The sequence below is a fragment of the Rhodococcus cercidiphylli genome (assembly GCF_033042225.1).
Classification (GTDB): Bacteria; Actinomycetota; Actinomycetes; order Mycobacteriales; family Mycobacteriaceae; genus Rhodococcoides.
In genome coordinates, this window is the sequence record NZ_JAWLKE010000005.1 from 31421 (window position 1) to 88731 (window position 57311).

General features: G+C 65.1%; 56 protein-coding genes, 1 tRNA gene and 2 pseudogenes (1 of these 59 cut by a window edge). 23 read left to right on the forward strand and 36 right to left on the reverse strand.

All coding sequences use genetic code 11. The features are described 5' to 3' along the window. Window positions 1–111 precede the first annotated feature (111 nt). Window positions 112–564, reverse strand: coding sequence for a universal stress protein (locus R3P95_RS13345; RefSeq protein ID WP_068050983.1), 453 nt, complete (start codon window positions 562–564; stop codon window positions 112–114). Between the two features lie 182 nt (window positions 565–746). Between R3P95_RS13345 and R3P95_RS13350 the strand changes: the two genes are divergently transcribed. Next, window positions 747–3620, forward strand: a complete 2874-nt coding sequence (locus R3P95_RS13350) for an alpha/beta fold hydrolase (RefSeq protein ID WP_317548565.1) — start codon at window positions 747–749, stop codon at window positions 3618–3620. Next, window positions 3617–4474 carry an ABC transporter permease gene (locus R3P95_RS13355; protein ID WP_269593963.1) on the forward strand — a complete coding sequence of 286 codons (858 nt, stop codon included), beginning with the start codon at window positions 3617–3619 and terminating at the stop codon, window positions 4472–4474. Before R3P95_RS13350 ends, R3P95_RS13355 begins: the two co-directional genes overlap by 4 nt. A gap of 6 nt (window positions 4475–4480) precedes the next feature. Here the strand turns inward: R3P95_RS13355 and R3P95_RS13360 are convergent, their stop codons facing one another. Continuing rightward, window positions 4481–5347, reverse strand: coding sequence for an SCO6745 family protein (locus tag R3P95_RS13360; RefSeq protein WP_317548566.1), 867 nt, complete (start codon window positions 5345–5347; stop codon window positions 4481–4483). 19 nt (window positions 5348–5366) lie between these two features. Continuing rightward, window positions 5367–7529 carry an excinuclease ABC subunit UvrB gene (gene uvrB / locus R3P95_RS13365; protein ID WP_128645895.1) on the reverse strand — a complete coding sequence of 721 codons (2163 nt, stop codon included), beginning with the start codon at window positions 7527–7529 and terminating at the stop codon, window positions 5367–5369. Between the two features lie 78 nt (window positions 7530–7607). Here uvrB and R3P95_RS13370 point away from each other — a divergent pair, with 78 nt between their 5' ends. After that, window positions 7608–8153, forward strand: coding sequence for a DUF402 domain-containing protein (locus tag R3P95_RS13370; protein ID WP_269593961.1), 546 nt, complete (start codon window positions 7608–7610; stop codon window positions 8151–8153). Between the two features lie 16 nt (window positions 8154–8169). Here R3P95_RS13370 and coaE read toward each other — a convergent pair whose 3' ends face one another. After that, on the reverse strand, window positions 8170–9387 hold the full coding sequence (coaE, locus tag R3P95_RS13375; RefSeq protein ID WP_317548567.1) for a dephospho-CoA kinase: 1218 nt from the start codon (window positions 9385–9387) through the stop codon (window positions 8170–8172). Window positions 9388–9516: 129 nt separating this feature from the next. On the opposite strand from coaE, the gene R3P95_RS13380 reads away from it, so the two are divergent. Beyond that, complete coding sequence (locus tag R3P95_RS13380; RefSeq protein WP_068050934.1) at window positions 9517–9726, forward strand: hypothetical protein; 210 nt, start codon at window positions 9517–9519, stop codon at window positions 9724–9726. A 157-nt stretch (window positions 9727–9883) separates the two neighbouring features. Here the strand turns inward: R3P95_RS13380 and rpsA are convergent, their stop codons facing one another. After that, the gene (gene rpsA, locus R3P95_RS13385; protein ID WP_027497255.1) at window positions 9884–11362 is read right to left on the reverse strand and encodes a 30S ribosomal protein S1; all 1479 of its coding nucleotides are present in this window, start codon (window positions 11360–11362) and stop codon (window positions 9884–9886) included. A 215-nt stretch (window positions 11363–11577) separates the two neighbouring features. Between rpsA and R3P95_RS13390 the strand changes: the two genes are divergently transcribed. Continuing rightward, entirely contained in the window at window positions 11578–12405 is an 828-nt protein-coding gene (locus tag R3P95_RS13390; RefSeq protein ID WP_269593959.1) for a class I SAM-dependent methyltransferase, read from the forward strand. Window positions 12406–12420: 15 nt separating this feature from the next. On the opposite strand, the gene R3P95_RS13395 is transcribed toward R3P95_RS13390, so the two are convergent. Then, entirely contained in the window at window positions 12421–13518 is a 1098-nt protein-coding gene (locus tag R3P95_RS13395) for an isocitrate/isopropylmalate dehydrogenase family protein (RefSeq protein ID WP_317548772.1), read from the reverse strand. Between the two features lie 10 nt (window positions 13519–13528). On the opposite strand from R3P95_RS13395, the gene R3P95_RS13400 reads away from it, so the two are divergent. From R3P95_RS13400 to trxA, 3 genes are all read left to right on the forward strand, one after another. Further along, window positions 13529–14035 carry a 2'-5' RNA ligase family protein gene (locus tag R3P95_RS13400; RefSeq protein ID WP_300522982.1) on the forward strand — a complete coding sequence of 169 codons (507 nt, stop codon included), beginning with the start codon at window positions 13529–13531 and terminating at the stop codon, window positions 14033–14035. Between the two features lie 210 nt (window positions 14036–14245). Beyond that, window positions 14246–15244 (forward strand): GlxA family transcriptional regulator, encoded by a 999-nt coding sequence (locus R3P95_RS13405; RefSeq protein WP_317548568.1) that lies wholly within the window; start codon window positions 14246–14248, stop codon window positions 15242–15244. An 86-nt stretch (window positions 15245–15330) separates the two neighbouring features. Further along, window positions 15331–15702, forward strand: a complete 372-nt coding sequence (trxA, locus tag R3P95_RS13410) for a thioredoxin (protein WP_317548569.1) — start codon at window positions 15331–15333, stop codon at window positions 15700–15702. Window positions 15703–15786: 84 nt separating this feature from the next. Here the strand turns inward: trxA and polA are convergent, their stop codons facing one another. Beyond that, a complete protein-coding gene (gene polA, locus R3P95_RS13415) occupies window positions 15787–18528 on the reverse strand; it encodes a DNA polymerase I (protein WP_317548570.1) in 2742 nt (913 codons plus the stop codon). A 263-nt stretch (window positions 18529–18791) separates the two neighbouring features. On the opposite strand from polA, the gene R3P95_RS13420 reads away from it, so the two are divergent. The 4 genes from R3P95_RS13420 to R3P95_RS13435 are packed head-to-tail and all read left to right on the forward strand — an operon-like array spanning window position 18792 to window position 23016. Continuing rightward, window positions 18792–20132, forward strand: coding sequence for a branched-chain amino acid ABC transporter permease (locus R3P95_RS13420; protein WP_052047893.1), 1341 nt, complete (start codon window positions 18792–18794; stop codon window positions 20130–20132). Window positions 20133–20139: 7 nt separating this feature from the next. Then, window positions 20140–21129, forward strand: a complete 990-nt coding sequence (locus R3P95_RS13425) for a branched-chain amino acid ABC transporter permease (RefSeq protein ID WP_068052136.1) — start codon at window positions 20140–20142, stop codon at window positions 21127–21129. Beyond that, window positions 21122–22216 (forward strand): ABC transporter ATP-binding protein, encoded by a 1095-nt coding sequence (locus R3P95_RS13430; RefSeq protein ID WP_230594646.1) that lies wholly within the window; start codon window positions 21122–21124, stop codon window positions 22214–22216. Before R3P95_RS13425 ends, R3P95_RS13430 begins: the two co-directional genes overlap by 8 nt. Then, entirely contained in the window at window positions 22216–23016 is an 801-nt protein-coding gene (locus R3P95_RS13435) for an ABC transporter ATP-binding protein (protein WP_032394315.1), read from the forward strand. The genes R3P95_RS13430 and R3P95_RS13435 overlap by 1 nt, the downstream gene beginning before the upstream one ends. 142 nt (window positions 23017–23158) lie before the next feature. On the opposite strand, the gene R3P95_RS13440 is transcribed toward R3P95_RS13435, so the two are convergent. Both R3P95_RS13440 and R3P95_RS13445 read right to left on the reverse strand, forming a co-directional pair. Next, window positions 23159–24493, reverse strand: a complete 1335-nt coding sequence (locus R3P95_RS13440) for an ABC transporter substrate-binding protein (RefSeq protein WP_068052226.1) — start codon at window positions 24491–24493, stop codon at window positions 23159–23161. 173 nt (window positions 24494–24666) lie between these two features. Next, window positions 24667–25299 (reverse strand): ANTAR domain-containing response regulator, encoded by a 633-nt coding sequence (locus R3P95_RS13445; protein ID WP_269593955.1) that lies wholly within the window; start codon window positions 25297–25299, stop codon window positions 24667–24669. Between the two features lie 120 nt (window positions 25300–25419). Here R3P95_RS13445 and R3P95_RS13450 point away from each other — a divergent pair. The 3 genes from R3P95_RS13450 (at window position 25420) to R3P95_RS13460 (ending at window position 26472) form a co-directional block, all read left to right on the forward strand. Further along, a tRNA-Leu gene (locus R3P95_RS13450) sits at window positions 25420–25496 on the forward strand. Window positions 25497–25560: 64 nt separating this feature from the next. Further along, the gene (locus tag R3P95_RS13455; RefSeq protein WP_188078653.1) at window positions 25561–25737 is read left to right on the forward strand and encodes a hypothetical protein; all 177 of its coding nucleotides are present in this window, start codon (window positions 25561–25563) and stop codon (window positions 25735–25737) included. A gap of 3 nt (window positions 25738–25740) precedes the next feature. Continuing rightward, window positions 25741–26472: an AAA family ATPase gene (locus R3P95_RS13460; protein WP_269593954.1), complete on the forward strand. Its 732-nt coding sequence runs from the start codon at window positions 25741–25743 to the stop codon at window positions 26470–26472. Here R3P95_RS13460 and R3P95_RS13465 read toward each other — a convergent pair. After that, window positions 26457–27449, reverse strand: coding sequence for an AraC family transcriptional regulator (locus R3P95_RS13465; RefSeq protein ID WP_269593953.1), 993 nt, complete (start codon window positions 27447–27449; stop codon window positions 26457–26459). The genes R3P95_RS13460 and R3P95_RS13465 overlap by 16 nt on opposite strands. Before the next feature lie 48 nt (window positions 27450–27497). On the opposite strand from R3P95_RS13465, the gene R3P95_RS13470 reads away from it, so the two are divergent. Next, window positions 27498–28061, forward strand: a complete 564-nt coding sequence (locus R3P95_RS13470; protein ID WP_269593952.1) for an anthrone oxygenase family protein — start codon at window positions 27498–27500, stop codon at window positions 28059–28061. On the opposite strand, the gene R3P95_RS13475 is transcribed toward R3P95_RS13470, so the two are convergent. Next, window positions 28037–28240, reverse strand: a complete 204-nt coding sequence (locus R3P95_RS13475; RefSeq protein WP_141215240.1) for a hypothetical protein — start codon at window positions 28238–28240, stop codon at window positions 28037–28039. The two genes, R3P95_RS13470 and R3P95_RS13475, sit on opposite strands and share 25 nt — an antisense overlap. A 57-nt stretch (window positions 28241–28297) precedes the next feature. Here R3P95_RS13475 and R3P95_RS13480 point away from each other — a divergent pair, with 57 nt between their 5' ends. Next, the gene (locus tag R3P95_RS13480; RefSeq protein ID WP_269593951.1) at window positions 28298–28816 is read left to right on the forward strand and encodes a DNA-deoxyinosine glycosylase; all 519 of its coding nucleotides are present in this window, start codon (window positions 28298–28300) and stop codon (window positions 28814–28816) included. Here R3P95_RS13480 and R3P95_RS13485 read toward each other — a convergent pair. From R3P95_RS13485 to R3P95_RS13540, 12 genes are all read right to left on the reverse strand, one after another. Beyond that, window positions 28782–29606, reverse strand: coding sequence for an acyl-CoA thioesterase (locus tag R3P95_RS13485; RefSeq protein WP_269594001.1), 825 nt, complete (start codon window positions 29604–29606; stop codon window positions 28782–28784). The genes R3P95_RS13480 and R3P95_RS13485 overlap by 35 nt on opposite strands. Window positions 29607–29711: 105 nt before the next feature. Then, window positions 29712–31130, reverse strand: coding sequence for a pyruvate kinase (gene pyk, locus R3P95_RS13490; RefSeq protein ID WP_082073683.1), 1419 nt, complete (start codon window positions 31128–31130; stop codon window positions 29712–29714). 122 nt (window positions 31131–31252) lie between these two features. Then, window positions 31253–32758, reverse strand: a complete 1506-nt coding sequence (locus R3P95_RS13495; protein ID WP_269593950.1) for a glutamate synthase subunit beta — start codon at window positions 32756–32758, stop codon at window positions 31253–31255. Then, window positions 32751–37334, reverse strand: coding sequence for a glutamate synthase large subunit (gene gltB / locus R3P95_RS13500; RefSeq protein ID WP_269594000.1), 4584 nt, complete (start codon window positions 37332–37334; stop codon window positions 32751–32753). The genes R3P95_RS13495 and gltB overlap by 8 nt, the downstream gene beginning before the upstream one ends. A gap of 266 nt (window positions 37335–37600) precedes the next feature. Continuing rightward, window positions 37601–38233: a TM2 domain-containing protein gene (locus tag R3P95_RS13505; RefSeq protein ID WP_269593949.1), complete on the reverse strand. Its 633-nt coding sequence runs from the start codon at window positions 38231–38233 to the stop codon at window positions 37601–37603. A 38-nt stretch (window positions 38234–38271) separates the two neighbouring features. After that, window positions 38272–39141, reverse strand: coding sequence for a TM2 domain-containing protein (locus R3P95_RS13510; protein ID WP_269593948.1), 870 nt, complete (start codon window positions 39139–39141; stop codon window positions 38272–38274). Further along, a complete protein-coding gene (gene lgt / locus R3P95_RS13515) occupies window positions 39134–40153 on the reverse strand; it encodes a prolipoprotein diacylglyceryl transferase (protein ID WP_269593947.1) in 1020 nt (339 codons plus the stop codon). The genes R3P95_RS13510 and lgt overlap by 8 nt, the downstream gene beginning before the upstream one ends. Next, the gene (gene trpA / locus R3P95_RS13520; RefSeq protein WP_269593946.1) at window positions 40150–40953 is read right to left on the reverse strand and encodes a tryptophan synthase subunit alpha; all 804 of its coding nucleotides are present in this window, start codon (window positions 40951–40953) and stop codon (window positions 40150–40152) included. The genes lgt and trpA overlap by 4 nt, the downstream gene beginning before the upstream one ends. Next, window positions 40950–42221: a tryptophan synthase subunit beta gene (gene trpB, locus R3P95_RS13525; RefSeq protein ID WP_269593999.1), complete on the reverse strand. Its 1272-nt coding sequence runs from the start codon at window positions 42219–42221 to the stop codon at window positions 40950–40952. Before trpB ends, trpA begins: the two co-directional genes overlap by 4 nt. Window positions 42222–42329: 108 nt before the next feature. After that, complete coding sequence (trpC, locus tag R3P95_RS13530; protein WP_037192691.1) at window positions 42330–43139, reverse strand: indole-3-glycerol phosphate synthase TrpC; 810 nt, start codon at window positions 43137–43139, stop codon at window positions 42330–42332. A 79-nt stretch (window positions 43140–43218) separates the two neighbouring features. Then, window positions 43219–43884, reverse strand: coding sequence for a TIGR02234 family membrane protein (locus R3P95_RS13535; RefSeq protein ID WP_269593945.1), 666 nt, complete (start codon window positions 43882–43884; stop codon window positions 43219–43221). Continuing rightward, a complete protein-coding gene (locus R3P95_RS13540; RefSeq protein WP_269593944.1) occupies window positions 43881–45449 on the reverse strand; it encodes an anthranilate synthase component I in 1569 nt (522 codons plus the stop codon). Before R3P95_RS13540 ends, R3P95_RS13535 begins: the two co-directional genes overlap by 4 nt. Before the next feature lie 56 nt (window positions 45450–45505). Here R3P95_RS13540 and R3P95_RS13545 point away from each other — a divergent pair, with 56 nt between their 5' ends. Together R3P95_RS13545 and R3P95_RS13550 are read left to right on the forward strand one after the other, a co-directional pair. Further along, complete coding sequence (locus tag R3P95_RS13545; protein WP_269593943.1) at window positions 45506–45967, forward strand: peroxiredoxin; 462 nt, start codon at window positions 45506–45508, stop codon at window positions 45965–45967. An 88-nt stretch (window positions 45968–46055) separates the two neighbouring features. Continuing rightward, window positions 46056–46562, forward strand: a complete 507-nt coding sequence (locus R3P95_RS13550) for a MarR family winged helix-turn-helix transcriptional regulator (RefSeq protein WP_068052632.1) — start codon at window positions 46056–46058, stop codon at window positions 46560–46562. Here R3P95_RS13550 and hisI read toward each other — a convergent pair. From hisI to R3P95_RS13610, 12 genes and pseudogenes are all read right to left on the reverse strand, one after another. Further along, window positions 46553–46906, reverse strand: a complete 354-nt coding sequence (gene hisI / locus R3P95_RS13555; protein WP_068052616.1) for a phosphoribosyl-AMP cyclohydrolase — start codon at window positions 46904–46906, stop codon at window positions 46553–46555. The genes R3P95_RS13550 and hisI overlap by 10 nt on opposite strands. Before the next feature lie 15 nt (window positions 46907–46921). Next, window positions 46922–47695 carry an imidazole glycerol phosphate synthase subunit HisF gene (gene hisF, locus R3P95_RS13560; protein WP_068052619.1) on the reverse strand — a complete coding sequence of 258 codons (774 nt, stop codon included), beginning with the start codon at window positions 47693–47695 and terminating at the stop codon, window positions 46922–46924. Beyond that, the gene (locus R3P95_RS13565) at window positions 47692–48522 is read right to left on the reverse strand and encodes an inositol monophosphatase family protein (RefSeq protein WP_269593942.1); all 831 of its coding nucleotides are present in this window, start codon (window positions 48520–48522) and stop codon (window positions 47692–47694) included. The genes hisF and R3P95_RS13565 overlap by 4 nt, the downstream gene beginning before the upstream one ends. Window positions 48523–48529: 7 nt before the next feature. Further along, window positions 48530–49264, reverse strand: coding sequence for a bifunctional 1-(5-phosphoribosyl)-5-((5-phosphoribosylamino)methylideneamino)imidazole-4-carboxamide isomerase/phosphoribosylanthranilate isomerase PriA (priA, locus tag R3P95_RS13570; protein WP_008715867.1), 735 nt, complete (start codon window positions 49262–49264; stop codon window positions 48530–48532). Window positions 49265–49320: 56 nt separating this feature from the next. Next, window positions 49321–49527: a hypothetical protein gene (locus R3P95_RS13575; protein ID WP_094669887.1), complete on the reverse strand. Its 207-nt coding sequence runs from the start codon at window positions 49525–49527 to the stop codon at window positions 49321–49323. Further along, window positions 49524–50153 carry an imidazole glycerol phosphate synthase subunit HisH gene (gene hisH / locus R3P95_RS13580; protein ID WP_037192708.1) on the reverse strand — a complete coding sequence of 210 codons (630 nt, stop codon included), beginning with the start codon at window positions 50151–50153 and terminating at the stop codon, window positions 49524–49526. Before hisH ends, R3P95_RS13575 begins: the two co-directional genes overlap by 4 nt. Continuing rightward, window positions 50150–51269, reverse strand: a pseudogene (locus R3P95_RS13585) (MFS transporter). The gene hisH and the pseudogene R3P95_RS13585 overlap by 4 nt, the downstream one beginning before the upstream one ends. Window positions 51270–51330: 61 nt before the next feature. Beyond that, a complete protein-coding gene (hisB, locus tag R3P95_RS13590) occupies window positions 51331–51954 on the reverse strand; it encodes an imidazoleglycerol-phosphate dehydratase HisB (RefSeq protein WP_032394340.1) in 624 nt (207 codons plus the stop codon). Then, on the reverse strand, window positions 51951–53081 hold the full coding sequence (locus R3P95_RS13595) for a histidinol-phosphate transaminase (RefSeq protein WP_269593941.1): 1131 nt from the start codon (window positions 53079–53081) through the stop codon (window positions 51951–51953). Before R3P95_RS13595 ends, hisB begins: the two co-directional genes overlap by 4 nt. Further along, entirely contained in the window at window positions 53078–54430 is a 1353-nt protein-coding gene (gene hisD, locus R3P95_RS13600; RefSeq protein WP_269593940.1) for a histidinol dehydrogenase, read from the reverse strand. The genes R3P95_RS13595 and hisD overlap by 4 nt, the downstream gene beginning before the upstream one ends. 89 nt (window positions 54431–54519) lie before the next feature. Further along, window positions 54520–55042: pseudogene (locus tag R3P95_RS13605) on the reverse strand (DinB family protein). Window positions 55043–55063: 21 nt separating this feature from the next. Then, window positions 55064–55531, reverse strand: a complete 468-nt coding sequence (locus R3P95_RS13610; RefSeq protein ID WP_269593938.1) for an SRPBCC family protein — start codon at window positions 55529–55531, stop codon at window positions 55064–55066. A gap of 82 nt (window positions 55532–55613) precedes the next feature. On the opposite strand from R3P95_RS13610, the gene rhtB reads away from it, so the two are divergent. From rhtB to R3P95_RS13625, 3 genes are read left to right on the forward strand one after another with little or no spacing between them, the layout of a single operon-like run. After that, a complete protein-coding gene (gene rhtB, locus R3P95_RS13615) occupies window positions 55614–56240 on the forward strand; it encodes a homoserine/homoserine lactone efflux protein (protein WP_269593937.1) in 627 nt (208 codons plus the stop codon). Between the two features lie 11 nt (window positions 56241–56251). Then, complete coding sequence (locus tag R3P95_RS13620) at window positions 56252–56398, forward strand: hypothetical protein (protein ID WP_179272101.1); 147 nt, start codon at window positions 56252–56254, stop codon at window positions 56396–56398. Next, window positions 56395–56778, forward strand: a complete 384-nt coding sequence (locus R3P95_RS13625; RefSeq protein ID WP_269593936.1) for a YchJ family protein — start codon at window positions 56395–56397, stop codon at window positions 56776–56778. The genes R3P95_RS13620 and R3P95_RS13625 overlap by 4 nt, the downstream gene beginning before the upstream one ends. Here R3P95_RS13625 and R3P95_RS13630 read toward each other — a convergent pair. Next, window positions 56775–57191 (reverse strand): DUF5997 family protein, encoded by a 417-nt coding sequence (locus R3P95_RS13630; RefSeq protein ID WP_394855417.1) that lies wholly within the window; start codon window positions 57189–57191, stop codon window positions 56775–56777. The two genes, R3P95_RS13625 and R3P95_RS13630, sit on opposite strands and share 4 nt — an antisense overlap. 78 nt (window positions 57192–57269) lie before the next feature. Here R3P95_RS13630 and R3P95_RS13635 point away from each other — a divergent pair, with 78 nt between their 5' ends. After that, window positions 57270–57311, forward strand: partial view of a LysR family transcriptional regulator gene (locus R3P95_RS13635; RefSeq protein WP_269593935.1) — the 5' end (the start) only. 945 nt of this gene lie beyond the right edge of the window; only the first 42 of its 987 coding nucleotides appear in the window; the start codon lies at window positions 57270–57272; its stop codon lies off the right edge, out of view.

Here is a 57311-nt window from a genome sequence, read left to right on the forward strand (position 1 = left end):
TGGAAGGGGGGGGGGTGCCGCTTTGGTCGCGGCACGCAGAACAACCCCCCCACACCCCCGGCCCGGCCGGTGTTTGCGCGGGCGGGGGCCGGTGGTGTGTGCAGCGTGCAATCAGCGGACGGTGTGCACGATCAGAACGTCGCAGGTGGACTTGCGAGCGGCGTCCGACGGAACCGAACCCAACAGCCGGCCCGTCAACGAGTTCAGGCCGCGGTTGCCGACGACGAGCAGGTCACCCTTGACCTCGTCCACGAGTGCCAGCAGCGACTCGACGGGAGCACCGACGATCGCCTTCTCCTCGATGTTCTTCGCACCGGCCTTGGTGGCGTGCTCGCGCGCCGTGCGCAGAATCTCACGCGTCGGTGCCGATCCGGTGATCTGGTAGGCGTCCTCGCGCAATGCGTCGGCGGCAGCGGACGTGTCCTTCGGATCGGCCGGGTAGTACGCACAAGCGATCACCAGGGTGGCAGCGGCGTCTCCCGCCAACGCCGCGGCCTTCTCCACTGCCCGCAGTGACGATTCGGAGCCATCGGTCCCGACGACGACGGTGCGGTAGGCGCTCATTCATTCCTCCATTTGTCGGTCACACACAGATGTGACACTTCTGCTCGAACTCGATTGGTGCAAGTCACAGGACCGAAAAACGTGGTCCGGGGACTGATTCGCTGACATTAGCCGGAACCGGCCGATCGGCACGTGAACTTGGGGAACAACACGATCCGCGCCACTCACATACATTGGTTTCCATGCCGATTCCCCGCCCGCCACTGTCGAGACGGGCCATGACTGTCGGTGCCGCCGTGATTGCGGTTCTGGCTGTAGCCGCCCTCGCATTCGTACTCCTCCCCCAGGATTCGAGCGCCGACACATCCACGCGTGATGCGCGCATCACGCTACCGGACAGCCCCGGATCGACGGGCACCGTCGACATCGACGCTCGTCTGTACGTCCCCGCCGTCACCCCCGCACCGACGGTGCTGCTCGCCCATGGCTTCGGCGGCAGCAAGGACTCGGTCGACGGCGAGGCACGTGACCTCGCCGCCCGCGGGTACACCGTGCTCGCCTACAGTGCACGCGGGTTCGGCGACAGCACGGGTTCGATCTCGCTCAACGACCCCGACCGCGAGGTCGCCGACGCACGCGGACTCATCGACTGGCTCGCCGAACAACCGGAGGTGGAACTCGACGCCCCCGGTGACCCGCACGTCGGTGTCGCCGGCGGATCGTACGGCGGCGCACTGGCTCTGAGCGCAGGCGGCACCGACCCCCGGATCGATTCGATAGCCGCAGCGATCACCTGGAACGACCTGGGTCAGGCACTGTTCCCCAACTACGGCGTCACCTCCGCCGAGGGCCGAGAAGCCCTCGGCGACACCGCCACCCCCGCAGCTGCCGAATACGGCGGACCCGGCGTCCTCAAGCGCGGCTGGGCCGGAGTGTTCTTCGGAGTGGGCGCCTCCAGTGCAGCACCGGCCGGCGACGGAAACGGCAACGGCACCGGAACCGGAACCGACGGCAACGAAGCCGGCACCGCCGAGGAGACATCCGCCTGCGGACGGTTCGCACCCGAATTCTGCGACGCCTACGCCCAGTCCGCAGTGACCGGAATCCCCAGCCAACAGCTCCTCGATCTGCTCACGGCCCACTCGCCGGTCGCGGTGGCGTCGAACATCACCGCGCCGACCCTGCTGGTTCAGGGCAGCCAGGACACGCTGTTCGGTCTGGATCAGGCCGACGCGACGGCTCGTCAGATCGCGGCGGCCGGTGGGAACGTCACCGTGCGATGGTTCGACGGCGGTCACGACGCAGGTGGGACGGACGGCACGAGCGATCAGGCCATCGCCGACTTCTTCGACACGACCTTGCGTGAGAGCGATGCTGCTACAGACAGCCAGCCGTTCGTCTACTCCACTCAGCGGGCAGCCGACGAACGCGGCGGCGACCGCAACCGCCGAATGACGGCTCCTGACTACCCGGGGCTCAGCCCCGACTCCGACCCCACCGAGACTCGATCGGTGACGTTCACTCCCGCTGCGGAGAACCAGTCGATCATCCGTCCGCCCGGGGCGTCGCCGTCGGCGATCTCGTCGATACCCGGTTTGGGCTCGGTGCTCTCGACCCTGGGATCGACCGGGGCCGGAGCAGCCCTGACCGCGGACCTGCCGGGCCAGTCGGCAACGTTCACCAGCGAACCCGTCGATTCGTCCGTGACGGTCACCGGTGTGCCGCGGGTGAATCTGCGCGTGGCGTCGCTGGCCTCGCCGGGTCAAGCGGTCCTGTTCGCGAAGCTCTACGACGTCGCGCCGAACGGCACGAGAACGCTTCCGGGCGGGGCCGTCTCGGCGATCCGCCTGCCAGACACCGAGGGCATCGATCCCGTCGACGTCACCGTTGCCCTGCCTGGCATCAGCTACCTCGTCCAGCAGGGTCATCGCCTCGAACTGAGCATCTCCACCACCGATCAGGCGTATGCCGTGCCGCTCGAACCCGCACAGTTCAGCGTGGCCATGACCGACAACACCATTGCGTTGCCCACCGTCCCCGCGGAAGCGAGCGCGAACAGCACTGTTCCGGTGGCACCACTGATCGGCATCGGGGTCGTCCTGCTCGCGGTCGCCGGTGCGATCGTGGCCGGAGTCGTGCAGACCAGACGCCGCGCGGTCGCCGAAGTGGACGAGAGTCTGATCGACACCCCTCTGGTGATCACCGATCTGGCCAAGACGTACTCCAACGGTTTTCGGGCAGTCGACGGCGTCAGCTTCGAGGTGAAGCAGGGCCAGGTTCTGGGTCTGCTCGGGCCGAACGGTGCAGGCAAGACCACGACCCTGCGCATGTTGATGGGCCTGATCACTCCCACCGGTGGTGACATCAGGGTCTTCGGTCACAAGGTGACGCCAGGAGCACCGGTGCTGTCCAGGTTGGGCTCCTTCGTCGAGGGATCGGGCTTCCTGCCGCACCTGACCGGAACACAGAATCTGCGGCTGTACTGGGAAGCGACCGGTCGCCCGATCGAGGACGCCCATCTCGAGGAAGCCCTCGAGATCGCAGACCTCGGCACCGCGATCGAACGCAAGGTCAAGTCGTACAGCCAGGGCATGCGGCAACGGCTCGCCATCGCCCAGGCCATGCTGGGGTTGCCGGATCTGATGGTCCTGGACGAGCCGACCAACGGACTCGACCCACCGCAGATCAGGACGATGCGCGACGTGCTGATCAACTACGCGAAGACCGGACGAACCGTGTTGGTGTCGAGCCATCTCCTCGCCGAAGTGGAGCAGACCTGCACCCACGTGGTCGTCATGAATCGCGGATCGGTGATCAGTTCCGGCACTGTCCGCGAACTGACCGCGGCAGGCGGACAAACGGAGATCAGGGTCGACGACGCCACCCGCGCGCAGTCCGTGCTTGCTACCTCCGGCCACGACGGCGCAGTCGTCGTCGACGACGGCACGGTGACCGTCGACCTGACCGACGCGGATGCCGCCGTCGTGATCCGAGAGCTCGTCACCGCGGGGATCTCGGTGCGCGGATTCTCGCAATCGACGCGCCTCGAAGACGTGTTCCTAGACCTCGTCCACCGAGACACCCCAGGGTCTTCCACCAGCAAGGATCGTTCATGAGCACCACACACGCAGACGGGCGCGCTGCCGGATACACCGGCGGCAGCACCTTGCCGTTCCGTACCGAGTTGCGCAGGCAACTGGGACGTCGACGCACTCAGCTGGCGATCGGCTTCCTGGCGCTGCTGCCGGTAATTCTGGCCATTGCGTTCACAGTCGGCAGCTCGGATGCGGACTCGGACGCCGGTGGGCTGATCGAACTCGGCACTCGCGGAGGCATGAACTTCACGGTCTTCGCTCTGTTCATGTCCGTGGGATTTCTGCTGATCGTGGTGGTGGCCCTGTTCTTCGGCGACTCGGTGGCAAGCGAAGCCTCGTGGTCGAGTCTGCGATACCTGCTGGCCATTCCTGTGCCCCGGAGTCGACTGCTGACGCAGAAGGCATTGGTGTCGGCGACGCTGTCCAGTGCTGCGATTCTGGTGCTCGTCGGGGTGTCCCTGCTGATCGGCACCGTGATGTACGGCGCGGAGTCGCTGATCACCCCGCTGGGCGAGGGGCTGCCCTACGGCACCTCACTGGTTCGGCTACTGATCGCGGTCGCGTACATCGGCATCAACCTGCTGTGGGTCGCGGGCCTGGCGATGCTGCTGTCCGTGCTCACCGACGCCCCTCTCGGGGCCGTCGGCGGCGCGGTGATGACATCGATTCTGATGCAGATTCTCGACCAGATCACGGCACTGGGATCACTCCGCAACTACCTGCCCGGGCACTACGCCAATTCGTGGATCGATGCATTCGGCACGAGCATCGACTGGAACGACATGGTGGTCGGCTCGTTCTCGGCCGTCACGTACGCGGCACTGTTCGGGTTGATCGCGTGGCGACGTTTCGGCACCAAGGACATCACCAGCTGAGGCGGGCTACTTCTTCTTGATCGCGGGCCCGAACACACCATCCGGAATGACGCCCGCACCGACGATCGACTCGCGCCACGGCGTCGCGAGCGAGACCAGCCGCGCCGCACCGTCCTCGCCGAGCGCAGCCCACGGCGCGGCGGCGAGGTCGTTGGTGATGTCCTCGACCAACGTGCGGAGATCCTTTCCGTCCTGAGTCAGCGCGCCGTCGGACGAGAGCAGCTCACGGTCGGCCAGAGACGCAACGGCCCCGTCCCACTGCTCGGTCGACCATCCGCGACGCTTGCGGGCGAACTCCTTCTCGAAGCCGTAGCCGGTGGCGGTATGGGTGATGAGCGCTTCGAGACCGCTCAGTCCCGCCGTCTGCAGCGCCGCGAGGTGACCGTCGCCGCGGTATTCGCGGATCAGAGTCAGGGCGTGCCACAGCACGAGATGCGGAGCTGTCGGCCAGTCGAGCTCGGCATACGCGGCGTACAGGGGTCGGCCGTCGTCACCGGGAATGCCACGGGCTGCGATCGATGCCAGGTCTGCGGCCTCAGCCATGTCCGCGGACGTCAGGACCTCGGGCACGAGCAGTCGGGCGAAAGCGGCATCGAGCGTGTCGTACCGGATTGCCATGATCTCGTCGGGGGACGCGATGTCCCAGGCGGCCGGAATCAGCGGCGCGATCAGTTCACGATTGAAGTTGTAGAACGTGGCGGTGACGACACCTGCACCGACCCGCCCCAGAGGCGCTGCCCGGCCCGCGAAATAGCAGGCCCGCGGCGGCAACCCGGCGGCGACGAGAGCGTCCTGCGTCTCCGGAAGGAAATAGGTCATCGAGTGAATGAGCTCGAGCGCGCGAGAGGTGCGGCCGGCGGTGGTTGCGTCCATCGTTGAACCGTAACCGAACCTATTTGAGGCCGGCCGCATCCATCCCGCGCAGTTCTTTCTTCAGATCCTGGATCTCGTCGCGCAGTCGGCCGGCGAGCTCGAACTTGAGCTCGCGTGCCGCGTTCATCATCTGATCGGTCATGTTCTTGATCAGATCGGCCAGTTCGGCGCGCGGCATCGACGAGACGTCCTGGCCCTCGTACACCCCGGTGCTGACCGACCTGCCCGCCTCGCCCTGCGCTCGCCGGCCCCGGCTGGCGTTGCGACCGGACCCTCCGACTTCGACGACGGAATCGGTGTCCTCGGCTTCCTGGTAAACCTGGTCGAGGATGTCGGCGATCTTCTTGCGCAGCGGCTGAGGGTCGACGCCTCTTTCCTTGTTGTACGCGATCTGCTTCTCACGCCGACGCTCGGTTTCCTCGATCGCGTAGGTCATGGAATCGGTCATCTTGTCGGCGTACATGTGTACCTCGCCGGAGACGTTTCGGGCGGCACGACCGATGGTCTGGATGAGGCTGGTGCCGCTGCGGAGGAAGCCTTCCTTGTCTGCGTCGAGAATCGCCACCAGCGAGACTTCGGGCAGGTCGAGACCCTCACGGAGCAGGTTGATGCCCACCAGCACGTCGTACTCGCCGAGTCGGAGCTGCCGGAGCAGTTCGACGCGGCGCAGCGTATCGATGTCGGAGTGCAGGTAGCGGACACGAATGCCCAGTTCGAGCAGGTAGTCGGTCAGATCCTCCGACATCTTCTTGGTCAGCGTGGTCACCAGCACACGCTCGTCTTTCTCCGCGCGTTCTCGGATCTGATGGACCAGGTCGTCGATCTGGCCCTTGGTCGGTTTGATGACGACCTTGGGATCGACGAGTCCGGTCGGACGGATCACCTGCTCGACGAACTCTCCCCCGGTCTGCCCCAGCTCGTACTTGCCCGGAGTTGCCGAGAGGTAGACCGTTTGACCGATTCGCTGAGTGAACTCCTCCCACGTCAACGGTCGGTTGTCGGTCGCGGACGGCAGGCGGAAACCGAAGTCGACGAGGTTGCGCTTGCGGGACATATCGCCCTCGTACATCGCCCCGATCTGCGGAACCGTCACGTGAGACTCGTCGATGACGAGCAGAAAGTCCTCGGGAAAGTAATCGATCAACGTTGCAGGCGCGGTACCTGCACCGCGTCCGTCGATGTGCCGCGAGTAGTTCTCGATACCCGAGCAGAATCCGACTTGCTTAATCATCTCCAGGTCGTATTGCGTCCGCATCCGCAGCCGCTGCGCCTCGAGCAGCTTTCCCTTGCCCTCCAGCTCGGCGAGCCGACCTTCGAGTTCGGCTTCGATGTCCTTGACGGCTCGTTCCATCCGCTCCGGCCCGGCAACGTAGTGCGTGGCCGGGAAGATGCGCACCGAATCGACCTGCCGAACGATGTCGCCGGTCAGCGGATGGAGGTAGTACAGCGCTTCGATCTCGTCGCCGAAGAACTCGATGCGAATCGCCAGTTCCTCGTAGGACGGAATGATCTCGACCGTGTCACCGCGAACTCGGAACGATCCGCGGGTGAAGGCCATGTCGTTGCGGGTGTACTGCACGTCCACGAGCAACCGGAGCAGCGCGTCACGCTGCACTTCGACGTTGACCTCCAGCTCGATCGACCGATCGACGTACGACTGCGGAGTACCGAGACCATAGATGCACGACACCGACGCCACCACGACCACGTCGCGGCGCGAGAGCAGAGATGCAGTCGCCGAGTGCCGCAGACGCTCGACATCGTCGTTGATCGACGAGTCCTTCTCGATGTAGGTGTCGGTCTGCGCGATGTACGCCTCGGGCTGGTAGTAGTCGTAGTACGAGACGAAGTATTCGACTGCGTTGTTGGGCAACATGTCTCGCAGCTCGTTCGCCAACTGCGCCGCCAAGGTCTTGTTCGGTGCCATCACCAGAGTGGGGCGCTGCAGCTTCTCGATCAGCCAGGCAGTGGTGGCCGACTTACCGGTACCGGTGGCACCGAGCAACACGATGTCCTTCTCGTCCGCCTTGATCCGCCGTTCCAGCTCGGCGATGGCGGTCGGCTGATCGCCTGCCGGCGTGTGTTCGCTGACGACCTCGAACGCCGGTCCGGTGCGCTCGATTGCGCCCACCGGACGGTGCTCGGAGTGCGCGACAACGGGATGTTCGGATGCAAACGCCATTTCACAAGCGTAGACGCGACCACCGACAAGTTCCGTCGGGCAGACCCCGGACGTCGGTTCCCGGTAGCTTCTACAGGCATGGTCGCTCACACGTCAGCCGGTGCGCACACCGTCGTTCATGCCCCCAAGCACGAGACGTTCGACCTCGTCGCCAAGACGAACGTGGATCCCAAGGGGTTCGTCCGGGTCGTCGACGAATACCGCGTCGAGCCGTGGGGGCTGTACATGGCCCGCCCGTCCGATCACGCCCACTTCGACTACCTGGAGTCCTGGTTGCTGCCCGCTCTGGGGCTACGGGCCTCGGTGTTCCACTATCTGCCCGCGCACGCCCGCGATCAGGACTACTACGTCGACATCGGCGAGTACACCGCCGGCACCACTCGATGGACATCCGTCGACCACTATCTCGACCTCAGCGTGCGTACCGGCCGCGATTACGACCTGCTCGACGTCGACGAGTTGTTCGACGCTCGGGTGGCGCACCATCTCGACACCCCCACGGCCGAACTCGCGCTGGCCAGATCGATCACGGCCATCGAAGGACTGACGCGGCACGACTACGACCTGAACGCGTGGCTCGCATCCCTCGGAATGCCGACCGAGTGGAACGGCAAGCCGTCCTGACTCGGTCGGCCCCGATTCACGCGGTCCAGTCGGTCTGCTCCGCCCACTGCCATGCCCGACGGTATGCCACGTCGAACCATGGGGCTTTCGCGTTCTCGTAGGCCTCGATGGCCGATCCGAAGTCGGTGATTCCGGCAGCGGCCTCGGAGGCGCGTCGCTTGATTCCGGCGTACTCGGTGGTGATGTTGTCGTCCGCTCGCAGCCAGTCCCGGAACAGCAGGGCGAACGTCTGATTCGGCCAGCCGTCGACCCGGATATGTACGTTCGCCGGCCGGCCGGGGTCTGCGCTGCCGTGAAAACGCTTGGCCCACACGGCAGGATCGGCTTCTCCGCCGATTCCGTATGCGGGCTTGGGATGGTCGAAGTTGCTGGCCTCTCGCCGAGGGAACCCTGCCACGCGCAGCTGCTCGGCGACGGCATCGGCGTCGTCGAGGCTGCGAACCGTGATCTGAATGTCGATGACATCCTTCGCGTCGAGACCGGGCACCGCGGTGGAGCCGATGTGGTCGATTCGGACCGCTTTATCCGCGCAGGCAAGGGCCAGGCGCGAGATGATGCGTCGGGCCTGCGATTCCCACGTGGGGTCGGCTGTCACCTGTTCCGGATGAACGCGCGCGATGATCCCCTCCCTGATGTTGCGCTCGAAGGGAATCAGACGTTCGCTCCACAGGGCTCGGACGACGTCGTCGACGCTGCCCGGCGCACCGGTGTTGTCGATCCACACGTCTGCTGCGGCGCGGCGCGCATCATCGGTTGCCTGTGCTGCGATCCGCGCGCGAGCGTCGGCCTCGGGCATGCCTCGCTGTCCCGTAAGACGACGCACCCGTTCCTCGGCGTCGACCCACACGATGACCACGAGGTGAAAGAACGGGCCCATCGATCCCTCGACGAGGAGCGGAATGTCCTGCACCACTATGGCATCCGGCGCTGCACCGTCGATGATCGCGGCGGTGCGCTCGCCGACCAACGGATGAACGATGGCGTTGAGCTTCTTGCGGGATTCTTCGTCGCCGAATGCCTTGGCCGCCAATGCCGGACGGTCGAGTGAGCCGTCGGGTGCGAGAATGTCGGCTCCGAAGGTGTCCGTCAGTCGTTGCAGCCCAGGCGTTCCCGGCTCGACGACTTCACGGGCAAGCACATCGGAGTCGACGAGCACTCCCCCGAGTTCGGTCAGCACCTTGGCAACGGTCGATTTTCCGGCACCTATTCCACCGGTCAGTCCCAGTCTCAGCATGCACCCAGTCTGACACTCGAACACGCCGAATCACACCAGCCTCAAATGCACCGTTTTCGGAGGTGGGTCGGTTATCTTCGACGAGCGCGACCTCGATGTGCCGACCCACAGCTATTGAAAAGGACACCCATGCGAAGCAATCAGATCCAACCGGGTCGGCACCGCCTCGGCATGGATGCAGGCGTTCATTGCATTCTCATCCCGGAAGTAGCCTCGGCGTTGGCCGACCATCGGCGTAACTGGTTCACCAACCTCCTGACCCCCGCCCGCCACAGCTTCGCCAGCATGCGCAAGCGCACGGAGAGCGTCGGCCAGTGGAGTCCAGCCACCGCCGCGTAGTTCGCACTCCCCCTCACACATGGGCCCGGTTCATCGGAACCGGGTCCATTGTCGTGTCCGCAGCTTCTCTGCTCCCCTGATTCGAAACGAGAAAGCCCCGGTTCTCACGTGGAGAACCGGGGCTCGGTGTCACACCCTCACGGGTGGACCACTTCTATCAGGCGTTGCCCGACAGCTTCTCGCGAAGTGCAGCGAGCTGCGCATCGCTGGCCAGCGAACCACCGGTCGAGGCCGGAGCCGACGCTGCGGGAGCGTCGCCTTCTGCATCGGCGGGGGCCTGACCCGACTCGGAGGAGTAGTTGGTGTTGGCGGCTTCGGCAGCTTCGTCCTTGGCCGTCTTCTCCATCTGAGCGGTGTGCATCTTGTGGCGACGCTCCGCCTCGGCGTAGCGACCTTCCCACTCTTCACGCTGCTTCTCGTAACCTTCGAGCCATTCGTTGGTCTCGGAGTCGAAGCCCTCGGGGAAGATGTAGTTGCCACCCTCGTCGTACGAGTCGGCCATGCCGTACTTGGACGGATCGAACTCTTCTGCGTAGTCCTCGTTGGCCTGCTTGAGGCTCAACGAAATCCGGCGACGCTCGAGATCGATGTCGATGACCTTGACGAGTGCGTCGTCGCCGACACCCACGACCTGGTCCGGAACCTCCACGTGGCGCTCGGCCAGCTCGGAGATGTGCACGAGGCCCTCGATGCCCTCTTCGACGCGCACGAATGCACCGAAGGGAACGAGCTTGGTGACCTTGCCGGGCACGATCTGGCCGATCGCGTGGGTGCGAGCGAACTGGCGCCACGGATCTTCCTGAGTTGCCTTGAGCGACAGCGAAACACGCTCGCGGTCCAGGTCGACGTCGAGAACCTCGACGGTGACCTCGGTGCCGACCTCGACAACCTCGGACGGGTGATCGATGTGCTTCCAGGACAGCTCGGAGACGTGCACGAGTCCGTCGACGCCACCCAGGTCCACGAAGGCACCGAAGTTGACGATGGAGGACACGACGCCCTTGCGGACCTGGCCCTTCTGGAGCTGGTGCAGGAATTCGCTGCGGACCTCGGACTGGGTCTGCTCGAGCCATGCGCGGCGCGACAGAACCACGTTGTTGCGGTTCTTGTCGAGCTCGATGATCTTGGCCTCGATCTCCTTGCCGACGTACGGCTGGAGGTCGCGGACGCGACGCATCTCGACGAGCGAGGCGGGAAGGAAGCCACGAAGACCGATGTCCAGGATGAGTCCACCCTTGACGACCTCGATGACGGTGCCCTTGACGGCCTCGTCCTTCTCCTTGAGCTCCTCGATCGTGCCCCAAGCGCGCTCGTACTGAGCTCGCTTCTTGGACAGGATCAGACGGCCTTCCTTGTCCTCCTTGGTGAGGACGAGTGCTTCGATCTCATCTCCCACGGAGACGACCTCGTTGGGGTCGACGTCGTGCTTGATGGAGAGCTCGCGGGAAGGAATGACGCCTTCGGTCTTGTAACCGATGTCGAGTAGAACCTCGTCGCGATCGACCTTGACGATGGTGCCCTCGACGATGTCACCATCGTTGAAGTACTTGATCGTGGCGTCGATGGCGGCGAGAAAATCCTCTGCGGAGCCGATATCGTTGACGGCTACCTGCGGTGAGGTTGTGGTTGAGGGCATGTGTTGAGTTGCTCCGGACGGGTTGGGTATCGGTTGATGGATGTTCGGTCGGACTTGGTGAAACGTGTGCAACACGAGCATCTTCGGCGAATCCGTTGCCGGATCCGTGTGCGCCGAGGTCGAGGGAACCCGACCTGGGCGCAGCATGAACACACTCGCGTTGAACAGGGTACGCGATGCCGCAGTACCAGCACAAACCCGGTTAGAGTCGGCGTGTGACCGATCTTTCCACACCGTCGTCCACTCCCGGCCGCGGCCGAATCGATTCGGTCGCGAGTGACCGCGCGAGTCGTCTCTGGTGGGATTCCGACGCCGAGAGCTACCACCGTACGCACGGCGCGTTTCTCGGAGTGTCGACCGAGTCCGGGGAGTTCGTCTGGTGCCCGGAGGGGCTGCACGAGGGCGACGTGCATCTGCTGGGCGACGTCGCGGGCAAGGACGTCCTCGAAGTGGGCTGCGGCAGTGCACCGTGCGCCCGCTGGCTCGGAACCCAGGGTGCGCGCGCGATCGGCCTCGACATCTCGATGGGCATGTTGCAGCGCGGCGTCGATGCAATGACCGCGGGCGGGTCGACGGTTCCGCTGGTGCAGGCCAGTGCCGAGTCCTTGCCGTTTGCCGACGAACGGTTCGACATCGTCTGCTCGGCCTTCGGTGCGGTGCCGTTCGTCGCGGACTCGGCCAATGTGATGAAGGAAGTCGCGCGGGTACTCCGGCCGGGCGGGATCTGGGTGTTCGCCGTCAACCATCCGATGCGCTGGGTGTTTCCGGACGATCCCGGGGTCGGCGGTCTGACCGCGACGATTCCGTACTTCGATCGAACCCCGTACGTCGAATACGACGCCGACGGGACTCCCAACTACGTGGAGCATCACCGCACGATCGGTGACCGCGTGCGCGAACTGGTCGCCGCAGGTCTCGAGGTGCGCGACATCGTCGAACCGGACTGGCCGGAATGGCTCGACCGCGAGTGGGGACAGTGGAGCCCACTGCGCGGCCAGCTCTTTCCGGGCACCGCGATCTTCAGCAGCCGCAAACCGCACTGACGGAGTCCGCCGCGATCAGCGCCGGTGCACCCGGGCTTCCACGGCCTCGGTGAATGCGCTGGTCGACGCCTGCCCACCGAGGTCGGCTGTCGCGACCCCGGATTCGACCGTGGCGTCGACGGCGTCACGGATCCGGCCGGCGGCCGCGGCCAGCCGATCGTCCCTGTGCCGCGGGGCGAGCCACTCGAGCAGCATTGCAGCGGACAGGAAGAGTGCCGTCGGATTGGCCCGGTTCTTCCCTGCGATGTCCGGGGCCGATCCGTGCGAGGCCTGCGCCATCGCCTGGGTTTCCGAGGAATTGATCGACGGCGCGGTGCCCAACGAACCGGACAGCTCACCCGTCAGATCCGACAGAATGTCACCGAACATGTTCTCGGCCACGATGACGTCGTAGTCCTCGCCCCGCCGAACCAGGTGCGCCGCGAGCGCGTCGACGTGCTCCTCGGTTACCTGGACGTGCGGAAATTGCTCGCTCACGGCGCGGCACGCATCGCGGAACAGCCCCGTTGTCATGGACAGCACGTTGGTCTTGTGCACGATGGTCAGTTTCCTACTGCGTCGCTCAGCCAGCGAGAATGCCTCACGTGCAATGCGTTCGCAGGCCGCACGCGTGAACACTCCGACGGCCAACGCCACATCGGGAGTGGGCATGAACTCCCCGCTGCCGATGAACATGTTGCGATCGGCGTAAAACCCCTCGGTGTTCTCCCGCACGACCACCAGATCCATCCGCGGAGACACCGCCCGTACGCCGGGCAGTGCCTTCGCCGGCCGGATGTTGGCAAACAGGTCGAATTTCTTGCGAATCCGTCCGCCTGGAGTCAGTTCGGATCGGAACGGCTCCGGATACGACGCGCTGTCGTGCGGTCCCAGAATCCAGCTTTCGAGCTCACCCAATTCGTCCAGCGTGCTCCTGGGTATCGGCGTTCCGTGGTGGTCGATGGCGTCCATGCCCAGAGGGAGGCGCACCCAGTCGACGGCCGGTCCGCCGATGGACGCCAGGGCCGCGTCGACCACCCGGATCGTCGCGGGCACGATCTCGTGGCCTATCCCGTCGCCGGTCATGGCCCCGATCCTGAGCGTCGTCGTGTTCCGGCCGTCCGTCTGCGACATCATGGGCTCCATGGTGCAGTCCGCTGAACTACTACTCGACTCCGGCCTCGACGCAGCGGTGCGCCGCGAGTGGGCGGCGCTGTCCGAGGCCGGGCTCCCGAGTCAGAACCGCCACCGCGGTGAGTCGAATCGCCCGCACGTCACCGTCGCAGTGGCGTCGTCGATGCCGGCCGCGGTGGACGACGGCGATGCGGTCCGCTTCGATCCGTTCGATGTGCGCCTGGGCGGGCTCGTCGTGTTCGGCGGTCGAACGATCACCCTGGCGCGACTGGTCGTTCCGTCGAGCGAGTTGCTCGATCTGCACGCCCGGATGCACGAGGCGGTGGGCGAACATTCGCTCGACCACCTCGAACCCGGCCGATGGACGCCGCACGTAACGGTGGCTCGACGGTTGACGCCCGAGGAGGCAGGAGCGGCGGTGCGCCTGCTCTCGGCGGACATCGACGATCTGGTGGGATCTGCGGTGGCGCTGCGCCGATGGGACGGCGAGGCCAAGCGCGAATGGCGGATCGGCTGACCCGGGGCACTCTAGAACCGGAAGTCGCCGAACTGGGTCACCTCCGCGTGGGTATCGGGAGCGAAGCCTGCGAGCACGACGGCGTCGAGGGCCAGGAACAGCAGCACAACTACCAATACAATTGTCATGCCGCAAGCTTCCAACCTGCGAAGAATGCGCACGAGTGGCAGTAAAGCCATATATCGACGACTTTCTGCCATACTTCTTTTCATGCTGAAACGAGTGGTTGTCGCGCTGATGCCGTTGACCGAACAGTTCGAGCTGGGCGTCGCCTGCGAGGTGTTCGGATTCGATCGCTCGGACGAGGGCCTACCCACCTACGACTTCTCTCTGATCGCAGGTGTCCCCCAACCGATCCGCACCCGCGTCGGTTACACCATCGACGTCCCTCACGATCTCGACAGTCTCGACAGCGCCGATCTGATCATCATTCCGGCCGGCGGCACCGAAGCCGCCGAGGACGGTACATACGTCTGCGGAGCTGGATACAACTCGTCCATCGAGCCACTACTGGCCAAACTTCGCGCGGCCGTCGACAGGGGTGCCATGGTCGCCAGCCTGTGCAACGGCGCGTTCGTACTGGGCAAGGCCGGACTGCTCGACGGCCGCCCCTGTACGACGCATTGGCGGCACTCCGCTTTGCTGGCCGCGAAATATCCACTCGCGCAGGTCGATCCGAACGTCCTCTACGTCGACGACGGAAACGTGCTGACAAGCGCGGGCACGGCGGCCGGAATCGACCTGTGCCTGCACATCGTGCGCAAGTACCAGGGCAGCGTCGTGGCCAACGGGATCGCTCGCCGGATGGTCGTTCCTCCGCATCGTGACGGCGGCCAGGCTCAATTCGTCACCAGTCCCCTGCCCGCCACTCGTACCGAGACACTGGCTCCGCTGCTGGACTGGATGACCGAGAACCTCGACTCCGAGCTGACCATCGGTCGACTGGCGGCGAGGGTGAACATGTCGGCGCGAACCTTCGCCCGCAAGTTCGCGGCCGAAACCGGAACCACGCCCGCGCGCTGGCTCAACGACCAACGAGTACTGGCGGCGCAGCAGCTGTTGGAGAACTCGGATCTGCCGATGGATTCGATCGCCGAGGTGGTCGGTTTCGGAAATGCGGCAGCCCTGCGGCAGCATTTCGTGAGGTTGCGATGCACCACGCCGAATGCGTATCGCCGCACGTTCCGTGCCGCACCCCAGCCCGCCTGACGCAGTCGCTCCGACCCGGCCGGGATGATTCCGGTGAGTACCTGCGTTGGGACACTCCAGAAGCGCAATCAATCGAAAGGGACCGCGTGGCCACTCAGACTTTGACCCAGCAGAATTTCGACGAGATCGTGACGAACAACGACGTGGTGTTGGTCGATTTCTGGGCGTCCTGGTGCGGACCGTGCCGCCAGTTCGCGCCGACGTTCGAGAAGTCGTCCGACGCGCACCCCGACGTGGTGCACGCCAAGGTGGACACCGAGACCGAGCAGGGACTTGCTGCCGCGGCGCAGATCCAGTCGATCCCGACGATCATGGCGTTCCGCGAAGGAATTCTGGTGTACGCACAGCCCGGTGCACTGCCTGCGCCGGCGCTCGAGGACCTCGTCGGTCAGATCAAGGCACTCGACATGGACGTCGTGCGCCAGCAGATCGCCGAGCAGGCTCCCGCGGCGGAGTAGTTTCTCGCCGCTGCACACGACGCGAAGGGCCGCTCACCGAATTCGGTGAGCGGCCCTTCGTCGTTCGTCCTGCGCGGCCTCGAATCAGTGCGCAGCGGCATCCCAGCTGCGGCCGGTGCCGACCGAGACTTCCAAGGGCACCGACAGTTCGATGGCCGAGGACATCTTGTCGCGTACGAGCGCTTCGACTTCCTCACGCTCGGATTCGACGACCTCGAGCACCAGTTCGTCGTGGACCTGCAACAGCATTCGTGACTTCAGCGTCGACTCCGCCAGTGATCGGTGAACGTCGATCATCGCGACCTTGATGATGTCTGCGGCGGTGCCCTGGATCGGGGCGTTGAGAGCTGCCCGCTCGGCGACCTCGCGGCGCTGACGATTGTCGCTGTTGAGATCGGGCAGGTAGCGGCGCCTGCCGTACAGCGTGGAGGTGTATCCCACCTTGCGCGCTTCCTCGACGGCGTTGCGCAGGTAGTCACGGACGCCACCGAACCGCGCGAAGTACGCCTCCATCTGCTGCTTCGCCTCGTCGGTGGAGATCTTGAGCTGCGCGGCGAGACCGAATGCGCTGAGTCCGTATGCCAATCCGTACGACATCGCCTTCACCCGGCGACGCAGTTCGGGGGTGACCTCCTCGATCGGCACGCCGAACGCCCGGGCACCGACGAAACTGTGCAGATCCTCGCCGGTGTTGAACGCCTCGATCAGCCCTTCGTCGCCGGATACGTGCGCCATGATGCGCATTTCGATCTGGCTGTAGTCGGCAGTGAGCAGTGTGTCGTATCCGGCCCCGACGACGAAGCCGTCACGGATGTGGCGTCCCGCCTCGTTGCGCACCGGAATGTTCTGCAGGTTCGGCTCGGTGGACGACAGTCGTCCGGTGGCCGCGACCGTCTGGTTGAACGTGGTGTGAATGCGGCCGTCGTCGGCGACGGATTTCAGCAGGCCGTCGACCGTCACCTTCATCCGCGTCGCGTCCCGGTGATCGAGCAGGAACTTCAGGAACGGATGCTCGGTCTTCTCGAACAGCCCCTGCAGCGCATCGGCATCGGTGGTGTACCCGGTCTTGGTCTTCTTCGTCTTGGGCATGTCGAGTTCCTCGAACAACACCACCTGCAACTGCTTCGGAGACCCGAGGTTGATCTGCTTGTCGATCACGCCGTAGGCGGAGTTCGCGGCCTCGTCCACCTGCGCGGCGAATCCGGATTGCAGCGCGCGCAGGTGATCACCGTTCACGGCGATACCCGTTGCCTCGACATCTGCCAACACCGTCAGCAAAGGCAGCTCCATCTCGGAGAGCAGGGTGGTCGACTCGATGGCGGCGAGCTCGGCGTCCAGCGCATCGGCCAGGTCGATGACGGCCCGCGCCTTGAGAATCTCGCCCTCCGCGAACGCCGCATCGGCGGTGTCCTCCGCGTCGAGCAACGACATCTGACCTTCACCCGCATCCTCGACGCGGAGTTCGCGCTTGAGGTAGCGCAACGACAGGTCGTCGAGATTGAACGATCGCTGACCGGGCCGCACCAGGTACGCCGCCAGTGCGGTGTCGGTGGTCAAGCCGCCGAGGGTCCAGCCGCGCCCACGAACCGCATGCAGAGCCCACTTGGCCTCGTGCAAGGCCTTGGGTTGCGCTGCATCTGCGAGCCAGGCCGCGAGTGACTGCTCGTCGGATTCGTCCAGAGCGGTCGTCGTGACGAACGCGCCCTCGCCGTCGGCCGCGGCGATCGCCACCGACGTCGCATCGCTGTCGAACGGCCGACGCGGGCCGAGAATCGACAGCCCACTGCGCCTGCCGTCGGCTGCGTGTTCCGCCAACCAGGCGGCCAGTTCACCCGGTGCGACGATGCCGCCGCGGACGTCGAACCCTTCCTCCGCCTCGGGTTCGACCGACGCGAGTGTCTCGAACAACCGGTCCCGCAGAATGCGGAACTCGAGGTCGTCGAACAAGGCGTGGATCTTCTCGCGGTCCCACGGAGCGAGTTCGAGCTGATCGGGGGTGTAGGGCAACGGCACATCTCGGACCATCTCGGTGAGCTCGCGGTTGAGCACCACACTGGAGAGGTTGGCGCGCAGTGCATCTCCCACTTTGCCCTTGACCTTGTCCACGTTGTCGACGAGGGCGGTGAGGGAACCGTATTCGATGATCCATTTGGTGGCCGTCTTCTCGCCGACCCCAGGAATGCCAGGAAGGTTGTCGCTCGGGTCTCCGCGCAGGGCCGCGAAGTCCGGGTACTGCGACGGCGTCAACCCGTACTTGGTGGCGACCTCGTCGGGAGTGAACCGAGTCAGATCCGAGACGCCCTTGCGCGGATACAACACCGTGACGTTGTCGGTCACCAGCTGCAGCGCATCGCGGTCGCCGGTGACCACCAGGACGCGGTAGCCGAGCGCCTCCGCCTGGGTCACCAGAGTGGCGATGATGTCGTCCGCCTCGAAGCCGGCCTCTGCCATCACCGGGATTCCCATGGCCCCGAGTACGTCCTTGGTGATGTCGACCTGGCCGGCGAACTCGTCCGGAGTCTTGCTGCGGTTGGCCTTGTACTCGGGGAACCGCTCGGCGCGGAAGGTCTGCCGCGAGACGTCGAACGCCGCCGCGATGTGCGTCGGTTTCTCGTCCCGCAGCAGATTGATCAACATCGAGGTGAACCCGTACACCGCGTTGGTGGACTGACCGCTGGTGGTCTTGAAGTTGTCCGCAGGCAACGCGAAGAAAGCACGGAACGCCATCGAGTGGCCGTCGATGAGCAGCAACGTGGGCCGCTCCCCGCCCGCCTTCGCGTCGGTCTCGGCTGCGGGCGCTGCACTTTTCTCCGTTACTGGGCTCACGGTTGACCAGTCTAGGGAGCGGGTCCGACAACTCGAAGCCGGATGCAGGTGCCGCGACGCGATCGCTCTCACGGCGCGCGTCGTGCACCGCGAAACACAACCGATACTTTCCGGAAATCTCAGTCGCCGATTTTGCGTCGTTTCAGCGGATAGAGTCCGACAATTGCAGGAAACCCCACATACCCGTGGCTCAACGACAACCCGTCCGGAGGACGTGCGTGGCTCCAAATGTTCGATGGACCAGAAAGGTGCAACCGCCGAGGTTGCGCGCAAGATCTGCCGTTCGGCTCTTCCAGCGAACACTCCTACTCGCCGTTCTGAGTTCCATTGCCGCGCTGCTGTTCAGTGCGCCGGCATTGGCCCAGGAACCTACCCCCACTCCCCCGGCAGCACCGGGGACCAGCGCCGAACAGGCACCGCCGGCGGACGCCGTCAGCGTCGCCGGATCGCTCAACAACGGTGGCGAACGACTCATCGGAGTCGACGTCGCGGCGCTGGACGCGTCCGGCTCCGAAGTCGCACGCACCACCAGTGAAACCGGCGGCCGGTGGACCCTCGAATTGTCGCCCGGCACATACACATTCCAGGTGGTTCAGGAAACGCTCCCCGACGGCGTCAGCGTCCAGGGCGAGGTCCAGCGCGATGTGCAGGCCGGGCGTTCCAACACCGTCATCTTCTCGTTCGGTGAGGCCAGAACCGCCACCAGCATTCCGTTCTACGAGAAGTTCGTCCGCACCACGGTCGACGGCTTTCGTTTCGGCCTCGTCATCGCGCTCGCCGCGGTCGGACTGAGTCTGATCTTCGGCACCACCGGTCTGACGAACTTCGCGCACGGAGAGATGGTCACGCTCGGTGCCGTCGCGGCGTGGTTCTTCAACGTCAGTGTCGGGATACAACTCATCCCGGCCACGCTGCTGGCAATCGTCGTAGGAGTCGCGATCGGCTGGCTCAACAACGCCCTGATATGGCGGCCGTTGCGCAAGCGACGGACCGGCCTCATCGCGCAGCTCGTGGTGACGATCGGCCTCGCAATCGCACTGCGCTATCTCATCCTGATCTTCTTCTCGGACCGCTCCGAACCCTTCGACGACTACCAGGCTCAGACCGAGAACAACTGGGGTCCGCTCTCGATCACCAACGTCAACCTCGCCTGCATCGTCATCAGCATCGTCGTCCTGGTCGGCGTCGCACTGATGTTGCAGCGCACCAAGATCGGCAAGGCCATGCGTGCGGTTGCCGACAACCGGGACCTCGCTGCGTCCTCCGGCATCAACGTCGAGCGCGTGGTCACGTTCGTCTGGTGCCTCGGCGGCGGCCTGGCTGCCCTCGGCGGCGTGTTGTTCGGGCTCTCCGAACTCGGCGGTCGCGTCCAGTGGGAGATGGGCTTCAAACTCCTGTTGCTCATGTTCGCCGGCATCACACTCGGTGGACTGGGAACGGCCTACGGCGCCTTCCTCGGTTGCGTCATCGTCGGTCTGCTCGTGCAGTGGTCGACGCTGGTCATCAATCCCGATCTCAAATACATCGGAGGGTTGCTCGTCTTGATTCTCATCCTCGTCGTCCGTCCACAGGGCATCCTCGGCTCGCGACAAAGGATCGGGTGACCTTCACATGGATATCATCGGCGCACTTCAGATCTCACTCGCTCAGCTGGTCGGCCCGTCGGCCATCTTCTACGCTCTACTCGCCATCGGCCTGAACCTGCACTTCGGTTACGCCGGACTGCTCAACTTCGGTCAGATCGGCTTCGCACTGCTCGGCGGCTACGGCGTCGGCATCACCACGATCACCTACGAACAGCCGCTGTGGCTGGGCATTCTGGTCGGCCTCGCTGCAGCCGGATTACTGGCCCTGGTTCTCGGCATTCCGACCCTGCGACTGCGAGCCGACTATCTCGCGATCGTCACCATCGCCGCCTCGGAGATTCTCCGATTGGTGTTTCGTTCCACCGCAACGGATTCGGTGACCAAATCCACCAACGGCATCACCGGCTTCGCCGGCCCGTTCACCAGCATGAGCCCGTTCGAGGGTGGTAAGTCCTACGAATTCATCGGCGTGCGGTTCCTCGGCAACGATCTGTGGGCCATGCTCGTCGGCTGGACGCTGGTCCTGCTGCTGTGCGGCGTGGTCTACCTGCTGACGCACAGCCCGTGGGGACGCGTCCTCAAGGCTGTCCGTGAGGACGAGGACGCAGCCCGTTCGCTGGGCAAGAACGTCTTCGTCTACAAGATGCAGGCACTGGTTCTCGGTGGCGTCATCGGCGGTATGGGCGGTGTGTTCAACGCACTGCAGACCCAATCCATCAACCCGGACTTCTACTCGACAGCCCAGACGTTCTTCGCCTTCGGCGCACTGATTCTCGGTGGGGCGGCAACAGTGTTCGGCCCGGTACTGGGCGCGATGCTCTTCTGGTTCCTGCTGTCCATTCCCGATGCGATTCTGCGGCAATTGATCTCCGGCGACGACCCGGTGCTCAACCTCACCGGTGCCCAGGTCGGTGCCACGCGATTCGTGCTCCTGGGAATCCTGATCGCCGTCTTGATGGTGTTCAGACCTCAGGGCATTCTCGGCAACAAGCGAGAGGTTCAACTCAATGCCTGACCCGAGCAAGGATGCTGCTGCAACGGCCGCACCGAGCAAGAAAGCAAGCACACTCGAATCACGCGCTGCGCAGGCGTTGTCGAGCGATCAACGCGCGGCCCTGTTCGCCGGTGTTCCCAACGAACCCGGCGCACCGAAACCGGACGCCACCATGGTGGTCGACGGCGTCTCGCGCACCTTCGGTGGCCTCAAGGCCGTCGACGTGGCGCACCTGGAGATTCAGCGTGGCTGCATCACCGGCCTGATCGGGCCCAACGGCGCAGGCAAGACCACCCTGTTCAACCTGCTCACGGGATTCGATCGACCCGACACCGGGACCTGGTCGATGGACGGCCAGGAACTGGGCCGGATGCATCCGCATCAGGTGGCCCGCAAAGGTGTGGTGCGCACGTTCCAGTTGACCAAGGCACTGTCGAAACTGACTGTGCTGGACAACGTTCGGCTGGGTGCAACCGGTCAGCGCGGTGAGCGCATGATCAACACCTTCATGCCGTGGACATGGAAAGCCCAAGAACGTCAGATCACCGAACGCGCCTACGAGCTACTGGGCCGCTTCAAGCTCGACGCCAAGGCCGACGACCTCGCCGGCTCGTTGTCCGGCGGCCAGCGCAAGCTGCTGGAGATGGCGCGTGCGTTGATGACCGATCCGTCGGTGGTCATGCTCGACGAGCCCATGGCCGGGGTCAATCCAGCTCTGACGCAGTCACTTCTGGGGCACATCAAGTCGCTTCGCGACGACGGTATGACGGTGGTGTTCGTCGAGCACGACATGGACGTCATCCGCGACATCAGTGACTGGGTGGTGGTGATGGCTCAAGGCAGCATCATTGCCGAGTCCACCCCCGAGGAGCTCTCCAACAACGGAGCCGTCGTCGACGCGTATCTCGGTAGCCATCACGATCAGGCTCTCGAATTCGATGCCGACGGCAATCCGGTCGGGGCAACCGCCGAACTGGCGGAGGCACTGAAGCAGGCCGAGAAGGAAGAACTCGAAGCGGGAGGCGATCTTTCGGAACCGGAGTTCGTCAGCCCAGTGACGCCCGACGTGGCCGAGGGCGGCTCACACCGGGCCAAGGAGGACAACTGATGAGCGAACAGACATTGACGCCGGCGGAATTCGCCGCGACACCCGAGGAACATGCTCGACTCGCCGAAGGTGCACTGCTGCGCGCCGACGGACTGGTGGCCGGATACATCCCCGGCGTCAACATCCTCAGCGAGTGCAACTTCTTCCTCAACGACGGGGAGATCGTCGGCATCATCGGACCCAACGGTGCCGGAAAGTCGACCCTCCTCAAGACCCTGTTCGGGCTGGTCGCCGTCCGTGAGGGCAGCGTCAAACTGCGCGGCGACAACATCACCTCCGCGGAAGCGCATGTGTTGGTCACCAAGGGAGTCGGCTACGTTCCGCAGACGCAGAACGTGTTCCCGTCGCTCACCATCGAAGAGAACCTCGAAATGGGAATCTATTTGCGTCCCAAGAAGTTCGGTGAGCGTTTCGAGTTCGTCAGCGAGCTGTTCCCGCTGCTCGGCGAACGCAAGAAGGTCAAGGCAGGCGCGCTGTCCGGCGGCGAGCGACAGATGGTCGCCATGGGACGCGCACTGATGATGGAGCCGTCGGTACTGCTGCTCGACGAACCGTCGGCCGGATTGTCACCGATGTTCCAGGACGAGGTGTTCATCCGCTGCAAGAAGATCAATGCAGCGGGCGTCTCGATCATCATGGTCGAGCAGAACGCCCGTCGCTGCCTCCAGATCTGCGACCGTGGCTATGTACTCGATCAGGGCCGCAACGCCTACACCGACACCGGTCCGGCATTGATGAACGACCCGAAGGTGATCGAGCTGTACCTCGGCACACTGGCGGGAAGCAAAGAGAAGAAGTAGCTGCTCGGCAAACGACGAAGGCCCCGGTTCGATGTCAACCGGGGCCTTCGTCGTTGCGGTCGAACGTGCGACACCTACGAAAACCTCTGGGCCCGAGTCCTGATCGAGGACTCGGGCCCAGAGGCTGTGTGACAGTTACAGATCACTCACCGACGACGATGTAATCTTCCGTCGTCAGGGTGTTGTCCGGTCCGAAGACCAGGTTGCCGTACGAACCGGTGGCGGGCTCTCCTGCGTCACTGAAGTTCAGCGCGCCGGTGATTCCGTCGTAGTCGATATCGGTTCCGGCCTTGACGAGCGGAAGGCACTCGGCGTAGCTGGTGCACTTGGTGCCGTCCTTGGTGACGCTGTTGATGTTGGCCGCGATGTCGGTACCTGCCGTCGACTTGGCCTGCTCGGCAGCGAGCGCCGAGATGATCACTGCGTCATAGGACTCACCCGCGTAGTTGAAGTCGACCAGAGCCGGATCGACGACCTTGAGACGATCCTGGAATCCGGTGCCGACATCGGTCAACGGAGTGGTGCCGCGCATCGTGTCCAGCAGACCCGCTGCGACCGACTCACCGAGGGCGTTGCCCATGTTGCCGTCGACGCCGTAGACCAGCGTGCCGTCGGACGGTCCGATGCCGATCTCGTGCATACGGGTGATGATCTTCGCGGACTCCTCGAAGCCGATGATGGCCACGGCGTCCGGGTTGAAGTTCTTCACACCGTCGACCTCGGCGTTGAACGACTGTGCGTTCGGGTCGTAGATCGTGGTCTGGATCTGGTCCGCCGCGATGCCTGCCTCTTCGAGGTTGTCCGCGGTGTTCGCGGCCAGGCCCGTGCCGTACGGGTCGTTGAGCGCGAGGATGGCGACGCGCTGCGCACCGTCCTGGGCGATCAGCTGGGACAGGGCCTGCGCCTGCAGCACGTCGGTGGGTGCGGTACGGAAGTACTGACCCTTGTCCGGGTAGCAGACGAACTGATCGGACGTGTTGGCCGGCGAGAACTGCACGACGCCTGCGCTGGCGATCTTGTCGATGACCTTGAGCGAGACCGAGGACGACGCTGCACCGACGATGACGTCGGAACCGCCGGCGAGCAAGCGGTCCACCGTGGTGTTGGCGGTATCGGTCGTCGTGTCGCCCGAGTCACCGGGGATGAGCGTGACGGGCTGCTCGAGGACGCCACCGGCTTCGTTGACGTCGTTGACGGCCAGCTGCACACCGGCAACTTCGGGCGGGCCGAGGAAGGCCAGGGTTCCGGTCTCGGGGAGGAGGGTTCCCACCACCAGCGGGGCCGTGTCGGGGGTTGCCCCGGCAGTGGCCTGCTCGGGCGTGCAGTCGGTGGAGACGGTCGTTTCCGCGGCTGCAGTGCCGCCGCTGGCACTGGTGGAGTCGGTCGAGCCCGAGTCGTCGCTCGACGAACAGCCGAACAGTGCGAGCGAGGTAACGCTCAGCACCGCAGCCGTGCGGACATAGGTCCGAATTGCCATCTAGGTTCTCCTTGAAATTGCTCGTCGATGAAGCGCACCTGAGTTACATGTGGCTCACGTGTGGGTCAGACGCTAATGCTCGGAGCCGATTCGCAAGGCCTAGAACGACGCTCGTGACCTGACTGTGACCTAGAGAGTCGAAGTTTTACGTGGCCGTAGCTTTCGCCGGCCGATCAGCTGTCTCCCACGGGCTTGTTCGCAGGGGTACCGAGCGTGTCGATCACGACCTCCGCGACGGCCTTCATCGTCGTCCTGCGATCCATCGCAGCGCGCTGAATCCACTTGAACGCCTGCGGTTCTGTGAGCGATTGCGATTCCATCAGGATGCCCTTGGCCTTCTCGATGAGCTTGCGCGTCTCGAGCCGATCCTGCAGATCGACGATCTCGGATTCGAGGGCGGAGATCTCACCGAAACGGCTGGCGGCCAACTCCACCGCAGGCATCAGATCGGCTTTGGTGAACGGCTTGACCAGATACGCCATGGCCCCGGCATCGCGCGCCTTCTCCACGAGCTCGCGTTGACTGAACGCGGTGAGAATGACGACGGGCGCGATGCGCTTCTCGGCTATCTCCGACGCCGCATCGATTCCGTCCCGACGCGGCATCTTCACATCCATGATGACCAGATCGGGACGCAGTTCGACGGCCAACTCCACCGCCTGCTGACCGTCGGCCGCTTCACCGACCACGTCGTACCCCTCCTCACGGAGCATCTCCACGAGGTCCAATCGGATCAGGGATTCGTCCTCTGCCACCACCACACGAAGCGGGGGCTTGCCAGTACCGTGCGCACCAGGAGCATTCATCTGTATCGGTCTCCTTTGACAGTCATCGCCCATCAGGGCCGTCGAGCATCTGAAGGGTACCGGTGCGCGAGGCCGAAAGCGCATCTTCTAAACTCGTCAATCGTTGCTTGAAAGACGCCAGCCCTCGTATCCCAATTGGCAGAGGAAACGGATTCAAAACCCGTCCAGTGTGAGTTCGAGTCTCACCGAGGGCACCACAGCACAGCGTTCGACTCTTCGGGTCCGGTAATGGTCACCCTCGATCGCGCCTACAGTGGAGTGATGTACATACCCAGCAGTCTTCGTTGCCACGACACCAGTGCGGGCAATTTGTGCGCAGCGAAGGTCGACCATCGTTTCGGGGATTCGGCGGACCAGTCCGCCCAGTGGGTCTTCTACACCTGCAGCGCCGATTCCACCCACGAGACCGGTTACGTGGACCGCCTGGTCACTGCCTGAAACATGTTCGTAGAACGCGCGTACGTCCATGCCGACGATGTCGGATCGGACTGGCCCTTCACCGTGCCTGCTGTCGCCGACCTCGCTCGCGACGGACTCGAGTTCCTGGCACCGGTCACAATTCTGGTCGGAGACAACGGTTCCGGTAAATCGACGCTCGTCGAAGCAATAGCCGAGGGTTTCGGAATCGATGCCCGCGGCGGTCGCGCGGCGCAGCAGTCGCGTCGACTCGACGAGGTGACCAGCGCGCTCGGAGAGGTACTCGAACTCGAGACCACGCCACGAGGTTCTCGAATGCTTCGTGGCCCACGACTGAACAAGCGCGGCTTCTTCCTGCGCGCCGAGACCGCGTTCGACATGGCCGAGAACCTCGGCGGCGTGCCGGGTTTCTGGGACGAGAACACCGCCGAGATGAGCCACGGTGAAGGGTTCCTGACCATGTTCGGTGCAATGTTGGCCGAACCCGGTTTCTACGTTCTGGACGAGCCCGAATCGGCCCTGTCGTTCACCGCGAGCCTGCAGCTCGTTGCATTGATGTCCGAGCTGGGCAATGACGGCGCGCAAATCGTCTGCGCCACCCACTCACCGATTCTGGCGTCGACGCCCGGTGCGGACATCGTGGAAGTCGGCGAACACGGTCTACGCCGAAGCACTTGGGACGAACTCGAATTGGTACAGCACTGGCGTCGCTACCTCGACGACCCGAACAGCTATCTCCGTCACCTGCTCGACTGACCGTCGGCCATCGACACCTCACGACGGCGACGCACACTTCCCGGCGAGACGCCCGTGGCGCGCTTGAACGCCTTCCCGAACGCAGCCTCCGACAGATACCCACTGCGCCGGGCCACTTCGGCCATCACCACGTCCTCGGATCGCAACGTGCCGTACGCGACCTGCATCCGCCACGTCGCGAGATAGCTCATCACGGAATCACCGACCAGCTCGGTGAAACGTGCCGAGAACGCCGAGCGAGACATGTTCACCCTCGATGCCAGACCCGCAACGGTCCACCGCTCGTGCGGGTGTCGATGGATCAGCGCCAACGCCGTTCCGATCCGATCGTCCTGCAATGCACCGAGCCAACCCGACTGCGCACCTGGCGTATTCGCGATCCACGACCGCAGCGCATGGATCACCAGAATGTCGGACAGCCGGGTGATCACCGCTTCTCCCCCGGGCTCGAGCACACGCGCCTCGTCCGCGACCATGGCCAGCACGTTCTGCATCCTCGATTGCCTCGGGCCCGGATCAGCGTCGACCACCACCAGCGCGGGCAACAGGCGAACGAGCTTCTGCGCGGCAGGATGATCCAGCCGCACCGCCCCGCACACGAGAGTCGCAGCACGGCCGGCACCGCCCGCGTCGTGAGTGAGCACCGCGTAGCGATCGCTGATGTACTCGTGCGGGAGATCGTGAACGCTCGTCGCCCGAACCGAAGCGTCGCCGGCTGCAATGAGCACGTGCCCTCGCCCGTGCGGTACCAACGCGAAATCGCCGGGGACCAACTCACGCGTCGGCTCGCCGGGAACCGACAACGCGCAACTGCCGTCGACGACCGTGTGAAACCACAGCGCATCCTCCATGGCGGGCAGTGCGAGACCCCAGGATCCGCTCATCTCGGAGCGCACGTAGAACGATCCGGTCATCCGTAGAAAGTGCAGCGCTTCACCCAGAGGGTCGGACGACTTCCAGGGATCTGCGCCGCGCATGCACCGATCGTCCCACGAAATGGACGATCGGACATCGAATGCGGCTGTGTGCGCATTGCTCATCCCGCCCCTCGGGACGAGGGTGGACAACTGAACGCTCACCTGCCGGAGGGAACCACCGTGTTGGATCGAATGCTCGCAGCCGCCACCGCCGTTGCTGCCGTCGGATGTGGGCTCGTTGCCGGAGTGCTGCTCGCCTTCTCCATCAGCGTGCTCCCCGGCCTGGCAACACTGCCGGTACCCGACGCCATCGCCGCCATGCAGAGATTCAATGCGGCGATTCTCAACCCGATGTTCCTCGGCCTGTTCTTCGGAACGGCCATATCGTGCACTCTCGCAGCGATTATCGCCGTATCGACCGGTCGGGGTTCACCGGTGCTGGTCGTGAGCGGAGCTGTTCTCTACCTTCTCGGATGCCTCGCGATCACGGCTGTTGCGAACGTCCCCCTCAACGACGCGTTGGCCGGGGTGGATCCCGGCAGTGCTGCCGACACCCAGGTGTGGCAGAACTTCACCGAGAAGTGGACGCGATGGAACACCGTCAGAACAGTGGCCGCGACTGCGGCCTGCGCCGTTCTGATCCTCGGTCAGGGTAGATCGGCGCTGGGCTGATCGGACACCGAGTCCTGGTGTCGCTTACGGATTTCTTCCTCGAACCGCGCGATGAGGTGGTCGGTGTCTGCCGTGGACACATCGCGCGCGCCCTCGTCCATCGAGGCGTCACGACCCCGGCGCAATGCAGCAAGTTCGGCTTCGAGTTCGTTGTTGTCGAGTACACGTGGATCCAGCATGACCTCCATTGTGGTCCCCTGTCCGGTGCCCCCGCGGGGAATTGCTGTAATCACGCAATGAACGTCGTGCACAGCTTCGCACCGATTCTCGGCCGCGGCGCGACCACCTTGATTCTGGGCTCGATGCCCGGCGTCGCGTCGCTGGCCGCGCAGCAGTACTACGCGCATCCACGAAATGCGTTCTGGCCGATCATGGGAACGCTGTTCGGTGCAGGCCCCGAACTTCCCTACGATGCGCGCACCGAGCGTCTGCGCAGCCAGGGCGTCGCGATATGGGACGTGCTGAAGCTGTGCACGCGCGAAGGAAGCCTGGACTCGGTGATCGTCGAATCGTCCATCGAGACAAACGATTTCGAGCAATTGTTCGCCGAGAATCCCGGCATCGACAGGGTGTTCTTCAACGGAGCCAAGGCCGCCGAGACCTACCGGCGGTACGTGAAATCGGCAACGCCCCAGGTGGAATTCGAACGACTACCGTCGACCAGTCCGGCGCACGCAGCACTCGATCTGCAGGCGAAAACGCGAATATGGACCGACGCACTCAGTCGCGGACCCGTTTCGGGAAGTGCCGGATGAGACCTTCCTGAACGACGGTGGCGAGCAGCTGCCCGTCCATCGAGAAGAAGCGGCCGGTGGCCAGTCCGCGCGAGCCGGCCGCGACCGGCGATTCGGTGGCGTAGAGAGCCCATTCGTCGAACCGGAACGGCCGGTGAAACCAGATGGAGTGATTCACCGTCGCCGCGACGATGCGGTCGAGTCCCCACGACAGTCCGTGGGTGGTGATGATCGAATCGAGCACGGTGGTGTCCGACGCGTAGCCCATGGTCGCGGCGTGGAAGATCGAGGCGTCGGGCAGATCCCCGTCGGCCTTCATCCACACGCGATTGTGATTGAGCTTCTCCCCGGTGCCGTGCATGATCCACGCGGGATCGTTCGCGTAGCGCATGTCGATCGGCTTGAGGGCGTCGACGAACATCTGCAGACGGTCCTCGTACCCGACGAAATGATCGCCGAGCGGAGGCACTGCGTCGGGATACGGAACCTCGGGAACCTCGACGCTGTGCTCGAGGCCCTTACCGAAATCCTGGAAGGCCGCGAGCATGACGAACAGCTCGTTGCCGTCCTGTACGGCGGTGACCTGCCGGTTGGCGAAGGCTCGGCCGTCGCGCTGACGCGAGACCCGGTACTCGATGGGCTTCTTGACGTCACCCCCGCGAATGAAGTGCGCATTGATCGCGTGCACGTCCCGCGACGTACCGGATACGGTCCGGCCCGCCGCGATCAGGCCCTGAGCAACGAGCTGCCCCCCGAACGTTCGACTGCCCACCTGCTCGGGGTGAACGCCGACGAACACGTCCTCCTCGATCTCCTCGAGTGCGAGGAGATCGAGGAGCGTCTCTAGATCTGTCCTGCGTACAGCTGTACTGCTCGGCGCGCTTTCGCTGACGCCGGTTCCCCCCGCTTCGACCACTTACCGGTCCTCTTCTCCGATTCGGTGCACATGGATCAAGTTGGTCGAGCCTACTGTGCCGGGAGGGGCACCGGCCACGATCACGACCTGATCGCCCTTGTTGTACCGACCGAGTTCGAGCAGCGCCTTGTCGACCTCTTTGACCATCGCGTCCGTCGAGCCCACATCGGGGACCAGGAACGTCTCGGTTCCCCAGCTCAGCGACAGCTGGCTGCGCACCTCGGAGATGGAGGTGAAGGCGAGCAACGGAAGCTTGGTGTGCAGACGAGCCAACCGTCGAACGGTGTCACCCGACTGGGTGAACGCGACGAGTGCCTTCGCGTCCAGGCGCTCACCGATGTCGCGGGCAGCGTAGGAGATGACGCCACGCTTGGTGCGCGGGACGTGCGTCAGCGGGGGAACACTGTCGCCCTCGGTCTCGACCGTCTCGACGATGCGAGCCATGGTCCGCACGGTTTCCATCACGTACTTACCGACCGAGGTCTCACCGGAGAGCATGACCGCGTCGGTACCGTCGAGCACTGCGTTGGCGACGTCGGACGCCTCGGCGCGCGTCGGGCGGGAATTCTCGATCATCGATTCGAGCATCTGGGTCGCGACGATGACGGGCTTGGCGTTGGCGCGGGCGATCTGGATGGCACGCTTCTGCACCAGCGGAACCTGCTCGAGGGGCAACTCGACGCCGAGGTCGCCGCGGGCGACCATGATCGCGTCGAATGCGAGCACGATGGCTTCGAGATTGTCGACGGCCTCGGGCTTCTCGAGCTTGGCGATGACGGGAACTCGACGGCCCACGCGGTCCATCACGGCGTGGACGAGTTCGACGTCCGCGGGAGAACGGACGAACGAGAGCGCGATGAAGTCGACACCGAGGGCAAGGGCGAACTCGAGGTCGGCGATGTCCTTCTCGCTCATGGCGGGAACGGACACGTCCATGCCCGGCAGGGACACGCCCTTGTTGTTGCTGACCGGTCCACCTTCGGTGACACGGCACAGTACGTCGTTGCCTTCGACGCCGGTGACCACGAGGCCCACCTTGCCGTCGTCGACGAGGAGGCGGTCGCCTTCCTTGGCGTCCTGGGCAAGCTCCTTGTACGTGGTCGACACCCGGTCGTGAGTGCCCTCGCACTCCTCGACGGTGATGCGGATCAGCTCACCGGCCGCCCAGGTGGTCGAGCCCTCGGCGAATCGGCCGAGACGAATTTTCGGTCCCTGCAGGTCGGCCAAGATACCCACGGCTTTGCCGGTGGCGTCCGATGCTGCGCGGACCCTCTCGTAGTTGGCCTGATGATCGGGGTGATCACCATGGCTGAAGTTCAGTCGTGCGACATCCATTCCACTCTCGACGAGTTCGCGGATGCGCTCTGTGGTTGCGGTTGCGGGTCCAAGGGTGCAGACAATCTTCGTACGTCGGCTCACGAAGGCGAGCCTAGCCGCTGGACGCCGCGTTCTCTATCGCAGACGCATCCACTAGAATACTACCGACGGGTAGCCGCGCTACCCCGCTGCTGGGACGGTCTGTACCGGTTCAGAGACGGGGGTCACCCGACCGCCAGAGGCAGTGCGGTCGGGTGTACCGGCGACGGCAATTCCGAGTGTCCGGTGAGGAAAGCATCGACTCCGTGAGCCGCGGATCGACCCTCCGCGATGGCCCACACGACCAACGACGCACCGCGATGCGCATCCCCGCACACGAACACGCCCGGTGCCGTGGTCTGCCAGTCGGGACCACACGAGAGCGCACCCCGCTTGGTCAGCGCCAGGCCGTACTCGTCGAGTAGCGGACCGTGCTCGACACCTTCGAAACCGATCGCGAACAACGCCAGATCACAGGGCAATTCGATCTCCTCCCCGATGGGCGTGACGATGCGTCGACCGTCCGCGTCGCGCTGCACCTCCACCTCGGCGAGCACCATCGCACGAACGTGCCCGCGCTCGTCACCGAGGAATCGCTGCACCGCGACCTGATGACGCACGACGCCACCCTCGGCGTGCGCGGGTGAGGTGCGCAGCACCAGCGGCCACGACGGCCACGGCGAGAGACTGTCGTCGCGAGCCCCGGGCAGAGCCGGGTTGTAGTCGAGCTGAGTGACCGATGCTGCACCCTGCCGGTGGGCCGTTCCCAAACAGTCGGCTCCGGTGTCACCGCCGCCGATGATGACCACGTGCTTGTCCGCAGCGGAGATCGACGTGGGACCGTCGCCCTCGCATTCCTTGTTCGACGGCACCAGATGCTCCATGGCCAGGTGGATGCCGTCGAGTTCGCGACCGATGACCTCGGCGTTGTCACGGGCCCGCAGAGCTCCGACTGCGAGAACGACTGCGTCGAAGGATTCACGCAGTTGCTCGACGGTGAAGTCGATCCCGACCTCGCAGTCGGTGACGAAGTGCGTTCCCTCGGCCCGCATCTGCATGAGCCGCTGATCAAGCACGGACTTCTCGAGCTTGAACTCGGGGATGCCGTATCGCAGCAGACCGCCCAGACGATCGTCCCGCTCGTACACGGTGACGTCGTGCCCGGCGCGGGTGAGCTGTTGCGCCGCAGCCAATCCCGCAGGGCCGGATCCGACGACGGCGACCCTCTTGCCGGTGGTGATCGTCGGCGGCTGCGGAACGATGCTGCCGTCTTCCCAGGCCAGATCCGCGATGGTCTGCTCGACCCGCTTGATCGTCACGCTTCCGCCGGTGGCCGCCTCGGAGATCGACAGCACACATGCCGATTCACACGGGGCCGGGCAGACCCGCCCGGTGAACTCCGGAAAATTGTTGGTCGCATGCAGTCGATCGCTGGCCGCATCCCAGCGGCCGCGGCGCACCAGGTCGTTCCATTCGGGGATCAGATTTCCCAGCGGGCAACCCGCAGTCCCCGAGTGGCAGAACGGAATACCGCAGTCCATGCAGCGACGCGCCTGATCGGAGACCTCGGCAGCACGCTCGCTCGTCGGCTGGTGCGAATACACCTCGTTCCAGTCCTTGACGCGCTCGCCGATCGGACGCTTGGCAGCCTCACGCTTGACGACTTTCAGAAATCCCTGTGGATCAGCCACGTGCAGCCTCCATGATCGCAGCATCGACGTCGCGCCCTTCGGCACGCGCCATTCTTGTCGCCTCCAGCACTCGCTGGTAGTCGACGGGCATGACTTTGGTGAACAACGCAGACCGGCGGGGCCAGTCGGCCAGCAGCGAGGTCGCGACGGTGGAACCGGTCCACCGTCGGTGATTCTCGACGGTCTCGCGCAGCCACACCAGATCGTCCGGGTTGGGCACCTGCAGTTCGACCATCGCCATGTTCACGTCCGCCGGATCGAGACCGAGGACGAACGCGATACCGCCGGACATACCCGCAGCCATGTTGCGACCGGTCGGCCCGAGCACCACGACGCGACCGCCGGTCATGTACTCGAACGCGTGGTCGCCCACGCCCTCGTTCACCGCGATCGCTCCCGAGTTACGGACCGCGAACCGCTCCCCCGCCTTACCGCGCAGGTACACCTCACCCGAGGTGGCACCGTAGAGAATCGTGTTTCCTACGATCACGTTGTCCTCTGCGACGAACGGTGCGTCGTCGGCAGGGCGCACGACTATTCGACCGCCCGACAATCCCTTACCGACATAGTCGTTCGCGTCACCGACCAGATCGATGGTGATACCCGGCGGCAGGAAAGCCCCGAGAGACTGGCCGGCCGATCCGGTGAACGCGATGCGAATGGTGTCGTCCGGCAACCCGACTGCGCCGTAGCGCCGGGTGACCTCGGACCCCAGCAGCGTTCCGACGGTGCGATTGACGTTGCGTACCGGCAGCTCGAGCTTGACCGGATGCGCATCCTCCAACGCTCCTTCGGCCAACTGGATCAGAGTCCGATCAAGCGCCAGATCGAGACCGTGGTCCTGCGCGCGGAGGCGTCGACGCTGTGTCATCGGGGCACCGTGGCGGTCGACGGGCATCGCGAAGATCGGGGTCAGATCGAGTCCCTTGCTCTTCCAGTGCGCCACTCCGGCTGCCGTCTCGAGCACGTCGGCGTGACCGACCGCCTCGTCGATACTACGGAAACCGAGCTGCGCCAGGTACTTTCGCACGTCCTCGGCGATGAACTTGAAGAAGTCCTCGAGGAACTCGGGCTTACCGGTGAACCTCTTGCGCAGCTCCGGGTTCTGGGTGGCGACACCGACCGGGCAGGTGTCCAGGTGGCAGACGCGCATCATGATGCAGCCCGCCACGATCAGCGGGGCCGTCGAGAACCCGAACTCCTCCGCGCCGAGCAATGCCGCAACGATGACGTCGCGTCCGGTGCGCATACCGCCGTCGCACTGCACGGTGATGCGATCACGCAGGCCGTTGAGCACCAGCGTCTGCTGGGCGTCGGCGAGGCCGATCTCCCACGGAGCGCCTGCATGCTTGAGCGAGGTCAACGGCGCAGCACCGGTTCCGCCGTCGTATCCGGAGATGAGAACGACGTCCGCGTGTGCCTTGCTGACGCCCGTCGCCACCGTGCCGACGCCGACGGAACTGACGAGCTTGACGTGCACGCGCGCCTTCTCGTTGGCGTTCTTCAGATCGTGGATCAGCTGCGCGAGATCCTCGATCGAGTAGATGTCGTGGTGCGGGGGCGGCGAGATGAGGCCGACACCCGGCGTCGAGTGTCGGGTCTTGGCCACCCACGGATACACCTTGTACCCGGGCAGCTGACCACCCTCGCCCGGCTTGGCACCCTGCGCCATCTTGATCTGAATGTCCGTGGCGTTGACCAGATAGTCGCTGGTGACACCGAACCGACCGCTGGCGACCTGCTTGACGGCACTGCGTCGCGTCGGATCGTAGAGCCGGTCGACGTCCTCGCCGCCCTCCCCCGAGTTGGACCGTCCGCCGAGATTGTTCATCGCGACGGCCATCGTCTCGTGCGCCTCGGCGGAGATGGATCCGTAGCTCATCGCGCCGGTGTTGAACCGCGTGACGATCGACTCGACCGATTCCACCTCGTCGAGCGGAACCGGCGGCCGGACACCGTCCTTGAACTCGAACAGACCGCGCAAGGCACCGCCCTCGCGAGCGAGCCGGTCCACCTCGTCGGTGTACTTCTGGAACACGTCGTATCGGCCGGTACGCGTGGCATGCTGCAGCAGGAACACCGTCTCGGGGGTGAAGAGGTGCAGCTCGCCCTCGCGTCGGAACTGATACTCGCCGCCGATCTCCAGCCGCCGATGGACGCGGTCGGTCGGATTCTCGGGGTAGGCCCTGCGGTGGCGCAGCTTGACCTCCTCGGCGAGCACGTCGAGACCGACGCCACCGAGCTTGCTGACCGTGCCCTTGAAGTACTCGCGCACCACCTCGCGATCGAGACCGACGGCCTCGAAAACCTGTGCGCCGGTGTAGGACCCGACGGTCGAGATGCCCATCTTCGACATCACCTTGAGTACGCCCTTGCCGAGCCCGTACAGATAGTTCCGTACCGCGATCGTCGGTTCGACTCCGGTCAGTTCACCCTCGCCGACCAGATCCTCGATCGACTCCATCGCCAGATACGGATTGACCGCTGCGGCACCGAAGCCGATGAGCAGCGCCAGATGGTGCACCTCGCGCGCGTCACCGGATTCGACGACGAGCGCGATCTTTGTGCGCTCCTTGGTGCGAACCAGGTGATGGTGCACCGCCGAGGTGGCCAGCAGCGACGGGATCGGGGCCCGCGTGTGGTCCGAATCGCGATCGGAGATGATCAGCGTGGTGTAGCCCGCAGCGATCGCTTCCGATGCCCGGGCCCGCAACTCCTCGATGGCCTCCGCGAGACCTTCACCGCCGCGCTCCACCTCGTACAGCCCACGCAACACCGTGGCCGACAGTCCCGGATGGTCTCCGTCGTCGTTGATGTGGATGATCTTGTTCAGCTCGTCGTTGTCGAGCACCGGCCACGGCAACACGATCTGCCTGCACGACGCCGCAGTGGGCTCGAGCAGGTTCTGCTCCGGACCCATCACCCGCGCGAGCGAGGTCACGATCTCCTCGCGGATCGAGTCCAGCGGCGGGTTGGTGACCTGTGCGAACAGTTCGATGAAGTAGTCGTAGAGCTGACGCGACCGCTGAGACATCACCGCGGCCGGGGTATCGGTACCCATCGATCCGAGCGGCTCGCCCCCGGATGCGGCCATCGGCGTCAACACGACGCGCAGGTCTTCCTCGGTGTAGCCGAAGGCGACCTGCCGACGCACCACCGAGTCGTGGTTGTACTGGATGTGAGCGCGCTCGGGCAGGCTCTTGATCTCGAGCAGGCCCGCGTGCAGCCACTCCTGGTACGGATGTTCGGTTGCCAGTTGAAGTTTGATCTCCTCGTCCGGCACGAGACGTCCGGCGACGGTGTCGATCAGGAACATCTTTCCTGGCTCGAGGCGACCTTTGGCGACGACCTCGGATTGGGGAACGTCCAGCACGCCTGCCTCACTGGCGAGGATCACACGGCCGTCCGCCGTCTGCCACCAGCGGCCGGGGCGAAGGCCGTTACGGTCCAGCACAGCTCCGACATAACTGCCGTCGGTGAACGTCACGCAGGCCGGACCGTCCCAGGCCTCCATCATCGACGAGTGGAACTGGTAGAACGCTCGCACCCGCGGATCCATCGTGCGGTGGTTCTCCCACGGCTCGGGCACCATCATCATCACCACGTGCGGCACGCTGCGTCCGCCGAGGTGCAGTAGTTCGAGCACCTCGTCCAAGGACACCGAGTCCGAGGCATCGGGGTTGCAGATCGGGAACAAGCGCTCCAAGTCGCCGGGGATCAGGTCGCTCGACAGCAGCGCTTCGCGAGCCCGCATCCGATTTCGGTTGCCCTTGACGGTGTTGATCTCGCCGTTGTGCGCGACGTAGCGATGCGGGTGCGCCAGCGGCCACGACGGGAACGTGTTGGTCGAGAAGCGACTGTGCACGATGGCAATGGCGCTCTTGCACAACGGGTTACGCAGTTCCGGAAAGTACAGCGGCAGCTGCATCGTGGTGAGCATGCCCTTGTAGACGATGGTGCGCGAGGACAACGACGGAAAGAACAGTCCCGACCCCTCGGCCTCGATCTCGGGGGTGACTCGCTCGGAACGCTTACGCAATCCGTAGACGAGACGGTCGAGAGCCAGACCGGCCGGACGCGTGCCGTCGACCTCGGGAGCGGTGACGTAGAGGTAGCTCATGTACGGCATGCAACCGAGGGCGGTGAGGCCAACATCGGCTCGATCGGGATCGACCTCGACCGGAACCCAGCCCAGGATGTCCAGACCTTCTTCGGCGGCAACGGATTCGACGCGCTCGACGGCGATGGCCCGCTCACGGATGCCCTGCGGCAGAAAACACACTCCGGCCGCGAACGTGTTGTCACCGTCGGCTCCGGGCGCGGGCAGGTCGAACGGCGCGAGGGAGTCGAGGAGTTCGACAGGGAGCTGAATCAGAATGCCCGCGCCGTCACCGCTGTTGGGCTCGGCACCGGCAGCTCCGCGATGTTCCAGGTTCTCCAGTGCCAGAACCCCGTCGGCGACGATCGCGTGGGAACGGCGACCCGCGATGTCGGCGATCATCGCCACGCCACAGGAATCCTTCTCCGAGCTCGGGTCGTACAGACCTTGCTCCGCAGGCATCCGAGAAAACAGCACCACGATCACCTCCACGTAGGCCGGTGGGGTGCGTGCAAGCGGTGCAGTGTCTACGACCCTGCATCGGAAGTCTCGGCAACCCCGTCGGCTGGTCGGCTCGGATCGACCGAAACGGTCGGATGAGCCGAATTGAACTGCCTATCGGGAATTCACCGGGACAGCTCTGGCCCGCGAAAGAATCCGGGATCTCTCCCGGCTGGCGAAATCGTAGCAGCTGGCATTCGCATCGATGCAATCACGAATGTCGGCTGTGACGAATGCGATCGTCAGTCGCGCAACGGTCGACCGTGCTGATCACGCACGCTGCCGGTGAGCATCAAGATGCCGTCGATCAACGGCCAGATTCCGCCGATACCGCAGGTGAGCCACGTGACGGCTATCTGCGCCACCGCGATGCCCGGCTGGTTGAGATAGAAGCGACCCGCTCCGAACGCGCCCAACAAGATGCCGAGCAGACCTGCCGTCAGCTTCTGCTTGTCCGAGAACGGCTCACCGGTGACCGGGTGCCGACCGTACGGAGCCATCGGGTCCATGTATCCGGGCCCGCCCGCGTACGGGGGACCACCGTATTGGGGAGCGCCGTACTGAGGACCGCCGTACTGGGGAGCGCCGTACTGACCGTCCGCATAGTGCGGCGGCGCACCGTACTGGCCGGAACCCTCGGATGGCGGTGGGTAACCGGTGCCGGGCGGAGGTCCGAACTGCTGACCCTGATCACCGGCACCGGCACCAGGGGTGTTCGGGGTGCCGTGGTTCGGGGTCGTGTACTTGGGGTCGGGTGCGCCGTAGACGGGACCCGATCCTGTAGGGGTGTTCTTCTCGAACGAGATCGTCGGCTCCGTCGAACCGGATCCGTCTTCCGGCGAACCGTTGGACGGCCATTTACCTGAGTCACTCACTTCGGGCTCCCTTGTGCGGATGCGGTGCGAACACGGGTTCAGTCTCTCAGTTTTCGCCCCTGAGGGTCCGTCACATTGCCCACCAGTATCAGCACGCCGTCGACGAGGTGCCAGACGAACAGCCCGAACAACACGATCAGTCCGAGGCCGAACACTGCGGTGAGCAGCACCCCGAAGAAGAACAGGAACAGCTGGGCGACACCGATCCCGATACTGCCGAGATAGAAGCGACCCACACCCAACCAGCCGAGAAATATCTGCAGCAGGCCACCGACGATCTTGGACTTGTCCGACAGCGGCTCGCCGGTCATCGGATCACGCCCGTACGGTGCATCGGGGCCTACACCGAACCCGGGTCCGCCCTGGTAGCCAGGGGGTACGCCATAGCCCTGCTGGCCGTAGCTCTGTTGCGGGAAACCCTGCTGGCCGTACCCCTGCTGTGGGTAGCCCTGCTGTTGATAACCCGGCTGTGGGTAACCCTGCTGACCGAAATTCTGTGGCTGGCCGTACCCCTGTTGCGGATAGCCCTGCTGCGGATACCCCTGTTGCGGATAACTCTGCTGGCCGTAACCCTGCTGCTGGTAGCCGGGGGGTGGCGGAAATCCACCCAGCGGATTATCGGTACTGCCGTCCGGACTCGGTGCCGGGTAGCTCGGCGTGCTGGACCAACCCGGCCCGTTTCCGATACCCGAGTACGTGTCCCACCCCGGACCCGTGGGGCCGGTCGGACCGTGCGAGGGCGCGGACTCCGAGGTTCCAGGAGGCTCCGAGAGCGACGCTTCGGCAGTGGCGTCGTAGTCGAACGGCGTGCCGAACGACGCGGTCGGCTCGGTTGCGTTGTCGCTGGAATCGGCAGTGCCGGAACCCGGCTCGGGCTCGGGTCCAGGGGTCTTGTCGAAATCAACCACGCGTACTGCCTTCTTCCTCGGCTTTCTTGTCGGACTTCCCAGCGGGCTGCACGTCGGCGGTGCCCGCGTCCGTGGTGTCGTCGACCGGCGTCGGGCGCGAGCCTGTCGGATCCGACGAGGTGACCTCGGAGACCTCATGATCCTCGTCGTCGTTCGACCTCAGCGTCGCCGGTTCTTCTCGGCCCTTGGTGGCAATCACGAAGTACGCGACCGCCAGAACGAAGATGATGGCGGAGGTGAAGGTGTTGATGCGGATACCGGCGATCGTCGTGGCGAAGTCGTCGCGCATGAGCTCCACCCAGAACCGCCCCGCGCAGTATCCGGCAACGTACAGCGCGAACAGTCGACCGTGGCCGATCGCGTACTTGCGGTCCACGAGAACCAGAAGGACTACGACCGCGACGCTCCACAACAGCTCGTACAGGAACGTCGGATGCACCACTTTTTCCACGAAACCGGTCGAGACTCCGTTGAGTGGATCGAGTCGTCCGTTGGCGTCGACCCGTTCGTAGATCTCCAGACCCCACGGCTGAGTGGTGGCACGGCCGTACAGTTCCTGGTTGAAGTAGTTACCGATGCGGCCGATCGCCTGGGCGAGAAGAATCGGTGGGCCGACAGCGTCACCGAATGCCGGCAACGGAATTCCGCGTCGACGGCAGGCGATCCAGGCACCGACGCCGCCGAGGAACACCGCTCCCCAGATTCCCAATCCGCCGTTCCAGACGTACAACGCTTCGATCGGGTTTCCGCCGGGACCGAAGTAGGTCTTCCAGTCGGTTGCGACGTGGTACAGACGCCCGCCCAGTAACCCGAACGGGACGGCCCAGACTGCGACGTCGAGGACTGTGCCCTTGGTTCCGCCTCGGGCCACCCAGCGCCGATCACCCCACACCACGGAAACGACGATGCCGATGATGATGAACAGGGCGTAGGCCCGCAGAGCCAACGGTCCGACGTGCCACACCCCCTGCGGCGGACTGGGAATGTAGGCCAGGATCGCGGTCGAAGTCACGACGCTACGTTAGCGGAACGGACACCCTCGGCGAGTTCCGTCGTCAGGTCACGCACGGCGTCGAGTCCCTTGTCCACGGCACTGACCAATGCCGAACCGACGATCACGGCGTCGGCATAACGGGCGATCTCGGCAGCCTGCGCACCGGAACGGACACCGAGGCCGACACCGATCGGGATGTCGGAGTGCTCACGAATGCGCGCCGAGAGCGCGGGGGCCATCGAGGACACCGCGTCGCGGGCTCCGGTGACGCCCATCGTCGAGGCCGCGTAGACGAAGCCGCTACTGGCTTCGACGGTGCTGACGAGCCGCTCCTCGGTCGACGACGGCGCGACGAGGAAGATTCGGTCGAGTTCGTAGCGGTTCGAGACCTCGATCCATTCCTGCGCCTCGTCGGGAATGAGATCCGGAGTGATGATTCCGAGCCCACCCGCGCCTGCGAGGTCCCGCGCGAAGTTCTCGATGCCGTACTTGAGCACCAGGTTCCAGTAGGTCATGACGACCGCTTTTCCGCCCGCGGCAGAGACCTGCTCGGTCACTGCGAACACGTCCTTGACCCGAGCACCGGCTCGCAGCGCAACGTCGGCTGCGGCCTGAATCGTGGGGCCGTCCATCACGGGATCGGAATACGGAATACCGACCTCGACGAGGTCGCATCCGGCGTCGACCATGGTCTTGAACACCTCGACCGAGCGCGGCACGGTCGGAAAACCCGCGGGTAGGTATCCGACGAGTGCTGCGCGCCCTTCGGCGCGGCACTGCGCGAAGGTCCCGGAGAGGCGAGAGTCGTTGTTGCTCATGGCTTGATACCCACTTCGTCGTCCACGTTCGCTTCGCCGTCTCCGTCGATCAGCCCGAACCATTCGGCCGCGGTGTCGACGTCCTTGTCGCCACGCCCGGACAGGTTGACCAGGATGATCGCACCTTCGCCCAGCTCCTTGCCGAGTGTCAATGCACCGGCGATGGCATGCGAGGACTCGATCGCCGGAATGATGCCCTCGGTGCGGCACAGCAGCTTGAAGGCGTTCATGGCTTCGGTATCGGTGATGCCGCGGTACTCGGCGCGCCCGATGTCGTGCAGGTACGAATGCTCCGGACCGACGCCCGGGTAGTCCAACCCCGCCGAGATGGAGTGGGAATCGACGGTCTGACCGTCCTCGTCCTGCAGCAGATACGAGTACGCACCGTGCAGCGCTCCGGGGGTTCCACCGCTGATGGTCGCGGCGTGGCGACCCGTCTCGACGCCGTCACCTGCCGCCTCGAAACCGATCAGTCGAACGTCGGCGTCGTCGATGAAGGCATGGAAGATGCCGATCGCGTTGGAGCCACCTCCGACGCAGGCAGCGATGGCGTCGGGCAGCCTGCCCGTGGACGCGAGCACCTGCTGCCGCGCTTCGAGGCCGATGATGCGTTGGAAGTCGCGCACCATGACCGGGAACGGGTGCGGCCCGGCGACAGTGCCGAAGCAGTAATACGTGTTGTCCGCGTGGGTGACCCAGTCGCGCAGCGCCTCGTTGATCGCGTCCTTGAGAGTGCGTGAACCGGACTTCACTGCGACGACTTCCGACCCGAGCAAACGCATTCGTGCGACGTTGAGGGCCTGGCGCTCGGTGTCGACCTCGCCCATGTAGACGACGCAGTCGAGACCCATCAGCGCACAGGCCGTGGCGGTCGCGACGCCGTGTTGACCGGCACCTGTCTCCGCGATGACACGAGTCTTGCTCATCCGCTTGGCGAGCAAAACCTGGCCGAGAACGTTGTTGATCTTGTGAGAACCGGTGTGGTTGAGGTCTTCTCGCTTGAGCAGAATACGAGCGCCGCCTGCGTGCTCGGACAGCCGTGTCGCCTCGAAGACCGGTGACGGGCGACCGGTGTAGTCGCGCTGCAGTCGGTCGAGTTCAGCGAGGAACTCGTTGTCGCTGCGCACCTTCTCGTACTCGGCGGTGACTTCCTCGATCACACCCATCAGAGCCTCGGGCACGAATCTGCCGCCGTAGACGCCGAAGTGGCCACCCACATCGGGCTCGTGCGCGCTGCGATCGGTGAGGCCGATGCTGCTCTGCGGCAGATCAGCGCCCTTGAAACGGACTGCCTGCGGGGCGTCCGTGGTGGAAGAAGAATTGCTGGTGCTCACCGGTCCAGTGTGCCCCAACGGCGGACCGCAGCCGCGCTCGGGTCAGCGTGCGGGCTTGGGGCACGACGGATGCGTTCCCGCCGTCACCAGGTCCGAGACGGCCGTGCGTGGATCCCCTGCCGTGACCAAGCCCTCGCCGACGAGTACCGCGTCGGCACCGGCACCGGCGTAGGCGAGCAGATCTGCAGTGCCCCGCACCCCGGACTCCGCGATACGGATGATCTCGCTGGGCAACCCGGGCGCGATACGGCCGAAGCTGTCACGGTCGATCTCGAGCGTCTTCAGATTGCGGGCGTTGATACCGATGACGCTGGCACCGGCTTCGAGGGCGCGATCCGCTTCGGCCTCGGTGTGCACCTCGACGAGCGCAGTCATACCCAACGACTCGGTGCGGTCGAGCAACGAGGTCAACGCATCCTGTTCCAGTGCCGCGACGATCAGCAGGATGACATCGGCACCGTGGGCCCGAGCCTCGTGGATCTGGTACGGACCGACGATGAAATCCTTGCGCAGCACGGGAATCGAGACGGCGGCACGGACCGCGTCGAGGTCCGCGAGTGAACCGTGGAACCGACGCTCCTCGGTGAGAACGCTGATGATGCGAGCGCCGCCCTGCTCGTATGCGCGAGCGAGAACAGCCGGATCACCGATGTCTGCCAACGCGCCCTTGGACGGGCTCGCCCGCTTCACTTCGGCGATGACGCCGATGCCGTCCTCACGGAGGGCAGCTGCCGCGTCGAGGGGGGCCGGGGCTGCTTTCGCTGCTGCTTTCACGGCGGCGAAATCGACCACCGATTCACGCGCGGCCACGTCGGCTCGCACACCGTCGAGAATCGAGTCGAGAACAGTCATGGTGCCCCCAGTCCTTTCTGAGCGTCGACGTCCGATGTGAGGAATCTCATCGGGGTCGGACCTAGCGTAGAGGTCCGTTTCAATCCGACGAACGCCGGGTACCGGACTCGTCGGTAGGGTCTTCGCCTGCGTCGAGCGCGTCCCACATCATGCGTTCGGTGAGGTCCTCTCCCTCGTCCTCCGCGCCGGCACCGGATGCCGTGGTGCGCGCGCGCCGAGCGACCTCGTCGCGACGCACCGCCGGGGCGTCGTACTTGGACGAGAGTACCTGCGGCGCAAACGTTTTCCGAATCGACACCACAGCAGCAGCGAAGGCGCAGACTGCACCGACGAGGGTGACGATCGCCGGCAGAATCGAGACGTCCGTCATCGAGACCTGGGCGCGTGCAGGAAGCTCAGCCAGCGCCGCGGATTCGGAATTCGAAGCCCCGGCAGTGAGCAGTCGAACTGCCGGAATCGCGGCCGCCACGGCTACAACGGCGATCAACAGGGCCAGCACCCGAGAGGCCCACCCTCGCACGGCGAACGACGCTGCGATCGCTGCCACCAGCACGAGCGCGAGCGGCGTCGTGGCAGCAGCCCAGGTGCTGCCGAGCAGCTCGTCGGTCCGGCTCTCACCGAGGCCGTCGAACGACGTCACCCGAACCCAGGTCATTCTCGACGCGCCCCACAGGCACGCCGCTGCAACGACCAGAAGCGCGACGGGAAGAGCGGCCGACCCGCGGCGACCGGATCGCTCGGTCATCGGCCGCCGACCTCACGGAGCGATTCCGCTGCCGCGACGGCTCCCAGCACCGCCATCGCCTTGTTCCGTGCCTCGTCGTCCTCGTACTCCGCAACCGAGTCGGCCACGACGCCTGCCCCGGCCTGAACGTAGGCGGTGCCGTCCTTGATCAGAGCGGTCCGAATCGAAATGGCCGTGTCGGCGTCCCCCGCGAAATCGAGGTAGCCCACGATGCCGCCGTAGATGCCGCGTCGCGTCGGTTCCAGCTCGTCGATCAGTTCCATCGCGCGCACTTTCGGGGCCCCGGAGAGGGTGCCTGCCGGGAAGCAGGCCTTGACCGCGTCGAGGGCGCGCTTGCCCTCGGACAACCGTCCGGTGACCGTCGACACCAGATGCATGACGTGGCTGTATCGCTCGATGTGGCGGTAGTCGCTCACGCGAACGGTGCCGGGAGCGCAGACGCGTCCGAGATCGTTGCGGCCCAGATCGACGAGCATCAGGTGCTCGGCGTTCTCCTTCTCGTCGGCGAGCAGGTCCTTCTCGAGCAGCACGTCCTCTTCCTCGGACGTGCCGCGCCAACGCGTACCCGCGATCGGATGCGTGGTGGCCAGACCGTCGACCACCGTCACCAACGCCTCGGGGCTCGATCCGACGATGGAGAACGCCGTCTCGTCGTTCTCGCCCGGGACGTGCATCAGATACATGTACGGGCTGGGATTGGAGGCGCGCAGCATTCGGTAGACGTCGAGGGGTGACGCATCGGTGTCCATCTCGAAACGCTGAGAGAGCACAACTTGGAACGCCTCCCCTGCTTCGATCTCCTCGACCAGGCGAGCGACGTCGGCACCGAAGCCCTCGGACGTGCGCTGCCGCCGGAACTGCGGCGTAGGCCTGGACACGGTGGAGACGGTGGAGGCTGCGGGCTTCGACAGGTCCGCACACATGCGATCGAGACGACGCACGGCGTCGTCGTACGCCTCGTCGACGTGCTCGTCGGTGCCGTTCCAGTTCACCGCGTTCGCGATCAGGGTGATCGCACCCTCGTGGTGGTCGACGGCCGCGAGATCGGTGGCGAGCAGCATGACCATCTCCGGGACACCGAGATCGTCCTGCGCGTGCTCGGGCAGTTTTTCGATGCGCCGCACCGAGTCGTATCCGAGGTAACCCACCATGCCGCCGGTCAACGGGGGTAGACCGGGCAGCCGCTCCGAGTGCAACAGCTCCAATGTCCGCGCCAGCACTTCGAGAGGATCACCGCCGCTCGGCACGCCCGCGGGGACGTTGCCGCGCCACGCGGCTTCACCGTCGATGACCGTGAGCGACGCCGGAGCGCCTGCACCGATGAACGACCACCTGGACCACGAGCTGCCGTTCTGCGCGGATTCCAGCAAGAAGGTTCCGGGTCGGTCGGCACCGAGCTTGCGGTATGCAGACAGTGGAGTCTCGGAGTCGGCGAGCACCTTTCGCGTCACGGGCACCACGCGGTGCTCTGCGGCGAGATGCCGGAACACCTCACGTGAGGTGGTCGAGTCCGAGTTCTCGGTATCGGGAGTGGGGCTGGGGTCGGTGGTCGTCTCGCCGTGCATTTCTCCATCCTCCCAGGTGCGGCAGGAAGGTCGGTGCCCGCGGTAACCTGCCGAGCATGAAACCAGGCGAGCTCGTTCCCGATTTTTCCCTGCCGGACCAGACCGGAGAGACCCGAACACTGACCGGATTGCTGGCGAACGGTCCGATCGTGCTGTTCTTCTACCCCGCGGCCTTCACTCCCGGTTGCACCGCCGAGGCGTGCCACTTCCGGGACTTGGCATCGGAGTTCGCCGAAGTCGGAGCAACCCGCGTCGGCATCAGCGCCGATGCCGTCGCCAAGCAGGCCGAGTTCGCCGCCGCCAAGTCCTTCGACTACCCGCTGCTCTCCGACGAGGACGGCAGTGTCGCCACCGCATTCGGCGTCAAGCGCGGTCTGCTGGCAAAGCTCTCCCCGGTCAAACGCGCGACGTTCGTGATCGGCACCGACCGGAAGGTACTCGAGACCTTCTCGAGCGAAGTACGGTTCGAAGCCCATGCGGACAAGGCTCTGGAGTACCTGCGGGCACATCGCAGCTAGAGCACTGTCCGACGCGATGCCTCGGGTGGGGGGAACCTCGAGGCATCATGTGCAGGCGACAACCAACTCGATCGAGAGGTTCCCCGCGATGAACACGTCGGCGACACCGCAACACACGGTGGATCCCCGTTGGCTCACCGAGAGTCAACAGGAGGCCTGGCGATCACTCGTCGCGCTGGTCACTCGGTTGCCGGCAGCGTTGGACGCTCAGCTGCAGCGCGATTCGCAGCTGACCCACTTCGACTACTTCGTCCTCGCGACGGTCAGCGAGAATCCCCAGCGGCGGATCCAACTCCGCGATCTGGCCGAGTACGCGAATGCGTCGCTCTCGCGCCTGTCACACGTGGTGACGAAGCTCGAGAAGGCCGGGTGGGTCGAGCGCGAGAGCATCCCGGGCAGCCGGGGATCCTATGCGGTGCTGACCGACGCAGGTATGGCCAAGGTCGTGGAATCGGCACCCGGGCACGTCGGCACGGTGCAGTCGCTCGTGTTCGAGGGTCTGTCCGACGCGGAGGTCGAGCAGCTCGGGACCCTGAGTTCGACTCTGCTGGCGCAGTTGGACAAGGGAATAGCAGCGGGGACCGGTCACGCCTGAGTGTCGGGTCCCAACAGGACGTCGGCGTCGAAGCAGGTATGTGTGCCGGTGTGGCATGCCGCGCCGACCTGATCGACGACCAGCAGCACGGTGTCACCGTCGCAGTCGAGTCGAACCTCGTGCACGTACTGCGTGTGACCCGACGTCTCACCCTTGACCCAGTACTGCTGCCTGGACCGTGAGTAGTAGGTGCCCTTACGGGTGTCGAGGGTTCGAGCGAGTGCCTCGTCGTCCATCCAGGCAACCATGAGTACCTGACCGGTGGATCTTTCCTGCACGACAGCGCTGAACAGCCCGGCCTCGTTGCGCTTGAGCCGCGCGGACAGCGTCGGGTCGAGTGTCATCGAAAATCCTCTTCGCTATCGAACGACGATGTGCTCGGCGCGCATCGCATCTTTGACCTGGCCGATGGTGAGATCGCCGAAGTGGAAGACACTCGCGGCAAGAACGGCGTCCGCTCCGGCGTGCACTGCCGGCGAGAAGTGCTCGACGCTACCGGCTCCACCGCTGGCGATCACCGGCACGTGCACCGCAGACCGAACGGCGGCGATCATCGGCAGATCGAATCCGGCCTTCGTTCCGTCGGCGTCCATCGAATTGAGCAGGATCTCCCCGACGCCCAGTTCTGCACCGCGTACTGCCCATTCGACGGCGTCGATGCCGGTGCCGCGTTTGCCGCCGTGCGTGGTGACTTCCCAGCCCGACGGGGTGTCCTGCTGCCCCTGAGGGACGGTTCGGGCGTCGACCGAGAGCACGATGCACTGTGAGCCGAACCGTTCGCTGAGCTCGCGCAACAACTCCGGTCGGGCGATCGCAGCGGTATTGACGCTGACCTTGTCCGCCCCGGCTCGCAACAGCCGATCCACATCGGCGACGGTGCGCACTCCCCCGCCGACGGTGAGCGGGATGAAGACCTGCTCGGCGGTGCGGCTGACGACGTCGAGCATCGTGCCCCTGTCCGAGGTCGACGCGGTGACGTCGAGGAAGGTCAGTTCGTCGGCACCCTGCGCGTCGTAGGCGGCCGCGAGCTCCACGGGATCGCCTGCGTCACGGAGGTTTTCGAAGTTGACTCCCTTGACGACCCGTCCGGCGTCGACGTCGAGGCACGGAATCACTCTGACCGCGACGCTCATCGCACCGGTCCTTCCAGATAGTCGACGGGATCACCGAGTTCGGTGATCACCTTCAGCAATTCTTCGTGCACGCCCGGTCCGGCTGCCAGGACCGATGCAGAGTCGACCGTCCACGGTTCACCCGCGAGGTCGGTCACGATTCCACCTGCTGCGCGTACCAGCAGCGCACCGGCCGCGTTGTCCCAGGCACGGTGACCGAAGACGACTGCGCCGCCGAGTACTCCGCTGGCCGTGTAGGCCAGATCGACCCCGGTGGCACCGTGCATCCGCAGTCGCGAGGAATGCATCGACAACTCTTCGAGAATGCGGAATCGGAACCGACCCGGCAGCGAACCGCGGCTGGCGACATTGAACGCACCGAACCCGATCATGGACTCGCGCAACGCTTTCGGCTTCAGCATCGGGAGGGCGACACCGTTGAGCAACAGGGGCCCGCCTGCCACAGCGCCGAAACGCTGATCCACCAACGGCAGCCAGGTGAGCCCGAGCACTGGCTCGCCGTCGTCGAGCAACGCCAACAACGTTCCGGCCGAGGGCAATCCCGACGAGTAGTTGAAGGTGCCGTCGATCGGGTCCAGCACCCAGACGAGTCCCTGGTTCAGGTCCGGTCCCCCGAACTCCTCACCGTGAACGGCGATTCCGGTGGCCTCGTACAATTCCGCACCGAGCCGCCGCTCGAGTTCCAGGTCCACCGCCGTGGCGAAGTCGTCGGGGCCCTTCTGCACCGCGCTCGGTGCGCCGACGCCGGCGACGAACCGATCGTGGATGCCGTCGAGCAGACCGCCGGCGATCTCGAGCAGACGAGTCGGGTCCTCGGGAAGGGTCATTCCTGCGTTACCGAGACACCGCGGCGAGGGCGTCCGGGAGCGTGAAACGTCCGGCGTACAGCGCCTTTCCGACGATGGAACCCTCCACCCCGCGATCGACGAGTCCGGCGATCGCTTCCAGGTCCGCAATCGTGGACACGCCACCCGACGCGATGACCGGCTTGTCGGTCTTGGCACACACATCGGCGAGCAGTTCCAGGTTGGGTCCGGTCAACGTGCCGTCCTTGGTGACGTCGGTGACGACGTAACGCGAGCACCCGTCACGCTCGAGCCGCTCGAGAACCTCCCACAGGTCGCCGCCGTCGCTCACCCAACCGCGACCGCGCAACCGCGGCGCTCCGTCGACGATGAGCACGTCCAGACCGACGGCGACACGATCGCCGAACTCGCCGATCGCGCGGGAGCACCACTGCGGATCTTCTAAGGCTGCGGTGCCGAGATTGACTCGCGCGCAACCGGTCGCCAGCGCCGCGCGCAGCGACTCGTCGTCACGAATTCCGCCGGACAGCTCCACCTTGACGTCGAGCTCGCCGACGACCGACGCCAGCAGCTCGCGGTTGGATCCGCGGCCGAACGCAGCGTCGAGATCGACGAGGTGGACCCACTCGGCACCGTCGTTCTGCCACGCGAGTGCGGCGTCGCGAGGCGACCCGTACTTCGTTTCGCTTCCTGCTTCTCCTTGAACGAGACGGACAGCTTCGCCGCCTGCGACATCGACAGCAGGCAATAAGACCAGGCTCACGTGCGGTTATGCTACGGGCCGAGCGTGTGTGAACTCAAAACGGGTCGACTGTGGTGCTACCGGAGTTCCTTGCGCGTCATGCGGGTGGACACCACGCCCATGGCCGCGATCGCGCCGACCACACCGGCCAACGCGATGACCAGACCCACCCCGGCGCTCGGCTGCAGCACCGCGATCAGTGCCGTCGCGAGGGCGAGCACGATCACGGCCGCACCGAGTGCTCGAAAGGCCAAGCGCCCGAGTGAGAACTCGCGCTCGCTCACACCGATCGGACCCAGTTCTCCAGCAGCGCAGCCCCGGCGTCACCGGACTTCTCCGGGTGGAACTGAGTGGCCGAGAGCGCACCGTTCTCCACTGCAGCGAGAAACCGGCCGCCGTGATCGGCCCAGGTGAGCAACGGGGCAGCGATGGTGTCGCTGGGTTCGAGCTCCCACTGCTGCGCGGCGTAGGAGTGGACGAAGTAGAACCGAGTCTCGGGATCGATGCCGTCGAACAGCACGCTCTTCTCGGGTGCCTCGACGGTGTTCCATCCCATGTGGGGCAGCACCTCGGCCTGCAAACGCTCCACCGTTCCCGGCCACTCCCCGCAACCGTTCGCCTCGACACCGAACTCGACGCCGCGGTCGAACAGGATCTGCATTCCGACGCAGATGCCGAGCACGGGACGTCCGCCGGCCAGGCGACGGCCGATGATGCGGTCGCCCTTCACCGCCAACAGACCTTCCATGCAGGCAGCGAACGCACCGACACCGGGAACGACCAACGCTTCTGCGTTCAGAGCCTCGTCGAAGTCCGAGGTCACGGTCACATCGGCACCGACCCGGGCGAGAGCCCTCTTCGCCGAGTGCAGATTGCCCGAGCCGTAATCGAGCAACACCACAGAAGTCATGTGGGAAGTCTATCGGGGCGTGGTCTCGCGATGAGCGCCACCGCCGCGACGACGACCACCGTGGCAGCGGCGGCGGCGAATCCAGCGGTGTACCCCACACTTGTCGCCAGGACGCCGAGGGCGAGGGCGCCCGCCCCGGTACCCGCGTCGAAGCTGATGTTCCAGACGGCGCTCGCGCTGCTGTACCGGGCGGGGCCGGCTGCGTCGAACGCCATCACGAGACTGTCGTTCTGGCATGCGCCGTACCCGATTCCGAACAGGACGGCTGCGACGAAGAACAGCGCCGCGGGCATGTTGCCGAGCGCGGCGATTGCGAAGAGTGCGATGCCGATCGCCGCGGACACCAGAGCCGGAAACACGGAGCGTCCGATTCCGATTCGGTCCGCCACCGACCCTGCGACGTATCGTCCGACGAGCATCGCGGCGCTGACAACGGCCAGTGCTAGTCCGATCATCGCGGCTCGGTTCGATTCGGCGATCGGCAGCAGACTGGTGATTCCCCCGTATGCCGCGGACACCGAGGCCACGACGAGACACGGCACCAGGAATTGACGTACGTCGAGGCGAACCCGCTCGATCCTCGGCGGCTGCGGTGCGGGCCGGGTCGGCGGCAACAGCGCCACTCCGATCAGGCCGGCTGCGGGCACCAGAGCACCGAGGACGAACACGGCCGTCGGACTCGCCGCGAAAATCACCAGACCCAGTGGCAGCGTGACCATCTGAGACAAGGCGACGGCGATGCCCTGCGCGCCGGTTGCCCGGCCGAGCAACGCGGTCGGAGCGAGCTCGGCGACGATGGCGGCACCGGCGACCGTCAACATTCCGAAACCGGTGCCCCGCAGGGCGGACACCGCCAGCGCCGGTGCGGCCTCGACGGAGACGATGAACAGCAGCGCGGGTAACCCGAGGAGCAGGCATCCGGCCGCGAGAACCGCGCGGTGGCCGACCTTCATCAGCATGCTCGGCACGAACAGTTGAGTGATCACCGTCGTGGCCATGAAGATCGCGGTGCTGGCAGCCGCCACCGCATCCGATGCCCCCCGACTGGGACACCGCGAGGGGGACCACCGGGAGCAGCAGTCCCCAGCCACCGAACGACGCCGCACCCATGGCCATCGCGGCCGGAAGACCGCGGATGGAACTCAGGCCGCTCAATGCACGAGCGCCGATCGAACGATCACAGACTTCCCTTGGTGGACAGCACACCGGTGACGCGGGGGTCGTACTCCGTTGCCTGACGCAGCGCCCGAGCCACGGCCTTGAACTCGGCCTCGGTGATGTGATGTTGATCGCGGCCGTAGATCACCCGAACGTGCAGTGCGATCCGGGCATTCGAGGCCAGCGTCTCGAACACGTGCTTGTTGATCACCGTGGAGTACGGAACACCGGGGTAGCCGCCGATCACCGAGTGCACCATGTAGTCCGGCTCGCCGGTGTGTACGCAGTACGGACGACCGGACACGTCGACGGCCGCGTGCACGAGCGTTTCGTCCATCGGAATGAACGAGTCACCGAACCGAGTGATGCCCGCCTTGTCGCCGAGGGCCTGACCGAGGGCCTGGCCGAGCACGATCGCAGTGTCCTCGACGGTGTGGTGCGCCTCGATCTCGATGTCGCCCTTCGCACGCACCGTCAGGTCGAAACGAGCATGGGTGCCGAGCGCGGTGAGCATGTGGTCGTAGAACGGAACGCCGGTGGAGATGTCGACGATGCCGGTGCCGTCGAGGTTCAGCTCGACCGAGATGTCGGATTCCTTGGTGGTGCGCTCGATCTTGGCGATGCGGGGAGCGGGTGTGGTCACTTCGGTGCCTCTGCTGTTTCGGTCGATGCGAGTGCTGCGCTGACGGTGAGGAATCGGTCGTTCTCGTGCGCCAGTCCGATGGTGACGCGAAGATATCCGGGAATTCCGACGTCCCGGATGAGCACGCCTTCGTCCAGGTACCGCTGCCAGGTCGCGGCCGCATCGGAGAACCGGCCGAAGAGCAGGAAGTTGGCGTCGGACGGCACCACGTCGTACCCCTGGCGGCCGAGAGCCGCTGCCACCCGATCTCGTTCGGCGGAGAGTTCGGCCACGCTCCCGAGGGTGTCCGAGGCATGCCGCAGCGCCGCTCGCGCAGCTGCCTGCGTGACGACCGACAGGTGATACGGCAAGCGCACCAACAACATTGCGTCGACCACGGCCGGGGCGGCCACCAGATATCCCAGCCGACCGCCGGCGAACGCGAACGCCTTGCTCATCGTTCGGCTGACCACGATCTTACTGGGGTAGCTCTCGATCAACCCGATCGCGCTCGGCGCAGAGGAGAATTCCGCGTAGGCCTCGTCGACCACCACGATTCCCGGTGCCGCGTCGAGGATTCGGCGCAGATCGGCCTCGTCGATGCTGTGGCCCGTCGGATTGTTGGGGCTGGTGACGAACACGACGTCGGGTCGACGTTCTTCGATCGCCTGCACTGCGTAGTCGACGTCGAGAGAGAAATCTGCCCGACGCTTCGCCGGAATCCATTCGGTCTGCGTCCCGGAGGAGATGATCGGGTGCATCGAGTACGACGGCACGAAGCCCAGCGCGGTGCGATCCGGTCCCCCGAACGCCTGCAGCAACTGCTGCAGAATCTCGTTGGAGCCGTTGGCCGCCCACACGTTGGCGGTGTCGACAGCGAAGCCGGTCTGCTCGGTGAGGTACCGGGCGAGGTCGGCCCGTAATTCGTCGGCATCGCGATCCGGGTAGCGGTGCAACTGCCCGGCGGCGATCCGAACGGAGTCCGCCACATCGTCGATCAAGGCCTGCGTCGGCGGGTGCGGATTTTCGTTGGTGTTCAACTGAACCGGCACGGTGAGCTGCGGCGCACCGTACGGTGACTTGCCGATCAGTGCCTCACGCAGTGGGAGGTCGTCCAGCGAGACCGCTTGTCCCAGAGCATCGGTCATGACGGATCACCGGTACGCAACCCTTCGAACCGCAGCCGCACCGCTTCTCCGTGAGCCGGCAGATCCTCGGCGTTCGCCAGCGCAATGACGTGTGCTGCAACATCTTTCAGCGCGGATTCGCTGTAGTCCACCACGTGGATTCCGCGCAGGAACGTCTGCACACTGAGGCCGGACGAGTGACGCGCGCATCCCGCCGTCGGCAGGACGTGATTGGAGCCGGCGCAGTAGTCACCGAGGCTCACCGGAGACCACGCACCGACGAACACGGCACCGGCGCTGCGCACCCGGGCGGCGACATCGGACGCGTCCTTCGTCTGGATCTCGAGGTGCTCGGCGGCGTAGGCGTTGACCACGGCCAATCCCTGCGTGACGTCGTCGACCAGCACGATGCCGGACTGGCTTCCGTTCAGTGCGGTGGCCACGCGTTCTGCATGCCGGGTGGACGCCATCTGTGCGTTGACGGCCTCGTCCACGGCATCGGCCAGTTCGATACTGTCGGTGACCAACACGCTGGCCGCCATGACGTCGTGTTCGGCCTGGCTGATGAGGTCCGCTGCCACGTGAATCGGGTCCGCGGTGGCGTCGGCGAGAATCGCGATTTCGGTCGGCCCTGCCTCGGAGTCGATTCCGACGAGCGAGCGACACAGTCGCTTGGCGGCCGTGACGTAGATGTTGCCCGGACCGGTGATCAGATCGACCGGTGCCAACTCGCCGCCGTCGGTGTCGACGCCGCCGTAGGTGAGCAGCGCGACACCCTGTCCACCGCCGACGGCCCAGACCTCGTCGACGCCGAGCAGCTGCGCCGCAGCCAGGATCGTCGGGTGCGGCAGGCCGCCGAAGTTCTTCTGCGGCGGCGATGCCACCACCAGAGAGCCGACGCCTGCGATCTGCGCGGGCACCACGTTCATCACGACCGACGACGGATACACGGCGTTGCCGCCGGGCACGTACAGGCCGACGCGATCGACGGGGATCCAGCGTTCGGTCACCGTGCCGCCGGGTACCACCTGGGTGGTGTGGTCGGTTCGACGCTGATCCGAGTGCACCAGTCGGGTTCGTTCGATCGCGACCTCGAGGGCAGCGCGAACATCGGAATCGAGCTCGGCGAGGGCCTTGACCAGTTCTTCCTGCGGGACGCGAATGCGATCCGGCCGGACGCCGTCGAACTTCTCACTGAACTCGAGCGCAGCCTCGGTGCCGCGTTCGCGGACGGCATCGACGACGGGGCGAACCTGATGCAGCACCGAATCGACATCCACTCCGCCTCGGGGAAGTGCGCCGCGTAGTTCGGCGGTGGATGGAGTTCGTCCGCGTAGATCGACGCGGGCGAGCTCGATGCGGGCAGGCATAGTGGGCCCCTTCGTGAAGTCGGTTCGGTGCCGGGGTTCGGTCGAAACAGTGTGGTTCGAACACCCAGGATAGTTCCACCGAATTCCGCTCAGCCCCGCACGTCCCACAGATGATGGATGGGGTCGTGAGTGTAGTAGGCGGCCAGTGATTCGACCGAGAAGTCCGATCCGTCGCTGCGCCGACCGGTCCGATGCCGATTCTCGGGCGGAACAGCGGCGAAATCGTCGGCGAGGGCGCGCGCGGCGTCACCGAGTTCCGACGCCACCTCCGCAGGATCCTGGGAGTTGTAGTCGTCCGCCAGCGCAGTGGCGTCCTGGTCCCAGTTCGCGAACTCGGGATCGTCCTCGGTCAGCACCAGCGCCAGCCGGGTACGGAAGATCCGGTGCGCGTCACGTACGTGCGCGGCGTACTCGAGGGCGGACCACGTCGAGTCGTCGGGTCGCAGAGCAACGTCTTTGCGCCGCAGAACCGCTTCCCAACGCTCGACGTCGGCGCGAATGAATAAGGTCCGGGATGTCGTCGTATACGACGGCACTGGAGTCGAACCCGCAATCCGGGCAGGCTCGTTCGAGTACCCAGGTCCAGTTCTTGGTGTCGGGATCGATCGGCATGCCGGTCAGAATAGATGCAGGTCAGGCGTAGCGGGCGGCCAGGTTGTGCAGCGTGCTCTCGATGCCCTGCGCGTTCTTCTGCGGCATCTTGAACAGTTCCAGCATCTTCGGGGACTTCGCTGTTCCGTACTTGAAGCTCTCGGTGACCGTCGTCAGTCCCGGCTGCTTCTCCTCGAACTCCCAGCGCCAGCTGTGCCCCAGCGGATGCTGCCACTCGACGACCTTCTGCTTGTCTGCGTCGACGAACTCGGTGACGGTGCTGGTGATCTTGTACGGCACGCCGTACTGCTTCATGCCGACCGAGAATTTGGCACCGCTACTGAGACGATCGGGACCTTTGACGGTGTCCTTGACGGTTCCGGAGCCGTCGAGTTCGCCATGGCGGCGCGGATCGGCCACGATCGCGAACAATTCGGCCGCAGGCGCTCGAACCTCGGTCTGCTTGGAAACTTGCTGCGGTCCTGTGTCGATGGATCTGATGTCTGCCATTCGGGAGGTCTACCCCGTCGCGCTGCGTTCGACACCCGCGGCCGGGCGGAATCGGAGTTGACGGGCGTAGTTCAATGAACGCATGTCCTGGTCAGTGTGGCTCGCATTCCTCGGCGCGAGCATCGTCATCAGTCTCTCCCCCGGTGCCGGTGCCATCGCGTCGATGTCCACCGGGCTTCGCTACGGCCTACGCCGCGGATACTGGAACATCTTCGGGTTGCAGATCGGGTTGCTCCTGCAGATCGGCATCGTCGCCGTCGGGCTCGGAGCTGTTCTGGCGAACTCCGCGCTGGCCTTCACCGCCATCAAATGGTTCGGCGTCGCCTACCTGGTCTATCTGGGCGTTCGGCAATGGCGTGCGGCCCCCACCGATGTCGCCGACGCTCCAGCGGTGGCCGACCGCGGAACGACGATGCTCGCCCGCGGGTTCCTCGTCAACGCAAGCAACCCGAAGGCGGTCGTCTTCATGGTCGCAGTGCTCCCCCAGTTCCTCGACCCGACTCGGCCCCTGCTCGCCCAGTACCTCGCGATCGCGGCCACGATGGTGGCAGTCGACATGCTGGTGATGACCGGATACACCTCCCTGGCATCTCGGGTTCTGCGGCTGATGAAATCGCAGCGCCAGCAGAAGACGATGAATCGCACGTTCGCCGGGATGTTCTTCGCCGCTGCGACGTTTCTCGCGACCGTCCGGCGCGTGACTCCGTGAGGAAATATCGCGTGATCATGAAGAACGCACTCGGCGGCGACCCGATCCGGATGGGGCTGTTCGACACGCTTCTCGAGGCCAACACCTGGATCCAGGACGTCGGCAAGCGAGACGAGCACGAACTGGGCACTTACACGGTCGAGGTAGTCGACGAGTGAGTCGGCGGTGTCCGTGTTCGAGCGGTGACACGTTCGACGCATGCTGCGAGCCGTACCTGCTCGGAACGGCGAACGCACCCACGGCTGAGACGCTGATGCGATCGCGATTCACCGCGTTCGCCGTCGCAGACGTGGACTACCTCCGCAGATCGTGGCATCCCGACACCGCACCGGCCGAGCTGGAATTGGACCCCGATCAGCGGTGGTATCGACTCGACATTCTGGCAACCGACGCCGGTGGATTGTTCGACGACGCAGGAACCGTCGAATTCCGAGCTCGGTACAAACATCCCGATGGGGCGGGCTCGATGACCGAGGTGAGCCGCTTCGTCCGAGTGGACGGCCGCTGGCGTTACCTCGACGGGGTGGTCTCCCGCTAGAGGTTGCGGAGCTTGGTCGGCCGATTACCGGCGGTACGACGTGCTTCCTGCTTCTCCTTGATGCGTTCGGCATCCTTGCGCACCTGGATCTGGGTGCGACGCTCCCGGACGAGCCACTGCGGCGGGCTGGCGACGAGCTCGTCGATGGCATCACTGGTCAATGCTTCGGTGACACCGCCGCGGGCCAGCCCTGCGATGGACACGCCGAGCTTCTTCGCGATGACGTCGCGCGGGAAGGGTCCGTTGGTCTGCAAGTCGGTCAACCACTGCGGCGGATCGCTGCGCAACGCGTCCAGTTCGGACCTGCTGATCATCGAGTTCTGGAATTCTTCGGGTGCTGCGGGAAGATAGATGCCGAGCTTGTTCGCCGCGGTCAATGGCTTCATGGTCTGCTGCTTGTTCTCCGGGCTCACCGGAACAGCTTATCCGGCCATGAGCGCTCTCGACGCCACGGTCGCTCGCGGCCCGCGTCGTCCCATAGGGTCGACACCGTGAACATCGATGTGCAGACACTGCGCTGGTACGCGGCCGTG

Excerpts from the sequence above, each read along its gene's own strand:
- R3P95_RS13345 (WP_068050983.1), bottom strand. The coding sequence starts at position 564 with ATGAGCGCCTACCGCACCGTCGTCGTCGGGACCGATGGCTCCGAATCG.
- R3P95_RS13350 (WP_317548565.1), top strand. The coding sequence starts at position 747 with ATGCCGATTCCCCGCCCGCCACTGTCGAGACGGGCCATGACTGTCGGT.
- R3P95_RS13355 (WP_269593963.1), top strand. The coding sequence starts at position 3,617 with ATGAGCACCACACACGCAGACGGGCGCGCTGCCGGATACACCGGCGGC.
- R3P95_RS13360 (WP_317548566.1), bottom strand. The coding sequence starts at position 5,347 with ATGGACGCAACCACCGCCGGCCGCACCTCTCGCGCGCTCGAGCTCATT.
- uvrB (WP_128645895.1), bottom strand. The coding sequence starts at position 7,529 with ATGGCGTTTGCATCCGAACATCCCGTTGTCGCGCACTCCGAGCACCGT.
- R3P95_RS13370 (WP_269593961.1), top strand. The coding sequence starts at position 7,608 with ATGGTCGCTCACACGTCAGCCGGTGCGCACACCGTCGTTCATGCCCCC.
- coaE (WP_317548567.1), bottom strand. The coding sequence starts at position 9,387 with ATGCTGAGACTGGGACTGACCGGTGGAATAGGTGCCGGAAAATCGACC.
- R3P95_RS13380 (WP_068050934.1), top strand. The coding sequence starts at position 9,517 with ATGCGAAGCAATCAGATCCAACCGGGTCGGCACCGCCTCGGCATGGAT.
- rpsA (WP_027497255.1), bottom strand. The coding sequence starts at position 11,362 with ATGCCCTCAACCACAACCTCACCGCAGGTAGCCGTCAACGATATCGGC.
- R3P95_RS13395 (WP_317548772.1), bottom strand. The coding sequence starts at position 13,518 with ATGTCGCAGACGGACGGCCGGAACACGACGACGCTCAGGATCGGGGCC.
- R3P95_RS13400 (WP_300522982.1), top strand. The coding sequence starts at position 13,529 with ATGGTGCAGTCCGCTGAACTACTACTCGACTCCGGCCTCGACGCAGCG.
- R3P95_RS13405 (WP_317548568.1), top strand. The coding sequence starts at position 14,246 with ATGCTGAAACGAGTGGTTGTCGCGCTGATGCCGTTGACCGAACAGTTC.
- R3P95_RS13425 (WP_068052136.1), top strand. The coding sequence starts at position 20,140 with ATGGATATCATCGGCGCACTTCAGATCTCACTCGCTCAGCTGGTCGGC.
- R3P95_RS13430 (WP_230594646.1), top strand. The coding sequence starts at position 21,122 with ATGCCTGACCCGAGCAAGGATGCTGCTGCAACGGCCGCACCGAGCAAG.
- R3P95_RS13435 (WP_032394315.1), top strand. The coding sequence starts at position 22,216 with ATGAGCGAACAGACATTGACGCCGGCGGAATTCGCCGCGACACCCGAG.
- R3P95_RS13440 (WP_068052226.1), bottom strand. The coding sequence starts at position 24,493 with ATGGCAATTCGGACCTATGTCCGCACGGCTGCGGTGCTGAGCGTTACC.
- R3P95_RS13445 (WP_269593955.1), bottom strand. The coding sequence starts at position 25,299 with ATGAATGCTCCTGGTGCGCACGGTACTGGCAAGCCCCCGCTTCGTGTG.
- R3P95_RS13455 (WP_188078653.1), top strand. The coding sequence starts at position 25,561 with ATGTACATACCCAGCAGTCTTCGTTGCCACGACACCAGTGCGGGCAAT.
- R3P95_RS13460 (WP_269593954.1), top strand. The coding sequence starts at position 25,741 with ATGTTCGTAGAACGCGCGTACGTCCATGCCGACGATGTCGGATCGGAC.
- R3P95_RS13465 (WP_269593953.1), bottom strand. The coding sequence starts at position 27,449 with ATGCGCGGCGCAGATCCCTGGAAGTCGTCCGACCCTCTGGGTGAAGCG.
- R3P95_RS13475 (WP_141215240.1), bottom strand. The coding sequence starts at position 28,240 with ATGCTGGATCCACGTGTACTCGACAACAACGAACTCGAAGCCGAACTT.
- R3P95_RS13480 (WP_269593951.1), top strand. The coding sequence starts at position 28,298 with ATGAACGTCGTGCACAGCTTCGCACCGATTCTCGGCCGCGGCGCGACC.
- trpA (WP_269593946.1), bottom strand. The coding sequence starts at position 40,953 with ATGAGCAACAACGACTCTCGCCTCTCCGGGACCTTCGCGCAGTGCCGC.
- trpC (WP_037192691.1), bottom strand. The coding sequence starts at position 43,139 with ATGACTGTTCTCGACTCGATTCTCGACGGTGTGCGAGCCGACGTGGCC.
- R3P95_RS13535 (WP_269593945.1), bottom strand. The coding sequence starts at position 43,884 with ATGACCGAGCGATCCGGTCGCCGCGGGTCGGCCGCTCTTCCCGTCGCG.
- R3P95_RS13540 (WP_269593944.1), bottom strand. The coding sequence starts at position 45,449 with ATGCACGGCGAGACGACCACCGACCCCAGCCCCACTCCCGATACCGAG.
- R3P95_RS13545 (WP_269593943.1), top strand. The coding sequence starts at position 45,506 with ATGAAACCAGGCGAGCTCGTTCCCGATTTTTCCCTGCCGGACCAGACC.
- R3P95_RS13550 (WP_068052632.1), top strand. The coding sequence starts at position 46,056 with ATGAACACGTCGGCGACACCGCAACACACGGTGGATCCCCGTTGGCTC.
- hisI (WP_068052616.1), bottom strand. The coding sequence starts at position 46,906 with ATGACACTCGACCCGACGCTGTCCGCGCGGCTCAAGCGCAACGAGGCC.
- hisF (WP_068052619.1), bottom strand. The coding sequence starts at position 47,695 with ATGAGCGTCGCGGTCAGAGTGATTCCGTGCCTCGACGTCGACGCCGGA.
- R3P95_RS13565 (WP_269593942.1), bottom strand. The coding sequence starts at position 48,522 with ATGACCCTTCCCGAGGACCCGACTCGTCTGCTCGAGATCGCCGGCGGT.
- hisH (WP_037192708.1), bottom strand. The coding sequence starts at position 50,153 with ATGACTTCTGTGGTGTTGCTCGATTACGGCTCGGGCAATCTGCACTCG.
- R3P95_RS13595 (WP_269593941.1), bottom strand. The coding sequence starts at position 53,081 with ATGACCGATGCTCTGGGACAAGCGGTCTCGCTGGACGACCTCCCACTG.
- hisD (WP_269593940.1), bottom strand. The coding sequence starts at position 54,430 with ATGCCTGCCCGCATCGAGCTCGCCCGCGTCGATCTACGCGGACGAACT.
- R3P95_RS13610 (WP_269593938.1), bottom strand. The coding sequence starts at position 55,531 with ATGGCAGACATCAGATCCATCGACACAGGACCGCAGCAAGTTTCCAAG.
- rhtB (WP_269593937.1), top strand. The coding sequence starts at position 55,614 with ATGTCCTGGTCAGTGTGGCTCGCATTCCTCGGCGCGAGCATCGTCATC.